The organism is Actinoplanes rectilineatus (assembly GCF_000962825.1).
Classification (GTDB): Bacteria; Actinomycetota; Actinomycetes; order Mycobacteriales; family Micromonosporaceae; genus Actinoplanes; species Actinoplanes rectilineatus.
In genome coordinates this window covers 1-57,671 of record NZ_JZKF01000046.1, presented here as the reverse complement: position 1 = coordinate 57,671, position 57,671 = coordinate 1, and the positions used below count along the sequence as shown (strand labels likewise).

Here is a 57,671-nt window from a genome sequence, read left to right as displayed (position 1 = left end):
GCGCGAACTTCGTGATCGTCGCGTCGAAGAGCCCGCTGCCGCCGGCCGCGATCGTCCTTCCGGAGGGGGCCACCCTGGTGGAGGGAGAGGCGCTGACCGATTTCGTGGACGGCGCCCGCGTGCTGACCGACGATTACGCACCGGTCGACCAGCTGTTGGCCGGCTGATCCGGTTCCTGCCGGTCCGTGGCCCGGAGGGGCTTTTCCCACGGCCCGATTTCCCGGTGTGGCACCGGCGGGTAAGCCGCGCGGGCGACAATCCTGACATGGGGCGTACGGAGCAGAACGGTCACGACGGTCCGCTCCGTATCGCCGGGCGATACCGCCTCGTCGAGAAACTCGGCACCGGCGGCATGTCCGTGGTCTGGCGCGGATACGACGAGACGCTGGGCCGCGACGTCGCCGTGAAGGTCCTCTCACCCACCCTCGCCGAGGACCGCACCTTCCGCGACCGGCTCCGCCAGGAGGCGCTCGCCGCCGCGCGACTCTGCCACCCGCACATCACCGGCATCCACGACTTCGGCGAAGCCATGATCCCGGACGGCGTGACCGTGCCGTACGTCGTGATGGAACTCAACGACGGCGAATCCCTCGCCGCCCGCATCAGCCGGCAGGGCTCCCTCGACTGGCGCGAAGCCGTGATCGTCGCCGCCGAGGTGGCGTCCGCCCTGGCCACCGCCCACGCCCGGGGCGTCGTGCACCGCGACGTCACCCCGGCCAACGTGATGCTCACCGGCTCCGGCGCCAAGGTCGTCGACTTCGGGATCTCCGCGCTCGCCGGCCAGCGCGACGCGGCCCCGGACGGCAGCCTGCTCGGGACACCGGCGTACCTCGCCCCGGAACGCCTCGGCGGCTCCTGCGTGTCCCCGGCCACCGACGTCTACGCCCTCGGGCTGCTGCTCTACCGGGCGCTCACCGGGCACATGCCGTGGTCGGCGGAGAACACCGCGGAGGCGTTGCGCGCCCACCTCTACGCCGACCCGGATCCGGTGCCGGACCTGCCCGGACTGCCGCTGGGCGTCGCCGACCTGTGCCTGCGCTGCCTGGCGAAGAGCCCGGACGGCCGGCCGGCGGCGGCGGAGATCGCCCGTGCGCTCGGCGCGACCGTGGGCCTGCGCCCGATCATCCCACCGCTGCGGTCCGGCGAACGGTCCGCGGTGCCCGCGGCCCGGGCGGTGGTCCGGATCCCCGGCGCGGGCGGCGGCCGGATGGCCCGTTTCCGGGTACGCGCCGGCATGCGTCTCCTGACCGCCTTGCATCTGGGCCGCGCGCGTCCGCTGGGTGGTGGCATCTTCCGGGCCGGCCGGGTCTTCCGCGCGGCACCGTCGGTCTACCGGTCCGCCGTCGCCACGTCGGTCACCGCTCCACCCGCCACCTCCACAGCTGCCGGTTCCGCGGCTGTTGGTGTTACGGCCACGACCTCTACGTCCGCCGCTGCCATGCCGATCACGTCCACGTCGCCGGAGATCCCGGTCTTCTCGCTGCTCAGGTCCTCGGCCGACGCGGCCCGGCCCGGCCTGACCGCCCTCGCCCGCAGGCTCTCCCCGCGCTTGCTGCCCCGCCGCGACCGGATGCCCGCCCTGGCCGCCCTGGCCGCCGTGGTGCTCCTCGCCGCGACCACGCTCAACTGGTCGTTCCGCCGCGAATCCCGGGACGCCGAACAGGCCCAGACCACCGCCGCCGGCGCCGGCGGACCCGCCGTGGCGGCGGGCGCCGACACCATCCGCTGCTCGGTCCGGTACCAGGTGCGCCGCGACTCGGGCGCCGACTTCGAGGCCCGCCTCACCGTGGTGGCCGGCGACGAACCCGGCGACTGGCGTGTCGAGTTCTCCTACCCCGGCACCCAGCGCCTCGCCGCCACGCCGAAATCGGTCACCCAGCACGGCCGTCGCGTGGTGGTACGCGGCCAGGGCCGGACCCGGGCGCTCACCCTGCGGGGCGGGTACCGCAACCGTAACCCGCTGCCGCTCGCCTTCAAACTGGACGGCCGGCCCTGCCGCGCCGAGGTCCTCGGCAGCACCAACCCGCAGCCCGCCGCGGACGACTCGGTCAGCACCAGCACCGTCGAGTCGCCGCGCGTCCGCGACAAGCCCGGCAAACGCAAGCGGCCCCCGGCCGACCGGGGCGGTGCGACACCCCGCAAGCGGGTCACGCCGGCGCCGCAGGGGCCGCCGGCCGTGCCCGTCCCCAAGCGTGGCACGGGCTTCTCCCTGGCCTTCTGACCGCCTTCTGATCATGCCGGATAGGGTCGGTCTCATGACAAGACTCGCAGTGGTCACCGGCGGCGGCACGGGCATCGGCAGGGCGACGGCCGGCATGCTGGCCGGCGAGGGCTACGACGTGATCATCGTCGGCCGCCGTCCCGAGGTGCTCGCCGCCGCGATCGAGTGGATCGGCCCGCAGGCCACCGCGGTCACGGCCGACGTCACCGACCCGGACCAGATCCCGGCAGTGGTCGACGCGGTCGCCGGCCGCCCCCTCGACGTCCTGGTCAACAACGCCGGCGCCTGGCTGGGCGGCGACGAATCCACCCTGTCCGGGGTGGCCGACCGGTGGCGCGCCAACCTCGACTCCAACGTCCTGTCCGCGGTGCTGACCACCACCGCGCTGCTGCCCCGACTCCGCCGTCCCGGTGGCAAAATCATCCTGACCAGCTCGGTCGCCGCCCAGCGCGGTGGCGGCGGGCCCTACTCGGCGGCCAAGGCAGCCCTTCACGGGTACGCGCTGGACCTCGCCACCAGCCTCGGCCAGGAGGGCATCACCGCCAACGTGATCGCCCCCGGATACGTCACCGACAGCGAGTTCTTCGACGGCCGGATGACGCCCGAAGGCCACCGCTCGCGCGTCGACGCCACCCTGGTGAAGCGGGCCGGCACCCCGGCCGACATCGCCGAGACGGTCCGCTGGCTGGTCGGACCCGGCGGCCCGTTCGTCACCGGCCAGATCATCAACGTCAACGGCGGTTCCGTCCTCGGCCGCTGACAGGTCCCTCCCCGGTCAGGGGCGTTACGCCGCGCCGCCGGTGAAACGCCCCTCGCCGGGCTTGTTGGCGCGGAACCGCAGCGCCGACCACCGCTCGTCGATCGCCACCTGACCGCACGGCCGCATGTCGAAGTCGGCCACGATCGGCCACAGGGTGTCCCGGTTGACGTCCGCCTTGTTTCCCTTCGGATAGGCGATCCAGAAAGCGCCCGGCTTGTCGATGTCCTCGTGATGCTCGGCCAGCCGCTCCCGGAGCCCCGCCGCGTCCTCCACGAACATGACCGCCGTCCCGGCCGTGGACAGCGTCCCGGTCTCCCGGACCCCCTCCGGCATCGGCGTCAGCAGCGGCAGCCGAGCCGGCTGATCCAGCCAGAGCGTCGAATGCGGTTTGATCAGCAGCTTCTCGGCGATCGTCTTGGTCATTCCCCGAGAATTCCATCCATGGACCACCCGCGCTGAGAGCTTGGCGCACGAAGCACCCGATGTGGTGCCGGGCGCCGGCGACACCGCTCAGCCTCGGTCTGCGCCGGGCGGGACCTGCTGAGCGGTACGAAGAACCTCAGCCGCGGGACCGAAGAGCGGAAGGTAGAACGGAGTCAGGCCCAGTCGATTCGTCATCGACGCGAGGAACTCCCGGACGAAAGGAAGCACCTGAATCATCAGGGCCTCCCGCGCGTAGTTCTGCACGGCGCGTTCGGTCGGCCGGTCGCCGGTGTACGTGTACGACGCCGAGAACGAAGCCTCGATCTCAGCGATCATGTCGTCGGCCTGGTTGTGAAAAGCGTTGAGCGTCCGCACGGTGAAGACGATCGGGTCGCCGTGCGCAATGGCGACCGAGAGGTCGGTCTGTACGTCTCCCGGCGTCGCGTCCTCCGCACGACCGCGTTTCACCCTGCATTCGTCCAGGATGAGCGCCTGCAGTTCGAGGCGACCGAGGAGAGCGGCGGTGTCCTCTTCGACGTCGGTCATGTCGTAGCCAGCCGCGGTTTTTCGGTGGCCTTCGCCTGCCATTCCGGCCGGATCGGGCGTATCGGCCTGACCTGTCCCCGGTCCGAGATGGTCACCTCGCCGAGCTTGACCGGAGTGCCGTACGGGGTGGTGCGCAGCGTGTCGTGCGCCGGAACCAGCAGCGGGAAGGCCCGGGGCCCCTCATGTGTCAGGAACATCTGCGCATAGACGTCGTACGCCCGGTCGGGCCGTGCCACCGCCTGCTTGCGCGGTCCTCGGCGGTTGAGGACCAGCGGGGGTTTGCCCGGGTCGACGGGCACCGCGGTGAGGGTCAACTCGTAACCCATGGCCCGCAGGACCCTCGCCGCCGTGGCGATGTGCACGTTGCCCTCGCCGGAGAGGATCTGGGAGACGCGGCCCTCGGTGACGCTCATCCGCTCGGCAAGCGTCTTGGAGGAGATGCCGGAGGCGGCTCTGGCAGCCGTGAAGAGACGTACGACCTGCCATGCCGCAGCTGCGGCCGCGAGTCCGAGCAGGCCCACCCATGTCGATGCGCGCTCCTCGTACAAAGAGCGCTCTTCATTATTCTGGTAGGTCATGATGCAAATCCTCCTTCCGCACTTCGAGCGTCATCGCGATGTCGTCGGGAATGGTGCGCGGCCCGCTCTTGGGAAAGGCGTGGCCCAGACGGATGTAGTCGTCGAATCGGGGAAACCAGTAAAAGTCGTCCTGTGAGTACGCTTCTTCCCTGTTCCTGGGGCGGTATTTCGGCGAAAAAGTCCCATCGCCAGGTGTGTCATAGAATGACAGCCGTTTGGCCCCGACCTTGAATTCCCAGATGCCGCCCTCAAGGTCGTTGACCGCGCGGGTGCGAGCCGGTAAGCCGTCGTCGGCGAGAACGCGGCAGAACCACAGAAACGTGTCGTAGTCGTGGATCTGAGCATCATCGGGAAGGCCTTGGAAGTCCGGGTCCTCCACGTAGGAACCGCTCTTGAGTTGATCAAGAAAGGAGGCTGCGGGTGATTGGGCGGCGTTTCCCCGGATGGCGCAGTGGATGACATGACACTCACCCTCCACCACCTTCCGCCGTTTGACTTTAGTCAACTGTAAACTCCCACCGTCGGTAACGCAGCCCTTACTCGGCAACCGACAGTGCCGTTATGTGCGCTCACCGTCAAGGTCGGTTTGACGGAAAGCGCCCGCGAGCTCGGTGCCGCGTGGCTGGTACGCGACGGTATGTAGTACGGAGAGCTGCGCGTTTGTATCGACGCTGATCGCCGTTCCGTGCCGGGGGCCGCCAACTTTGACCGAACAGTTGACAGTCCATTACCTGATCGGCCAGTCATGCCGAAGTGTCAATTATCGAAAAGGTCCCGATGTGGAAGGTCTCGCGCGGGTGACCCCAATGCCACTCAGCTTAAGTTGATCAATGCCGTGACAGGTGACCATCCGGTCCCCTTCGCCGTGGAGACTCGTCGGTCGTGGTCGTTGGTCGTGGTGGTCGCATCGGTGCAGTTCAGCTGTTTGTCGCGCGGGGTCATGTCCATGATCGACTGAGGCTGGGTGGCATGGCACGATCGTCGGCCGTCGCTCGCGGTCGTTCTCGGCTCGCGGGCGGACCGCAGCTGACGGCCGGGTCGGTCGGGCCGTCGGCCACGGCTGTTCGGGAGGGCGGGAATCAGCCGTGAGCGACGGCTCGGGGTCTCTCAGCCGTCGCTCACGGTCGCTTTCGGCTCATGGGCGGACCGTGGCCGACGGCTGGGGGTGGCCGGAACGCCACCGAACCCATTCCGATCTCGGCGGCGGCCCTGGTGGGGGCGCGCGTTGCTGAACGGCGCCGATGCATGGGCGACCGGATACGACGCCCGGCAGACGTGATCGCAGCCGTGGCGAAGGCGATGGGCAGGCTCATGATCAACTTGAGTCGGTGGCATTGCGGGGGACCCGGCCGGAGCCGGGCCCGGCATGGTGGTGGCCGTGGGCCCGGTTCGCCCGGCTCGCGGATCCGCCGTCTCCTCTCCCGTGCCCCGGCAGTCTCCGTACTCTGATCGGTCATTCCTCACCTCCTCTCGATGGGTGCCGCACGGTGGCGCCGGCTCGAGGCGTACAGAACCCGTGCCGGCGCCCCGCGGCGAGCGTCCCGCGGCGCTCACCCCGAGTGCCCGGCGGCGCTCACCCCGAGTGCCCGGCGGCGCTCACCCCGAGTGCCCGGCGGCGCTCACCCCGAGTGCCCGGCGGCGAGCGCCCCGAGTGCCCGGCGGCGAGCGCCCCGCGCCGCATGCCCGGAACGCTCGCCGCCCATCCTGGGCGGATTCCGCCGCGGACCGGGCGAAGCCCTGTGGACAACCGCGGACTGTGGATGACGGCGATCCGGTCCCGAACCCCTGATAGACATGCCGGGTGACTGAACCGACGCGGGAAGCGGCCACTCCGGCCGAGCGCTCCACCATCAGGGAGCGCGCTGAGGAGATCCTCCGGCGCTTGGCCGGCGACCATGCGCGGCTTCGTGAGGATCAATGGCGGGCGATCGAGGCCCTGACCGTGGACCACCGGCGGGTGCTGTGCGTGCAGCGCACCGGGTGGGGCAAGTCGGCGGTCTACTTCGTGGCCACCGCGCTGCTGCGCGAGGGCGACCGGCCGGCCGGTCCGACGGTCATCGTGTCGCCGCTGCTGGCGTTGATGCGCAACCAGGTGGAGTCGGCGGCGCGGGCGGGCATCCGGGCGCGGACCATCAACTCGGCGAACCTGGACGAGTGGTCGCTGATCGAGCAGGAGATCCGGGCCGGTGAGGTGGACGTGCTGCTGATCAGCCCGGAGCGTCTCAACAATCCGGATTTCCGGGACAACGTCCTGCCGGGTCTGGCGTCGGGCACCGGTCTGCTGGTGGTGGACGAGGCGCACTGCGTCTCCGACTGGGGACACGACTTCCGGCCGGACTACCGGCGCCTCCGGACGTTCCTGAACGGGCTTCCGTCGCGTACCCCGGTGTTGGCGACCACCGCGACCGCCAACGCCCGGGTGACCGCCGACGTGGCCGACCAGCTGGGTGACGCGCTGGTGTTGCGCGGCACGCTGGAGCGGGATTCGTTGCGGCTGGCCGCGTTGCGCCTGCCGGATCCGGCGCACCGGCTGGCCTGGCTGGCCGATCATCTGGAGCGTCTGCCGGGTTCGGGCATCGTCTACACGCTGACTGTGGCGGCGGCGATGGAGACGGCCGACTTCCTGCGGTCGCGGGGTTTCCCGGTCGCGTCCTACACGGGTCAGGTGGAGGATTCCGAGCGCCGGGCCGCCGAGCAGGACCTGCTGGACAACAAGATCAAGGCGTTGGTGGCGACGTCGGCGCTCGGCATGGGGTTCGACAAGCCGGACCTGGGATTCGTGGTGCACCTGGGCGCGCCGCCGTCGCCGATCGCGTACTACCAGCAGGTCGGCCGTGCCGGGCGTGCCGTGGAGCACGCCGAGGTGGTGTTGTTGCCGGGTGCCGAGGACGCCGCGATCTGGCGTTATTTCGCCTCGCTCGCCTTCCCGCCCGAGGATCAGGTGCGGGCCGTGCTGTCGCAGTTGTCGCCGGAGCGCCCGCTGTCCACGCAGGCGCTGGAGCCGCTCGTCGACCTGCGGCGCAACCGTCTGGAGCTGATGCTCAAGGTGCTGGACGTGGACGGCGCGGTGCGTCGCACGCGCGGTGGCTGGCTCGCCACCGGTGAGCCGTGGACCTACGACACCGAGAGGCTCGAGCGTGTCGCTCAGGCGCGGGCTTCCGAGCAGAAGACCATGATCGAGTACGCGGAGACGACCGCCTGCCGCATGGAGTACCTCCGCCGGTGCCTGGACGACCCGTCGGCCGCCCCGTGCGGGCGCTGCGACAACTGTGCCGGCCCGCTGCTCGGGGCGGACGTGTCGGCGGGTTCGCTGGCCGCCGCCGAGGCGTTCCTGGGCCGTCCCGGCGCCGAGATCGCGCCGAAGAAGATGTGGCCGACGGGTCTGGCCGCGGTCGGCATCTCCCTCAAGGGCAAGATCGCGCCCGCTGAGCAGGCCGAGCCGGGCCGGGCGGTGGGCCGGCTCTCCGATCTGGGCTGGGGTTCCCGGCTGCGGGGCCTGGTGTCGCCGGAGTCCGCGGATGCGCCGATCCCCGCCGAGCTGGGTGCCGCGGTGGTCGAGGTGCTGAAAGCTTGGGCCCGTGGTGAGGACGCCTGGAAAACGCGTCCCACCTGCGTAGTCGCGGTTTATTCACAGCGTCATCCACAACTTATCCACAGCCTGGCGGAGCACATTGCCACGGTCGGCCGCCTGCCCTTCCTCGGCGTGCTGTCCGGTGACCGGGTGGGTGACGACGGCCCGCGGGGCAACAGCGCCCAGCGGGTTCTCGCCCTGCACGAGTCCTTCAGTGTTCCCGCGGAGATCGCCGCCGAGGTGGCCCGGCTGGAGGGCCCGGTCCTGCTCGTCGACGACCTGGTCGACTCCGGATGGACGATGACCCTGGCCGGCCGGGCCCTTCGCCGCGCGGGCGCCTCCGGCGTGCTGCCGTTCGCCTTGGCCGTCGCCGGGTGATCCACGGGGCGGGTGGGCGCCTCTCAGGCGGTGCGGGGTGCCCCTCAGGCGGTGCCGTGAGCTCAGGTGGGGACGTGAGATCAGGTGGGGACGTGAGATCAGGTGGGGCCGGGGGCTCAGGCGGTGCCGAGGATGAAGGCGCGGTTCGGCCGCCGGTCGATCTCCATGAAACGGTGGGCGCCCTGCAACTCGGCGAACCCCGACTTACGGTAGACCTCCTGGGCGTCCTTGGTGGCCAGCAGGAAGCGCTGGAGGCCGCGCTCGGACAGGGTGGCCACGATCGTGTCGACCATCCAGGTGCCCAGACCCCGCCCCCGGTGCTCCTCGGCCACGAAGACGTCGCAGATCCAGGCGAAGGTCGCGCCGTCGGTGACCACCCGGGAGAACGCCACCTGCTCGTCACCGGCGAACACCGAGAACGGCAGCGAACCCTCGATCGACCGCGCCACGACGTCGCCCGACCGCCCGACCGCCCAGTAGGCCTCCTCGGTCAGCCAGCGGCTCACCCAGGCCAGGTTCACCCGCTCCCGGTCGTCGGTCAGTACGTAGTCTCCGCGTACGAAGTCGGTCACCGTCGTTCTCCCTCATCCCAGGCCGGACTGTCCGGCACCCGGTCTATCAGCCGGATGCCGCCCGGCCAACGCGGTTCCCACCGGGGGCGGACGGCTCCCGGCGGCGCGGGACATCGGCGGTACCCTGTGGGGTAAGCCGAGGAAAAGGGTTGGCGATATGGCTGTGACCAGCACCTACACCGTGACCGGCATGACCTGCGAGCACTGCGTCCAGGCCGTGACCACGGAGATCTCGGCGCTGCCGGGCGTCGCCGGCGTGCTGGTGGATCTGCCGTCCGGCGGGGTCACCGTGACCAGTGACACGCCGCTCGACGCCGAGGCGGTCCGGGAGGCGGTCGACGAGGCCGGCTACGAGCTCGCGGATGCCTGAGCACACCGAGACGACGCCCACCGCAGATCCGGGGCGGCCCGCCACCGATCCGAATCAGTCCGCCGCAGATCCGGATCAGCCCGCCATCGATTCGGAGCACTCCGCCATCGAGCCGGAGAAGGCCGCCCGGATGTACACCGAGGCGGAACTGCGGGCGGACGCCGGTCTCCCGCGGCAGCCGGACGGTCCCGGGTTCCGGTTCGCGGCGTTCGGCGCGCTGCTCATCGTGGTGCTGTTCGCCGGTTACGGCCTCGGTCGCCTGAACAACGGGACCACCGCGTCCGCCATGCCTGCCGCGCAGCAGCCCGCGCCGCAGGCCACCGTCGTCGACGAGAGCCGGCCGCACACGCACGGCACGAGCGTTCCGGTCATCGGGGCCGCGGCGGGCGCCGCGGTCGGCGGGCTCTCGCTGAGTGCGAGCGGTCTCACTCTGACCCCGGTCACCACCAGCTTCGCCGCCGGGCAGGCGCAGCGTCTCGAGTTCACCATCGCCGGTCCGGGCGGTGCGCCGGTGACCACGTTCTCGGTGGTGCACGACAAACCGTTGCACCTGATCGTGGTGCGCCGTGACCTGACCGGTTTTCAGCATCTGCACCCGGAGATGGCCCCGGACGGCACGTGGAGCATCGATCTGACGCTCGCCGAGCCCGGCATCTACCGGATGGTCGCCGACTTCACCGCGCTCGTCGGCGGCAGCCAGATCGCGACGACGCTGGGCACGGACTTGACGGTCGCCGGCGGCTATGCGCCGGTCACTCTTCCCGATCCGGTCCGGCAGGTGGCCACTTCCGGTCATTCCGTGGGGTACGAGGGAACGCCCGTGACCACCGCCGTCCAACCTCTGCTGATGACCGTCACGGACGCGGCGGGCCGTCCCGAGACCGTCGAGCCGTATCTGGGGGCGTTCGGCCACCTGGTGGTGATCCGGCAGGGCGACCTGGGGTACGTCCACGTGCACCCGGAGACGCAACTGGTGGACGGCAAGGTCAAGTTCTGGATGACCGCGCCGAGCCCCGGCACGTACCGGATGTTCTTCGACTTCCAGGTCGCCGGCCGGGTCTCCACGGCGGCGTGGACCGTCGTCGTCAGCTGACGGCGAGGCTGTTTCCCGGCTGACGGAGGACGGCGTTCGTCGCCCCTTTCTCACAGGTCTATGAGGTCGCTGTGCACCGGCTGTGCACGTGCACATATTTGTCGTGTCAAGGCCGGGAATTTCCTCGATCAGTCATGCCGAATCGGTCATGTCGACGGCGGTGACAACTGTCAAGACATCGAGAACGATCTGTTTACTGGATGTGCTCGGCGATCATCGTTGCTACCAGCGGGTAGGCGACACGTGCCGTCGCGAACACTGCGAAGAGTGACGACAAATGCAATTACTCTTTGAATTCCTATAGGTCAACTTCATTTGCCTCGTGGTATGGCAAAAGCCGCCTCGGCTGATATGAACAGGGCAAACGCAAGGGTTAACCCTCGGGTCGCCATCCAAATAGGACTATGTCGATCAAGATTGGTTAACTAATCTGTAACCGACCGTCGCTAACTTTCACGGAGTGTCAGATCGAAAGGTCTGTATGCATAGCGCGATGGAGCGGGAGTCCGATGAGAACCACGCCCTCGAAAAACCAGCTCGTCATCGTCGTCACCGGCGGTACGGGCCTCGAGCCGAGTCCGTTCGCCGCGGCGGCCGCCACCGCCGCCGGCGCCCTGGCCGTCGTGGACCTGGGCGGTGGAACGTCCTGGACCCTGCGACTGCTGAGACAGGCGGCCGCCCGGGCCACCGGCCCGATCGGCGTCCGCGTCCCGGCCGGCTGTGCCGCCACCGTCGACCAGGTGCTGACCGCGCTGGGCGGGCCCCCGGCGGCGCTCGTCCTCCCCGCCGACTCGCCCTGGCCGGTCGCCGCTCTGGCCCGCGACCACCACGTGCTGGCCGAGGTCACCGACGTCGGTGAGGCGCACGCCGCCGCCGCTGCCGGAGCCGCCGGTCTGATCGCCCGGGGCATGGAGTCCGGCGGCCGGTCCAGCGACCTGAGCACCTTCGTCCTGCTGCAGAAACTGATGGCCGCCCGCCCGATCGACGACACGGCGTCCGACGGCCCCGAGGACGGTCCGGGCACGCCACAGGGCGACAAGCAGGAGAAGGACACCGAGGACGAGCCCGAGGACGAGGCGCCGGGACGCCAGGGCCGGCCGGGGTTGCCGCCGGTCTGGGCGGCCGGCGGGATCGGCCCGCGGACGGCCGCGGCCGCGGTCACCGGCGGAGCCGCCGGTGTCCTGCTGGACAGTCAGCTGCTGCTGATGCCGGAGGCGGAACTGCCCGGCGACGCCCGAGCCCTGATCACCCGGATGGACGGCACCGAGGTCACCACCGTGGACGGGCAGCGCGTGCTGCGGACCACGGGCGGGATGATCGGAGTCGGTCAGGACGGCGCGCTCGCGGCGGCGTACACGAAAAAATGGCCGGAGATGGGCACGGCGATCCGGGCGATCCATCGCGCGATCCGCGAAGCGGTGAGCGACGAGACGGCGGCCGGTCTGCTCGCCCCGGGGAGTCCGCTCGCCCGTGACCTGGGCATCGAGCTCCCGGTGGCGCAGGGGCCGATGACCCGGGTCAGTGACGAGCCGGCCTTCGCGGCAGCCGTCGCCGAAGCCGGTGGCCTGCCGTTCCTGGCGCTGGCCCTGGCCGACGCGGCCCGCACCGAGAAGATGCTGACCGGCGCGGCCGAGGCCCTCGGCACCCGCCCCTGGGGTGTCGGCGTGCTCGGGTTCGCGCCGGAGGAGATCAAATCCGCGCAGATCGAGGTCATCCGGCGGGTTCGGCCGGCGTTCGCGATCATCGCGGGTGGCCGGCCGGCGCAGGCGAAGGCGCTTGAGGCGGAGGGCATCCGGACCTTCCTGCACGTGCCGTCGCCGGGCCTGTTGCGGCAGTTCCTGCAGGCCGGCGCGCGGCGGTTCGTCTTCGAGGGCGCCGAGTGCGGCGGTCACGTCGGTCCGCGCGCGAGCTTCCCGCTGTGGGAGGCGCAGCTCGGCGTGCTGGCGGAGCACCTGGATGGCCACCCGCGGAAAGAGGGCGAGGAGATCCAGATCTTCTTCGCCGGGGGAGTGCACGACGCCCGGTCGGCCGCGATGGTGGCGGTGCTCGCCGCGCCGCTCGCCGCCCGCGGGGTACGGATCGGCGTGCTGATGGGCACCGCCTACCTGTTCACCGAGGAGGCCGTGCGGCACGGGGCGATCCAGCCGCTGTTCCAGCGGGAGGCGGTCCGGGCTCAGGAAACCGCGCTGCTGGAGACCGCGCCCGGTCATGCCACCCGGTGCCTGAGCAGCAAGTTCGTCGACGACTTCCACGCGCTGCGGGACGGCCTGACCGACGCCGGTGTCGATCACCGGCAGGTCTGGGAGCAGCTGGAGACGCTGAACGTGGGCCGTCTGCGGGTGGCCAGCAAGGGCCTGCGCCGTCAGGGCGATCAGCTGATCACGGTGGACGAGAGCCGACAGTCCGACGAGGGACTGTTCATGGCCGGTCAGGTCGCGGTGCTCCGCGACGAGGTGACCACGATCGCGGACCTGCACGCATCGGTCACGTCGGGCGCCGTCGCGCTGCTCACCCGTCCGGCGGCCGAGGCGTCCGCCGCTGCCTCAGCCGCTGCCGCGGGCCCGCTTGACATCGCGATCATCGGAATGGCCTGCATTTTTCCGGGGTCAGGAGATTTATCGGCGTATTGGGGGACGATTCTCGACGGCGTCGACACCGTCACCGAGATCCCCACGGGACGCTGGGACATCGGGACGTACTACGCCCCCGAAGTCGGACCGGGCCAGGCCGGCCGGATCACCGTGTCGAAGTGGGGCGGCTTCATCGACCCGGTGCGCTTCGACGCCATCCGGTACGGCATCCCGCCGTCCGCCCTGGCCAGCATCGACCCCACCCAGCTGCTGGCCCTGGAGGTCGCCGCCCGGTCACTCGCCGACGCCGGATACGGGTACGAGGACCACGACCACTCCCGGACCGGCGTGGTGTTCGGCGCCGAGGCCGGCGGGGACCTGGCCGCCGCCAAGACGCTGCGGACCACCCTGCCCGGCTACCTCGGTGACCTGCCGTCCGAGATGGACGACCAGCTCCCCGCGATCACCGAGGACTCGTTCCCCGGCGTGCTGGCCAACGTGATCGCCGGCCGGGTGGCGAACCGCCTCGACCTGGGCGGCCCCAACTTCACCGTCGACGCGGCCTGCGCCTCGTCGCTGGCCGCCCTGGACGCCGCCTGCAAGGAACTCACCGCCGGCGGCAGCGACCTGGTCGTCTGCGGGGGAGCGGACCTGCACAACGGCATCAACGACTACCTGATGTTCACCTCGGCACACGCGCTCTCCCCGACCGGCCGCTGCCGGACGTTCGACAGCACCGGCGACGGGATCGCGCTCGGCGAGGGCGTCGCCACCGTGGTGCTCAAGCGTCTCGCCGACGCCGAACGCGACGGCGACCGGGTGTACGCCGTGGTCAAGGGCCTGGGCGCGGCGAGCGACGGGCGGGCGCTCGGACTGACCGCCCCGCGGGCCGAGGGGCAGCGGCGGGCGCTCGACCGGGCGTACGCCTCCGCCGGCCTCAGCCCCCGCGACGTGGGCCTGGTCGAGGCGCACGGCACCGGCACCGTGGTCGGGGACCGCACCGAGCTGGAGACGCTGACCCGGGTCTACACCGAGGCGGGCGCGGAACCCGGGTCGTGCACGCTCGGGTCGGTCAAGTCGCAGATCGGGCACACCAAGTGCGCCGCCGGACTGGCCGGTGTGATCAAGGCGGCGCTCGCCCTGCACCACGGGGTGAAGCCGCCCACCATCCACCTGACCCGCCCGAATCCGGCGTGGTCGGCGGAGACCAGCCCGTTCGCCTTCCACACCGGCGCGCGTCCGTGGACCGTGCCGGCCGGTGAACGGGTGGCCGGCGTCAGCGCGTTCGGCTTCGGCGGCACGAACTATCACGCGGTGCTGGCGGCGCATCCGGCCTCGACCGGGGTGCGGCACGCGCGTACCGCCTGGCCGGCCGAGCTGTTCTGTTTCCGGGGTGCGGACCGGACGGCCGCGTATCGCGGGGTGCGCCGGATCCTGGATCTGCTCGGGGAGCCGGGGACGACGCTGCGGGAGCTGGCCGGGACCGCGCAGGCCGGCGCCGGACCGGTCCGGATCGCGATCGTCGCCCACGACCGGGACGAGCTGACCACGCTGCTGACCCGGGCGCTGGAGGGCGAGCACGATCCGGCGCGCGGCCTGGTCCAGCCGGTGGAGTCCGGTGACGACGCCGGCCGGGTGGCGTTCCTCTTCCCGGGGCAGGGCAGTCAGCGCCCGGGTGCGCTGGCCGACCTGTTCGTCGCCTTCCCCGAGCTGCGCGACTACCTCGATCTCCGGCCGGAGTTCGCGGAGCTGCTCTTCCCTCCGGCGGCTTTCGACACCGAGACCGGCCGGGCGCAGAAGGACCGGCTGCGCGACACCCGCAACGCTCAGCCGGCGCTGGGCATCGGCGGTCTCGCCGCCGACCATCTGCTGCGCCGGGTGGGCGTACGCCCGGACATGACCGCCGGCCACAGCTACGGCGAACTGGTGGCCCTCTGCGTCTCCGGCGCGTTCGACCCGGCCACGCTGCTGGATCTGAGCCGGGAACGGGCCGCCGCGATCCTCGCCGCCGCCGGTGACGACCCGGGCACGATGGCCGCGGTCGGCGCCGCCCCGGAACGGATCACCGAGGTTCTCACGGCGGCGGGGCTGGCCGGGTCGGTCGTCCTGGCCAACCACAACGCCCCCGGCCAGGTGGTGATCTCCGGTCCGAGCGCGGCGGTCGGATCCGCCTCCGCGGCGCTCGGTGCGGCCGGGGTGACCGCGCGGCCCATCCCGGTGGCCTGCGCCTTCCACAGCCCGGTGGTCGCGGCGGCGAGCGAGACGTTCGCCGCGGTGCTCGCGACCAGGGAGATCGTCGCGCCGGCCGGTGAGGTGTGGGCCAACCGGACCGCGGACGCCTACCCGTCCGGCGCTGACGGGGTCCGCGCGGAGCTGGCCGCCCAGGTCGCCTCCCCGGTCCGCTTCGCCGACCAGATCGAGGCCATGTACGCCGCCGGCGCCCGGATCTTCGTCGAGGCCGGCCCGGGTCAGGTGCTCACCGGCCTGGTCGGGGCGGTGCTCGGTGACCGCCCGCACCTGGCCGTGCCGGTCGACGGCCGGTCCGGTGACGGCATCACCGCTTTCCTGCTCGCGCTGGCCCAACTGGCCTGCGCCGGTGTCCCGGTGGACACCGGCTGGCTCTTCCACGGCCGATCCTCGGAGGACGGCCGGGGAGACGACAAGGCGACCCGGCCGATGTGGACCGTCGACGGCCATCTCGTCCGTGACCCGGACGGATCCTGCCTTCCCGGTGGGCTCCGCCCTGCCCGGCTCATCACTCAGGAGTTGATCATGACGACCGCCCCTCAGCAGACGCAGGACGGACCGGGCGCGCTGCTCGCCGAGTACCTGCGGACCACCCGCGAGATGATCACGTCCCAGCGGGATGTGATGCTCGCCTTCCTCGGCCAGGCGCCGGCGCCGGTCTATCAGTCGGCCCCGGTCATCCAGCAGCCGGTCGTTCAGCAACCGGTCCAGCAACCGGTCCAGCAGCCGGCCCTCCAGCAGCCGGTCTACGAACAGCCGGTCTACGCACAGCCGGTCTACGAACAGCCCTCCCTCGAGACCCCTGTGCCGGAGAGATCCGGCGGATTCGACGTTCACGGCACCGTCCTCGCGGTGATCAGCGACCGCACCGGATACCCGGTCGAGCTGATCGAACTGGACCTCGACCTGGAAGCCGACCTGAGCGTCGACTCGATCAAGCGGGCCGAGGTGGCCGGCGAGGTGGCCGTCCGGCTCGGTTTGACCGGCGACGGCGGCGAGACCGACCTGGAGGACCTGATCCGGGCCCGGACCGTGCGGGCCATGGCCGACTGGCTGACCGACCGGATCAGCACCCCCGCTGCCGGTGCCGCCGCCGTGGGGGCGCCGGATTTTACTGAGCCCGCGCCGGAGGCCGGCGCGGGTGACGAGTCCCGGCTGGGCAAGGCGCCCCAGCGACTGGTGCCGGTCTGGCATCCGGCCGGCACCACCGGCGCTCCCGCCGACCTGACCGGGACCACGTTCCTGGTGACCGGCGGGACCGGGGCACTCGCCCCGCTGACCCAGGCGCTGGCCGACGCGGGCGCCACCGGTTCCACCGCCACGTTCGACGACGACCCGGGCGACGCCGACGGCGTCATCCTGCTTGACGGGCTGCTGACCACCGGCACCCCGATGCTCCCGGACGCCTTCCCCCTGCTGCGGGCGGCACTGACCAGCGGGAAGGTCCGGTGGCTGATCGCCGCCGGCCGCCCCGGGGAGCGCACCGACGGACTCCGCGGCCTGTTCCGCACGATCGCCCGCGAGTACCCGGGGGTAGTGGCCCGGTACGTCGAGGCCGATCCGGAGATCACCGACGAGGCGCTCGCCCCGCTCCTGATGACCGAGCTGGGCGAATCCGTCCCGGCGCCGATCGTCCTGCACTCCCCGGACGGCCGGTTCCGTGACGACCTCGCGGCCCGCGGCCTCGGCGTGCTCGCCGACGGCGGCGCCGGGCCGGTCGGCGACGGCACCGCCGAGGCCCGCGCGATCGGCCTCGAACCGGACTCGGTGATCGTGCTGTTCGGCGGCGCCCGCGGGATCACCCCGTGGTTCGCCCGGCTGCTGGCCTCGTCGGCCCGTTGCCGGATCGAGCTGGCCGGGCGGACCCCGCTCCCGGAGTCGTCGGCCGACCCGGACTTCCCGCCCGGAATGGACAGAGCGGCGCTGCGAGGCGCCCTGGCCCGGCGGGGGATGCGCTCGCCGGCCGAGATCGAGCGGACCGCGAGCGCGATCCTGGCCGCCCGCGAGGTCGAGACGACCATGGCCGAGTTGCGCGACCTCGGCGCCGAGGTCCGCTACCACGCGGTCGACGTCCGGGACGCGTCCGCGACCCGGGACCTGATCAAGAAGATCCACGACGAGCACGGCCGGATCGACGGTGTCGTCCACGCGGCCGGGATCATCGAGGACAAGCTGATCGCGGACAAGGCTCCGGAGTCGTTCGCCCGGGTCTACGGCGTCAAGGTGGACGGCGCCGTGAACGTGCTGGACGCGATGCACGCGCTGGACGCGCCGGCCCGGTTCGTGGTGCTCTTCGGCAGCATCGCGGCCGCGTACGGGAACCGCGGCCAGAGCGACTACGCGGCGGCCAACGACGCGCTGGACTCGCTCGGCGCCCGCTGGTCCGGACGGACCGGTCAACGGTTGCTCACCGTCCACTGGGGTCCGTGGGCACCCGGTTCCGGACACGGCGGGATGGTGACCCCGGAGCTCACCCAGGAGTACGCCCGCCGCGGCATCGACCTGATCGACCCCGAGGAGGGCGCGCTCGCCCTGATGCGCGAGCTCGCCTTCGGCACCGACGGTTCGGTCGTCTACACCGCCTCGGGCTGGTGAGCGCCGTGCAACCGACCGCGATCGTCGGGATGGCCGCGATCCTGCCCGGCGCCGGCGACCTGGGCACCTACTGGCGCAACCTGACCGAGGGCCGGGACGCGATCACCGAGGTCCCGGCGGCACGCTGGGGCGGACCGTACTACGACCCGCCGAACGCCGACCGTCCCGACCGGCTCTACTGCAACCGGGGCGGGGTCGTCGACGAGTTCGCCACGTTCCAGCCGCTGCGCTACGGGATCATGCCGAACTCGGTCGACGACATCGAGCCCGACCAGCTGCTCATGCTGGACGTGGCGACCGCGGCGATCGAGGACGCCGGAGGCGGTGAGCGGATGCCCACCGGCGACCGGATCGGTGTGATCGTCGGCAGGGGCGGCACGCTCAGCCCGGGGCAGGCCCGGCACGCCCAACGAGTGCGGCTGCCCACCCAGATGGTGCAGATCCTGCGCGAACTGATCCCCGGCCTCACCGACGACCAGGTCGCCGCGGTGCGCCGCCGCTTCGACGAGCAGCTCGGCCCGTGCCAGCCGGAGAACCTGATCGGTCTGGTGCCCAACCTGGCCGCGTCCCGGGTGGCGAACCGGCTCAACCTGCGCGGCCCGGCGTACACGGTGGACGCCGCCTGCGCGTCGTCGCTGCTCGCCGTGGACCAGGGGATCGCCGAGCTGGCCGCGGGCAAGCTCGACGTGGTGCTCGCCGGTGGTGTGCACCACGTGCACGACATCAGCTTCTGGTCGGTGTTCTCGCAGCTCGGGGCGCTGTCCCGGCAGGGCCGGATCCGGCCGTTCGACGCGGCCGCCGACGGTCTGCTGATCGGTGAGGGCACCGGCATGGTGGTGCTCAAACGACTGGCCGACGCCGAACGCGACGGCGACCGGATCTACGCGGTGATCCGCGGGACCGGTGTCTCCAGCGACGGCCGGTCGGCGAGCATGTTCAACCCGGCCACCTCCGGCCAGGTGCTCGCGATCGAACGGGCCTGGGCGGCGGCCGGTCTGGACCCCACCGCCCCGGACGCGATCGGCCTGCTCGAGGCACACGGCACGGCCACCCCGACCGGGGACGCGGCCGAGCTGACCACGCTGGCCACCGTCTTCGGACCGCATCGGGGCGGCTCCCGGGCGGTGGTCGGCTCGGTGAAGTCGATGATCGGGCACGCCATGCCGGCCGCCGGGATCGCCGGCCTGATCAAGGCGGCGCTCGCCGTGCACCACGGGGTGCTGCTCCCGACGCTGCACGTGGACAACCCGCGCCGGGAGCTCGCCGACACCCGCTTCGCGACCATCGACAAGGCCCGGACCTGGGACGGTCCACGACGGGCCGGGGTGAACGCGTTCGGCTTCGGTGGCATCAACGCGCACGTGATCCTCGAACAGTGGACGCCACCGGCCCGGTCGGCGGTGGTCAGCGAACCGGAACGGATCCTGCGGGCGGCCGCCGCGAACCCCGCCGAGCTGGCGGACCGGGTCGCCGCCGGACGTGCGGGTGGCGACGGTCCCTGCCGGGTCGCGGTGGCGAACCCGACCGGACAGCGACTGGCCCTGGCCGGGCGCCTGGTCCGCAAGGGGGAGCCGTGGCGTGGCGGGCGCGACATCTGGTTCGCCCCGCGACCGCTGCTGACCGGCGGCGGCCGGGTGCTCTTCGTCTATCCGGGTGTCGAGGCCGAGTTCGCGCCGCGGACCGCCGACCTCGCGGCCCGGTTCGGACTACCCGACCGGGAGTGGTCCTCGGCGGACCTCGGCCGGCACGGCACCGGACTGGTCGAGGCCGGCGTGCTGCTCACCGCCGCGTTGCGGCAGATCAGAATCAGACCTGACGGGTACGCCGGACACAGCCTCGGCGAATGGACGGCGGCCCGGGTCAGCGGCCTGATGAGCGCCCGCGGTGTGGACGAGTTCCTGCACGCCTTCGACGCGCAGTCGGTCGAGGTCGCCGGGCACGCGTTCGCCGCCGTGGGCGCGGGCGCCGCCGACATCGCGCCGGTGCTGGCGGACTATCCGGGCGTGGTGCTGTCCCACGACAACGCGCCCGGCCAGGTGGTGGTCAACGGGCCGAGCGGCATGGTCGACCGGCTCGTCGAGGACCTGCGCGACCGTCGGATCATGTGCCAGGCGCTGCCGTTCCGGTCGGCCTTCCACACGCCGGCGTTCGAGCCGGGTCTGCGCGCGATCGGCGAGGCCCTCGGCCGCTTCGAGATCACCGAACCGGACGCGCCGGTCTGGTCGGCCACCCTGACCGCGCCGTTCCCGGCCGCCGATCCGGCCCGGGTCGGCGAGACCTTCATCCGTCACATGATCACTCCGGTCCGTTTCCGGGAGACGATCGCGGCCGCGTACGACGCCGGGTTCCGGGTGTTCCTCCAGGTCGGCGCGGGTCAGCTGGCCTCGCTGATCAGCGACAACCTGGCCGGTCGCGACCACCTGGCGATGCCGGTGAACGTGACCCGCCGTTCCGGCCTGGACCAGTTGCGCCGGGTGGCGGCGGCCCTCTGGGTGGAGGGCGCCGATCCCGACTTCGGCCCGCTCGAGAGCGGCCCCGCGCGGTCCGTGGACGGTGCCCGGGTGGCGATGCCGAAGGCCGGGACCGGCCCGGCGGTCCGGCTCGACCTGGGCGGTCCGCAACTCTCCCTGGGTACGGACGCCGCCCAGGTCCTGAACATCTCCCGCACAGCCCGCCCGCGACCGCATCCGACCACTGCGCCGGCTCCACCGGTTTCCCGGCCGCGACCGCATCCGCCCATGCCCCCGGCGCCGCCGGCCAAGGCTCTGCCGCCGCCGGTCTCGAAGGCGCCGGTCTCGAAAGAGCCGGTCTCGAAAGAGCCGGCCCCAGTGGCGGCCACCGACACGATGCTCGGTGCGTTGCGCCAGCTCGCGGGGCATTCCAGTGCCGCGGCCGAGCTGGCCGCGCTCCTCCAGGAGACGGCCACCGACGCGGTCACCATGATCTCCGCGGCGAAGAACCCGCCCGCGAACCCGCCCGCAAGAACGGTCGCAAGACCGGCCGCAAGCTCGCCCGCAAGCCCGCTCGCAAGACCGGCCGCAACACCGCCCGCGAACCCTGCCCGCCCGGCCTCGTCGTCCGAACGGCGATCGGTGCTGACGGTCTCCATGCAGGCCATGCCCTATCTGAAGGACCACTGCTTCTACGCCCTCCCCGACGACTGGCCGGAACCCGAGGACCGCTGGCCGGTCGTCCCGGCCACCACGGTCGCCCAGCACATGCTCGACGCCGCCGCGGCAGCCGCCCCCGGCATGCGCGCGGTCGCCATCCGGGACGCCCGCTTCAACCGGTGGCTGATCGCCGCGCCCGCCCAGGACGTCGAGATCACCGTCCGGCCGTCCGGGCGCAACGAGGTCGATGTGGTCTTCGGCGCGTACGCCCGGTCCACCGTGGAACTGGCCCCGGACTATCCGGCGCCGAGCACCGCCGTCTGGCGCCACGATCCGGCCTCCGAACGGCCCGCCACGATCAGCGCCGAGCGGATGTACGCCGAACGCCTGATGTTCCACGGCCCGCTGTTCCAGGCGGTCACCGCCGTGCACGCGTTCGGCGACCGGCACGTCCGTGGCCAGGTCACCGCCACCGCGGTGCCCGGCGCGGTGCTCGACAACGCGCTCCAGCTGATCGGGAACTGGATCATCAGTACCCAGCCGAACCGGACGGTCGCCCTGCCGGTCCGGCTGGGCCGGGTCAGCTTCGCCGGGCCGCTCCCGCCGCCGGGCACCGTCCTGGACGTGGTGGCCCGGATCCGGGTCTGCGACCACGACCAGATCGTCGGCGACGCCCAGCTGTCGTCCGGTGGCCGGGTCTGGGCGGTCATCGAGGGTGTGGTGGACCGCCGGTTCGACAGTCACCCGACGGCCCGGATCGCCGAGCGTTTCCCGCAGCGGCACGCCATGTCGCAGCCGCAGCCGGAGGGCTGGACGCTCGCCTACGAGTACTGGACCGACCTGGTCACACGGGGCATGGCGGCCCGCGGCATCCTCGGCGCCGACGGCGGACGCGAGTACGAGGGCAAACCCCCGGCGACCCGCAAACAGTGGCTGCTCGGACGGATCGCGGTGAAGGACGCGGTGCGGTTCCGGCAGTGGGAGGCCGGGCACACCGACGTGTACCCGATCGAGCTGACCGTCACCAACGAACCGAACGGGCGGCCGCGTGTCGCCGTACGCGAGAATCGGGGTCTGCGCCCGTGTGACGTCTCGCTGGCGCACTGCGCGGATCTGGGTGTGGCGATCGCCCGCCCCTACGGTCCCGGCGACGACCCGGACGGTCCCGGCGTCGGCATCGACGCCGCCGAGATCAATCCGGTCGACGATAGCACCATCCGCCTGGCCTGCGGTGACGCCGAGATCGCCCTGCTCGGGCGGCTCTCCGCGGACGGCGGCCGGGATCTCTGGTTCACCCGGTTCTGGGCGGCGAAGGAGGCCGCGGCCAAGGCCGAGGGCACCGGGCTGGGCGGCCGTCCCCGGGACTTCGCCGTCACCGGATCCGGTGTGGACGGCCTGACCGTGCGGGTCGGCGGCCGCACGTACACCGTCGCCCACCGTGAGGTGGGCAACCCGCCGGATCTGCCCCCGCGCCGCTACACCGTCGCCTGGACCTGGGGTCCGGAGCCGTCATGAGGAGACCTGTCATGCCCGTCGACACCGCATCGGTCACCGCCGAGGTGACCCGGATCCTGCACACCGTGCTCGGCGACCTCGAGCCGGACACCCCGATCACCCCGGCCAGCACGTTCCGCGACGACCTCGGCATGGAGAGCATCGACGTCGTCGCGCTCGCCGGCCGGCTGCAGGCCCGCTACACCGAGGTGAACTTCGCCCGGTTCGTCGCGACCCTCGACGTCGCCTCGGTCGGCGAGCTGCGGGTCGGCCAGCTCGTGGACCACATCGTCGGGGCGAGCCGGTGAGCTTCGTCGAGGCCAACGGCATCCGGCTGCACGTCCAGGAGCTGACCCCACCCGGCGTGCTGTCGCCGCCCACCGCGGTCCTGCTGCACGGTCTGGCCGCCGACACCATGGCCAGCTGGTACTTCACCCTGGCGAACCCGCTCGTCGAACAGGGCTTCCGGGTTCTGCTCCAGGATCTGCGTGGTCACGGCCGCAGCGAACATCCACCCGCGGGGTACGCGCTGACCGACTTCGTCGACGACCTGGAGGCGTTGCTGGCCCCCGAGCCGGAGCCGGTCCTGCTGTTCGGCAACTCGTTCGGCGGCACCGTGGCGTTCGGCTACGCGGCCCGCCACCCGGAGCGGGTGTCCGGGATCGTCGCCGTCGAGTCGAGCCCGCCGACGGTGGACTGGTTCGACCGGATGCGCCGGCGTCTGCGCGTCCGGCAGCCGGCCCTGGTCGCCACCGGGCTGCGCACCGAACTGCCGGAGAGCACGCTGCCCGAGCCGTCCTCGCTGTCCGCGATCGCCTGCCCGGTGCTCTGCCTGTACGGCGGACGGTCCCCGGTGCACGACATGGCCGGGGAGGCGCGGCTGCTGCTGCCCCGGGTGCGGACCCGGGTGTTCCCCGGTGAACGGCACACCCTGCTGGTGGACCGGCCGGACGACGTACGGGCCGCGGTGACCGACTGGCTGCGCACCGAATTCCATGGAGGACAGTGATGGAGCGATCGATCATCATCAGTAACGGCCGATGCGGCTCCACGCTGCTGTCGGACCTGGTGCACGAGGAGCCGGACACCCTCTCCGCCCAGGAGTTCTTCATGTCCATGCCGTGGCGCGACAGCACCGCGGAGATGTCCGGCCAGGAGTACTGGGAGCTGCTCGCCAGCCCGCGCGCCGACGTGGCCACCCTGTTCCGGATCGGTCTCGCCCCCAAGGAGGTCCGGCACTACCCGCCGACCGGCCGGTGGGTGTCCGACGGCCAGGACATGCCACGGATCCTCGGCATCACCCTGGCCAAGCTGACCGGCGACCCGGACGCGCTCTACGACCGGCTGGCCGCCCGGGTGCCGGACTTCCCGCGGCAGAGCCTCGCCCGCCAGCACGCCCTCTTCCTGGACCTGCTCGCCGGCCTGCTCGGCCGGCGGCGCTGGGTGGAACGGTCCGGCGGGTCCAGCCAGATCGCCAAGGTGCTGCTGGACAGCTACCCGGAGGCGCGGATCGTCTACCTGACCCGCAACTGGGTGGACACCGCGAAGTCGATGAGCCGGCACTCGTCGTTCCAGATGGTGCAGCTGCGGGTCGAAGCCCTCAACCGGTACGGGATCGACCCGTTCCAGGTGCGGCCCGGCGACGAGGTGCCGGCCGAGATGCTGCCCTACATGCCGGAGCGGATCACCGCCGAACGGCTGCGCGAACGCGGCACCGACCCCGGACGGTACGTGCACCTCTGCGCGTTCATGAGCGGCCAGGCCGAGCAGGCGCTCGCCGACACGCCGCCCGCGATGCTGCACACCCTCGCCTACGAGGACCTCCTCCTCGACCCGGTGGCACGGCTCACCGAGGTCGGCGAGTTCCTGCTCTTCGACGACCCGGCCGGATGGGCCGACCGGGTCTCCGCCCGTGTGAAGCGAATGGAGACAGCTCGGTGAAACTGATGGCGCTGGCCGCCGGCGTGGTTCTCGCCGTGGCCTCGGCCGCGGCGCCCGCGTATGCGCAGTCCGCGGAGCCGGGATACGACATGAAGCTGCTCGCCAAGGCGAAGGCCGACGAGTGCTTCAACGGCGTCGGCGTGGTCTATCCGGCCGGGCCGCCCTGCGCCGAGGGACAGGCCAAGGTCAACCAGGCGTACGTCTGGGGCCTGACCAAGACCGGCGACGACGTCTGGTTCGGCACCGGCGCGAACGTGCACTGCCTGACCACCGGAGCCACCATCGGCGTGATCGTGCCGGTCGTCAACGAGGACTGGGTCTGCGAGTACGGCGAGAGCCAGATCGTGAAGAACGACCCGGAGATCCCGGTGACCGTCGGCGACATGCGCGCCCCGCAGGTCTGGCTCTACAACGCGAAGACGAAGAAGTCGGTGAACAAGTCGTCGGAGATCACCCGCGCCTCGGCCGACGACGCGTACCGGCTGGCACACACCATCGGGCTGCGCGCCGCCGGCAACTTCAAGGACGTGGTGCTGCTCGGCGGCCCCACCACCGACCAGCGGCTCAACATGTTCGCGTTCGACGCGAAGACCAAACGGTTCCTCGGCTCGCACACCTACGACGAGTACGGCAACATCCGAACCTTCCTGCAGCACGGCAAGGCGCTGTACCTGGGCGTGGGCATCGGCCGCAACGGCGCGCTGGGCGGGGCGGTGGTCCGCTGGACCGGATCGAAGTCGTCGCCGTTCGACTTCGTCTCGGTCGGTGACCTGCCCGTGCAGGCCGCCGACCTGTCCGTGCACGACGGGCGGATCGCCGCCACCAGCTGGCCGGCCGACGGCTCCGGCACGTCGACCGCCAAGATGGCCGGCGTCTGGATCAGCCCGCCGCTCGCCGACGGCGCACCCGGCCTGAACCCGGAGGACGCGGCCGGCTGGGCGCAGGTGTGGAACGTCGGCGCGTACGAGCCGGACCGGATCACCGCGGCCACCTACGGGCTCGGCGGTGTCGCCTCGTACGGCGGATGGTTGTACTGGGGCACCATGCACGTCCCGACCAAGGCCACGAAGGTGCACCAGAAGCTGTTCCCGCAGCCCACCGAGGAGGCGAAGAAGCTCCAGGTGCGGTACACCCAGCGGGCGATCTCGATCTTCCGGGGGCGCAACCTGGGCACCGCCGAGCAGGAGGTGCAACTGCTGTACGGCGCCACCCAGCTGCCCGTCTACAACACGACGGCCGGCACCTGGTCGGCCGGTTCCACCAACTACACCCCGGTGTACGGGACGTCCGGCTTCGGTCACGCGTTCAACAACTACACGTGGCGGATGGCGGTCACCGACGGCAGACTCTTCGTCGGCACGATGGACTGGAGTTACCTGGTGCACAACCTGGTCCCGGACGGCACCACCGGGCCCGACCCGGCCGAGTTCGGCGGTGACCTGTGGATGTTCCCCGCACCGGACCAGCCCGCCACCGCCATCGACACCAACGGGCTGGGCAACTACCTCAACTACGGCATCCGCAACATGATCGTCGACGGTGACGGACTCTTCATCGGGATGGCCAACCCGATGAACCTGCGCGCCGACCCCACCGACGACATGCCCGAAGGCGGCTGGGAGCTGCTCTCCCTCAAGAAGAAGAAGCGCTGACCCCGGTGTGTTGATTTCGGGCGCCCAGGGCGCCCGAAATCAACACACGCTTCTGGCTGTGTTGATTTGGGGCGCGCTACGCGCCCCAAATCAACACACGGGTTAGAGCATTGCGGCAAGGGCGGGCTTCACGCCCCACTGGGTGGTCAGCGCGTCGTACTCGGCGCGCTGATCCTCGGTGGGGGCGGCGTCCGTCCGCCGCGCCCGCAGCATCAGGTTCCGTGGGGTGTGCGCCGAGTCGATGAACTCCACCACGTCCACCCGGTAGCCGTTCAGCCGCAGCAGGCCGGCCCGCAGCGAATCGGTCAGCACGTCGGCGAACCGTTCCCGCAGGATGGCGTGCCGGGTCACCTCCGCGTACGGCGACGGCGCCGGGTTGCCCTTGAGCTGCGCGGCGATGTCGTGGTGGCAGCACGGCGCGGCCAGTACCCAGCGGGACTCCCAGCGCACCGCGCGGGCCAGGGCCTGATCGGTGGCGGTGTCGCAGGCGTGCAGGGCGAGCACGAGATCCGGCGTGAACGGGAGCTCCGCGTCCTCGATCGTGCCCGCCACGAAGGTCACGTCGGCGGAGCATCCGAGCCTGGTCGCGACGTCGCTGTTGCGTACCCGCTGATCCTCACGGACATCGACCCCCACGACCTGGACCTGCGCGCCCCGGCCGGCCAGATAGCGGTACGCGGCGAAGGTCAGATAGGCGTTGCCGCACCCCAGATCGACGACGCGCAGCGGCGTCGGCAACTCCTCGGGCAGCGTCGCGGCCAGCGCCCGCAGGAACGCGTCGATCTGCCGGCGCTTCGCCGCGTTGCCACCGATCACCTCGAACAGCGGATCACCCGGGTCGAGCAGCCACTGCTTCGCCCGGTCGTGCTCCTGCGGCGTCGCCGGCGCGACCGCGCCCGCCCGGTGCACCTGGGCGTCACCCTTCTTGGTGACACGCACCTGGACGGTCGCCGACTCGGTCTCCACGTGCCAGTTGCCGAACGGTTCGGCCAGCAGCGCGTCGACCGCCTCGGCGGCCTCGTCGCCGGGCGCGACGTTACGGGTGAACGGGCGGGCACCGTCGTCGGTGACGATCTGGAGTTTCCGCCCGTGCTTGAGGGTGACCGGGCGCACCTGGGCCCGGACGACCGACGGCGCCGACCCGCGGCGACGGCCGGCCGCCACGGCCCGGGTGAGACCCGGCGCGAGCAGCAACTCGCGGACCTCGGCCAATACTTGATCGAGCGGTTCTGGCATGACGACCATTCTGCCCGGGACGTTCGGAGCACCCACGGGGCTGTGCATCGGGGGTATTTTGTTCGGCGGACCGGAGGTGAAACCTTGTCGTTGACGGCAGACCCGTCGCAGACGCGTCAGCTCTCCTGGCGGCTGCGCGAACGCACCCAGCTGGAGTCGCGGCGCAGCGCGTTCGTCGATCTGCTGGCCGCTGGTGCCCTGCCGATGGCCGCCTACGCCGAGTTGGCCGCGCAGCACTGGTTCATCTACGAGACGCTTGAGCCGGCCGCGTCCGCGATGGCCGACGACCCGGTGGCCGGCCGGTTCGTCTTCCCGGAATTGGTCCGGCTCCCGGCCCTCGAAGCCGACCTGCGGTTTCTGTACGGTCCGCGCTGGCAGAGCCGGATCACGGCGCTGCCGGCCACGACGACGTACTGCACCCGGATCCGGTCGGCGGCCTTCGACCGGGCCAGCGGGTTCGTGGCGCATCACTGCACGCGGTACCTCGGCGACCTGTCCGGCGGGCAGTGGCTCGGCCAGGCGGTGGTGCAGGCGTACGGGTTCCGCGGGGAGGGCCATCGGTTCTTCGTCTTCGACGGCGTGGATCCGGGGATGTTCCGGGCGCACTATCGCGACCGGCTCAACGCGGCACCGTGGTCACACGCCGAGCAGGACGCCTTCATCGACGAGGTGTCGGCGGCCTACCGGCTGAACGTCGACGTGCTGGACGAACTGGGCCGGATCTGGTCCTGAGAGGGCACGGTCGACGTGCCCTCTCGACCTCGATCAGGCCTCGGTGGCGCCGGCCTCGGCGGTGTCGGCCGCCTCGGCGGTGCTGCGGGTGCGGCGGCGACGGCGCGGCGCGGGGCTCTCGCCCTCGGCGGGCGTGCCGGCGACGGCTTCGACGACCTTCTCCGCTGCCTCGACGACCTTCTCGGCGGCCTTGGCGGCGGTCCTGCGAGCGGCCCGGGCGGGCTTCTCCGCCTTCTCCACGACGGTCCCGGCGGCCTTCTCGACCTTCTCCGTGACGGTCGCGGGGGCCTTCTCCGCCTTCTCCGTGACGGTCGCGGGGGCGTTCTCCGCCTTCTCCGTGATCGTCTCGGTGGCCTTCTCGGCCGGCGCCGGAGCGGTGTCGCCGCCCTCGGTCACGTCGGAGAACAGCATGGTGGTCGCGGCCGACCGGCGACGCCGGGTCCGGGTCCGCGGCGCGGCCGTCTCCGTCGCGGCGGCGGCCGTGCCGGTCGCACCGGCGGGTGCCCCGGCCGTGTCGGTCGCACCGGTGGGTGCCTCGGCCGGCGGGGTCACCGCCGGAGTCTCCGGGGCGGTGGCGGGCGTGGCCGCGGGCGTACCCGTGACGGCGGCCTCGTCCTCGACCACCCGGCGCCGGCGACGCTGGCGCTTGGGACGGTCGGAGGTCTCCACCTCGGCGGCCGGGGTCTCGGCCGGCGCGGAGCCGGCCCGCGGCGGCCGTCCGCCGGAACGGGTCCGGCTGTTGCGCCCACCGTCGCGGCGCCGGCCGACGGTGCCCAGGTCCTCCTCGACCTCGGCGGACAGCCCGGCACGACTGCGCTCGGCGGTCGGCAGGGTGCCCGAGATGTCGGTGGGGATGTCCAGGTCGGCGTAGAGCGCGGCGCTGGTGTGGTACGTCTCCGGCGGCTCGGGCATGCTCAGCCCGAGCGACTTGTCGATGAGCACCCAGCGCGGCATGTCCTCCCAGTCGACGAAGGTGACCGCGACACCCGTGGCGCCCGCGCGGCCGGTCCGGCCGATGCGGTGGGTGTAGGTCTCCGGGTCTTCCGGGCAGTCGTAGTTGATCACGTGGGTGACACCGGACACATCCAGGCCACGGGCCGCGACGTCGGTGGCGACCAGCACGTCGATCTTGCCGCTGCGGAACGCCCGCAGCGCACGCTCCCGTGCGCCCTGGCCCAGGTCACCGTGCACCGCCGCGACCGCGAAACCGCGGAAGTCGAGGTCCTCGGCGACCCGGTCGGCGGCCCGCTTGGTCCGCGTGAAGATCATCGTGAGGCTGCGACCGTGGGCCTGAAGGATCCGGGCCACCATCTCCAGCTTGTTCAGCGGGTGGGTGCGGTAGACGACCTGCTTGGTCAGCGGGGAGGCGGCGCTCTCCGTGGTGTGACCGGCGTGGATGGTCATCGGGTTGCGCAGGAACCGGCGGGACAGCGCCACGATCGGGTCCGGCATGGTCGCCGAGAACAGCATCGTCTGACGCTGCGCGGGGAGCATCGCCAGGATCTTCTCGACGTCCTCCAGGAAGCCCAGGTCGAGCATCCGGTCGGCCTCGTCGAGCACCAGGGCCCGCACGGATCCGAGCTTCAACTGCTTCTGCTTGGCCAGGTCGAGCAGGCGGCCGGGGGTGCCGACCAGGATCTCGACACCCTTCTTGAGGGTGTCGACCTGCGGCTCGTAGGCCACACCGCCGTAGATCGCCAGCACCCGCACGCCGCGGGTGCTGCCCGCGGCGGCCAGGTCACGGGCCACCTGGATGCCCAGCTCACGGGTCGGCACGACGATCAGGGCCTGCGGCTGGCCGTCGGCGCCCTCGGACGGGGCGAGGACGCGCTCGAGCAGGGGCAGACCGAAGCCGAGGGTCTTGCCGGTGCCGGTCGGCGCCTGACCGATCAGGTCGGTGCCGCGCAGGGCGATGGGAAGGGTGTACTCCTGGATGGCGAACGCGTGGGTGATGCCGGCCTGGGCCAGGGCTTCCACGGTCTCGGCCCGGACGCCGAGATCGGCGAACGTCGGGCTGTCCGGACGAACCGGAGCACGGCTGGTCACGGGAACTAGAGCTTGCTCATTGTCGGTCATGAAGTTTTACGGGTGCCCTCTCGTGGTGCGCCCGTCGGTGTCTCTGGGGCGCGGTCTGTGTAGGGCGCGGGCCACACGCCAGAAGCGGGCCGCACGCGCGGTCGCCGTGTGGTGAAAACCCCAGCTCGGTCGATTTGACAGATCGACGAGAACGGCGACAGCGCCAGTCTACCCGACCAGGAGGCAGACGCACCGGAGAGCAAAGTTACGGGAGGGAACCCTGGGACCAGGGTGCCCTCCCGGCAACTGTGTTTTTCGCCCTCAGCGGGTCGTGAACCCGAAGGGGCGGTGTGTCGCCTCGGCGATCTCCACATACGCCAGCTTGGCGACCGGGATGATCACCTTGCGGCCCTTTTCATCCGTGAGCGACAGGATGCCGTCCTTGGCCAGCGCCTCGGAAACAGCCTGCTCGACCTCCGCCGGGGTCTGAGCGCTCTCCAGCACCAGCTCACGCGGCGTCTGCTGCACGCCGATCTTGACCTCCACGGGGCCCTCCTCTGTCAACCGTCTACCGATCGAAAGGCTATCCGATTTCCGGCGGCGTACCGGCCGTTGAACCGCCCTGGAGCGGGAAGCTGGCGATCCCACGCCAGATCAGAGCGGCGACGAGGGCCTCGGCTTCAGCTTTGGGCGTACGCCGGCCGTTCGCCAACCAGAACTGGGCGGCCTGTCCGGCGGCCCCGGCGAGCCCGGAGGCGAGCAGCTCGGCCTGGTCCTGACGCAGCCCGGTGTCCGAGATGATGGTGTCCGTCACCGCGGCGATGCAGCCCTGCTCGACCCGCTCGACCCGCTGGCGCACCTGCGGGTCGTTGCGCAGGTCCGACTCGAAGACGAGACGGAACGCCTCGCTCTCGTGGTCCATGAAGTCGAAATACGCCCGGACGGCGCCCTTCACCCGCTCCTTGTTGTCCGGAGTGGCCAGCATCGCACCCCGCACCTTGGCGATTATCGCGTCGCAGTGCGTGTCCAGCAGCGCCAGGTAGAGCTCGAGCTTGCCGGGGAAGTGCTGATAGAGGACGGGCTTCGAGACGCCCGCCTTCTCAGCGATGTCGTCCATCGCCGCGGCGTGGTAGCCGTGGGCGACGAAGACCTGCTGCGCGGCGGCCAGAAGCTGCTTGCGGCGGGCCGAACGTGGCAGACGGGTGGGGCGGGTGGGCGGTGCCCCGCTGGACGCAGCGGTCATTTCTTTCGAACCTCCAGGGGGTCGGGTCCCCGCGGTTTGTCGTATCGGACTGCCCGGATCGGCGCTTGTCGCGGTCGTGCGGGCAATTGTCGCGACGCTGCAACTTATCGCCACTGCAACCACACGGTAGCCTCAGCGGGGGCGAGCGAGGAGCACGCGGTGGATGAAACAGGGCATTCCGGAGACGCCGGAGCCGCAGTGGGTGGCAACGGTGCCGACTCGCGTGACCGCACACGGGTGAACGGCTGGGCCAACGCCGACGGACCGTGGACGAACGCGGGCACGGCGGCGGAGCAGGAGGCGGACGTGCCGACATGGCGGCGTTCGTCGGACACGCGTGGCTTCGGCCGGCAGCAGTTCCCACCCGAACGCACCTATGGCTCGGCGCCCGCGTCCGGCATCCCGGCACCGTCCGGCTACCCGGAAAATTCTCCCGAGATTCCCCCTTCCGGGACGGGAGCACCGGGGGAGCAGACCTGGCAGACCCCGAACGGGGCGACTCCGGGCGAGCAGACCTGGCAGACCCCCGGCGCTGCCGGCGAGCAGACCTGGCAGGGGACGTCCGAACGCGGCCGTCTCGCCGACATCCTCGGCCGGCGGCGCGCTCCCGGACCCGACGGCCCGGGACACGGCCCCGCCCCGACGTCCGGCGCCGGCGCACGCGGCTTCGACGCGCCCTCACCGAGCAGCGCCCCGCCGTACCCGTACGAGGGCGACCTGGACGACTCCTACCGCGGGCCGTCCCCGGCGGCGCAGCGCGCCTCGGTGCCGATGGCGCGCCCGCCGATGCCGGCCGGCCGTCCCGGCTGGGCGCAGCCCGAGGAGAACGACACGGACCGTCCGGAACGCTCCCGGCACGCCCTGGTCAGCGACACCCTCTCGCAGGGTCTCCGGGTGGACAGCGCCCTGGTCGGCGACAAACTGCCGACCGACGAGGAGACCGGCGCGGTCCGGTCGGCGTACGACTCGCCCGGTTTCGGCCGCCGGTCGTTCGAGCCGGCCCCGACCTCGTTCCCCGGATTCGCCGGTGAGCCCGAGGCACCCGCCTCGCCCGCCTCCCCGCTTTCCGCGGGATCCCCGCTTTCCGCGGGATCCGCCGCCGATGCGGAGGCCGAGGCCAACGGCGCTCTCCCGCAGCGCGTCCCGGGCCAGCTCGAGATGCCCGGCGTTCCCGAGGCGCCCGCCGGGGAACCCTCGGCCGAGGTGCCCGCCCTGGCCCGCATCGCGACGCACCTGCGCCGCGGCGACGTGCTGCCGGTGCAGGAACGCCAGGAGGGCTTCGACGTCCAGGACATCCTGGCCGCGGTCCGCGAGGTCGACGGGGTCCGCGACGCCGCGCTGCGGACCACCCCGGCCGGCGCGCACAGCCTGCGCCTGGACCTCTCCGACGGCGCCGACCCGGCCGAGGTGAGCCGCCAGGTGGCCCGCCTGCTCCAGGACCGGATGGGCCTGGACGCCAACCTGCCCGGCGACGGCCTGGCCGCCGCCCTGGCCCGCAACGCCCCGTCCCGGCCGGCGCCCGGTCCCGGCCCGGCCCCGTTCGTGCCCGGTCAGATCAATCGCGCCTCGGCGTCCGCGCCGGTGTCCGCGATGCCGTCCGCACCCGCCTCGGCGCCGCCGCAGCCGATGCTCCCACCGCAACCGCCGGCCCCGGTGGCGCCCGCCTCGGCACCCCCGGCCGCGCCCTCGCGTCCGGCGCCGTTGTCGTCGGCTCCGGTGTCACCCGCGGCGGCCCGGGTCACGGACCGTCCGTCGGCGTCCCGAGCCGCCGACCTCGCCGCGTCGTCCCTCACCGGGTCGTCGCGGGCCACCGACCGTGCCGCGACTGCCCGTGCCGGTGATCGTGGCGCGGGGTCCAGGCCCACCGACCTCGCCGCTGCGGCCGTGCCGTTCGACGGCAGCAAGGCCCGGCCGCTGGATCCGGGCGACCACCCCGGCCCCCGCGTCGTGATCGAGAACGTGCACGTCAACACGTTCGGGGCGGACGCCACCGTCGAGGTGCGCCTGCAGGCCGGCGGACGGACCGCGGCCGGCGTGGCCACCGGCCCCGCGGTCGACGGCTACCTCCTGCGCCTGTGCGCCACCGCCACCGCCGGCGCGGTCGACGACCTGCTCTCCACCTCCCGGCACACCGACGGGCCGGCCCGCTGTTTCGTCGAGCACGCCGCCCAGGTGTCGTTCGGGTCGATGCAGGTCGCCGTCGTGGTGCTGCTGCTCTCGTCGGCCGGCGGGTGGGTCGAGCAACTGGCCGGCTCGGCCGTGGTGACCGGTGACGATCGGCATGCGATGGTTCGCGCCACATTGGCCGCCGTCAACCGCCGACTAGAGGCACTCTTGGCGTGATGAGAGGCGCGGTGCTTGCCGACGACAGCGTGCTGTCGCCGGAAGAGGGAGAGGCACCGCCGCCGTGGCCCGCACGCCGGGTCACGGTCGGCGGCGCGATGCTGCACGTCCGCGACACTCCGGCCGTCGCGCCGGGGGCCGAGCCCGCGGTCTACGTGCACGGGCTGGGCGGCTCGTCCCAGAACTTCACCGACCTCGCCGCGCTGCTCGCCGGCCGGCTCGACGGTCAGGCCGTCGACCTGCCCGGCTTCGGGTACAGCGACGCCATCCCGCGATACTCGATTCCGGCGTTCGCCGCGATCCTCATCGAATACCTCGAGCAGGACGGCCGCGGGCCGGTCCACCTGATCGGCAATTCGCTCGGCGGTTCGATCTCGGTGCGGGTGGCGGCGTTACGGCCGGACCTCGTGCGTACCCTCACGTTGGTCTCGCCGGCGATGCCGTTCCTGGATCCGCGCCGCACCGCGCAGGGCCCGGTCCTGCCGTTGCTCGCGGTGCCCGGCGCGGAACGCCTGATGGCCTGGGCGCTGACCCGGCTCACCGCCGAGCAGATGGCCGAACAGGTGCTCGCCGCCTGTTTCGGTGACACCAGCAAGGTGCATCCGCAACGCCGGGCCGAGGCGATGGAGGAGATCCAGCTCCGGTACACCGTCGCCCACTACCCGAAGGCCTACCTCGGCACGCTGCGCGGCCTGGTCAGCAGTTTCCTGCGGGCCTATCTGCCCGGGGTGAACTCGCAGTGGCGGCTCGCCTCGCGGGTGGAGGTGCCGACCCTGGTGATCGGCGGTCTCAACGACAGGCTGGTCGATCCCCGGGTGCCTGCGCAGGTGGCCCGGACGGTGCAGGACGGCCGTCTGCTCATCCTGCCGGGCGTCGGTCACGTCGCCCAGATGGAGGTCCCGCGGCTGGTCGCCCGGGCGGTCGTCGGCATGCTCGACGACGTGCGCGCCACCGCGGCCTGAGATATGTGCTGCTCAGCACAACTTTGTCCTTAAGGTCTGTCTCGGGTGGGAACGCGGGGCCGGGTGTGCCAGGCTGCAACGCGATGATCGCCCGTCTCGCCACCCTGTTCCGCCGCGCCACCGAAGTCGGCCTTCCCCGGATGGTCGCCCGCGCCACCAGGTTCGACCTCTCTCAGGTGGTCGCCGCCGAAGCTCTGACAGCCGAGGAGAGAACACGTAAGTCTTGGCTGGTGATAGTCGCGTCCCTGCTGATGGTGCTCGTCGCCGGACTGCTCGGTGACCGGATCGCCGCGGACGTACCGCAGGTCCCGGTGGCGGCGGACACCTCACCCGTCCCGGCGGTCTCGCCGGTGCCGACCGAGACCATGGCGGTGCCGTCGGAGACCTCCGCCTCGGCTTCGCCCTCGGCCACGACCTTCCCGGCGCCCGGTGTGCTGCGTCTGTCCGGCAAGGTGCCCACCAGGGGTTCCGGCGAGTTCTCGTACGCGAACCTGCGCAGTCCCGTGCTCGGCACCAAGGGGAGCCTGCTCCGCTTCCGGGTGGCGGTGGAGAAGGGCAGCGGCGAGGACGTGTCCGCCTTCGGCGAGCAGGTCCGCGCGATCCTCGGTGACGACCGCAGCTGGATCGGCGACGGCAGACTGCGGCTGCAGATGGTGACCGGCACCGAGAAGGCGGACTTCACGGTGTACCTGGCCACCCGGCAGACGGCGGGCGCCATGTGCCTGCGCGGTGGCACCAACATCCGGATCGACGGGGTGCCGTACACGTCCTGCCGTACGACCGGCAAAGCGATCATCAATCTGGACCGCTGGCGGCTGTCCTCAACCCCGTACCTGTCGGCGAAGATCGACTTGGCCCAGTACCGCCAGTACGTGATCAACCACGAGGTGGGCCACGAACTGGGGCATCGCCACGAGGGTTGCCCGAAGGCCGGCGGTCCCGCGCCGGTGATGGTGCAGCAGACGCTGACGTTGCGCGGCTGCCTGCCGTACTCCTGGCCGCGCCGCAACGACCGGTCGTTCTCCGGTCCGCGCCTCTGATCCGCGGCTGTTCCTGCCGGCCGGTGTGATCCGGCCTCGTGGGCCCGTGGCCCGGCCGGGTCGCCGCGGTGTGCGGGGAGTTCGGGGTGGGGCTGGAGGGGCCACGACCGGATTCCGGTGCGGAAATCCGAAACTCCTGTGACAAGCGGCGAGTCGTGGCAGGCTATCGCTTGCTATGGCAAACGCGACAAATAGCCCCGCTGGTCCGGATGATTCCATCCTCGACCGGCGTGCGCTCGCCGAACGTTCCCGCGTCGAAGCCGCCCTGCTGGCCGGATTGTCTCCGACCGCGGCCGCACGCGTGACCGGCGTCGACAGTGAGGCTGACGTCGCGGCCCAGACCGACGCACGCGGGACGCGAGTACGCGGCACGGAAGCAGGTGAACGGTTGAGCCGGGACGGAACGCCATCGTTCACGCGAGGCAGCGGAGAACCGCCGGTGCGGTCCCGTACACGAACGGTCCCCGCGACGGCGACGGGAAGAACCATGGTCACGGCCTCCACCGAACCGCCCCGCCGCACGAGCACCTCCCCGGCCGCCCCGGATTCGTCCCGCCCGGCCGCCCCGGATTCGTCCCGCCGGGCGGGCGCCGCCCCGACTGCCGGTGCCCGGTCCGCCGACGCCCGCTCCGGTGGATCTGCGGCCCGAGGATCGGCGCGTTCCCGGACCGCCACCGTCACGTCGTCAACCGCCACGGCCACGACCAGGACCGCAGCCGCCAAGGCCGCGGCGAAGTCGGTGTCCTCACGAACGACGGCCGCCGTGTCATCCGGCACGTCACCCGGTACCAAGTCCGTGGCCGCGAAAGCCGCCAAATCGGCGGCCACCAGGCCCGCGAAGTCCGTGACCGCGAAGTCCGTAACCGTGAAGCCGGTAGCCGCGAAGCCCGGGACCATGAAGCCCGTGACCGCGAAGACTTTGGCGGCGAAGTCCGAGGCTGCCAAGACGGTGACGGCCAAAACCGTGACCGCCAAGACGGGGCCGGCCAAGACGGTGGGCGGGAAATCGGTGACCTCGACGTCCGGCCCCGCGGAGCCGCCCTCGCCGAAGTCCAGCCCTTCCACTCCCGCCAAGTCCCTGTCCAGGCCGGACGCCGGAGGCCGGTCCGCAACCGGTGCCGGTTCAAGTCTTGGTGCGGGTGCGATCAAGCCGCCACCGAAGGCCGCTGCCAAGGCCGTGACCAGGCCTTCAGCGGCAGCGGCTCGTCCCGGCGCCGCGGGCAGGCCCCCGGCGAAGCAGCCGGGCACCACCGTCGAAGGTAAGACGAACACGCCGTCGGTGAGCCCCGTCAAGACGACGCTCAAGTCGTCAGCCGCTCCCTCGGCGCCGACGGCGGGTTCATCGGCCGCGGTGAAGTCGACATCGAGCCGGACCCCCACTTCGTCGAAGCCGACCGCCCGCAAGACGACCAGTTCCGCGAAGCCCGGCGCTTTCACCCCCGCCCGCCCCTCCGGCGAACCCGATGTCTCCGATTCGGCGGGGACCGTGGGCACACCGCCCGTCGGCACCGCCGGCACCTCGGGAACTATCGGCACCTCCGGAACTACCGGCGCCCTGGGAGCTTCTGGTACCTCGGGAGCTTCCGGCACCTTCGGAAGTGGTGGAGCCGCGAGGACCGCTGGAACGGCCGGTGTGGCGAACGGTCGCGGCGGCGCGCGGGAGACCGCCCGCGGTTCCGGTCCTGATCGGCCACGCCGCCGCTGGACCCGGCCCGCGGTGATCGATACCGGCATGATGCCGACGGAGTCCTTGATTCCCGAGACTCCGGCCGCTCTCGAGCAGCCTCCGCCGCCGCGTACCTCCCGCCCTCGCCGGAACATGACCCGCCCGGACTCGTCCACGACCCCGGGCCGGCCCGACACCCCGAACAGCGCCGACAGGAACCTCGCCGCGATCAGGCCCGGCACCTCGGACGAGGGTGCCGCAGCGCGCCAGACCGCTGCACCGGGCGGGACCGCTGCACAGGGCAGGACCGCTGCACAGGGCGGGACCGGTGCACCGGGCGGGACTGCCGCACCGCGCAGGACCACGGTCCGCCGGGAAAGGCCCGCAGCCTCACCCGAGACGTCGCACCGAGCCGTCGACCTGGCCGCCGAGCCCTGGGCTGCCGCCGGCATCCGCGCGGCCGCCGACCGTACCGCGGCCGGCCGCGCCACCGACCAGACCGCCGCGGAGAACGCCGTGGCAGCCCGAACCGCCACCGACCACATCGCGGCTGCGGGCGCCGCCGCGGCCCGTGCCGCAGCCGCCCATGCCGCAGCCCTCGAAACCGCGGCCTCGCGCACGGCAGCTGCCGAAGCCGCCGCGGCTCGAGCTGCCGCCACATCCGCCACCGGCCAGACAGCCGCGGGTCACCAGACATCCGCAGGTCACCAGACATCCGCAGGTCACCAGACATCCGTGGGTCAGCCTGCGCCCGCCAACGGTACCCAGCGCCTTTCACCGGGCGGCCCGCAATCGTCCCCGTCCGGACCCTTCGCGTCGCCGACTGCCGATCCTCCGGCCGCCGTTCCCTCCGTCGCGAATCCTCCGGCTCCGGCGAACGGCTACGCACCGCACAACGGCAACGCACCGCACAACGGCAACGCACCGCACAACGGCAACGGCAACGGACACACGAGCGCACCCGGGGCCCAGGCCATCCCGAACGCCGCGCCCGGGTCCGGCTTCGGCCCAGGTCCCGGCTTCGGCGCGAATGCCGGCCCGGGCGCCCCGAACTCCGTCCTGAACCCGAACTCCGTCCAGAACCCGAACGCCGCCTCGACCTCCGCCGCACGGAACGGCTCCCCCGGAAACCTGAACGGAAGGCCCACGAACGGCGCGTCCACGAACGGCGGACCCACGAACGGCGGACCCACGAACGGCGGATCTACGAACGGTGGGGGCGCGAACAACGGGTTTGCGAACGGCCATGCCGCCACCACTCGACCCGCCGATCCTGACGACGCGATTCTGGGGGCGGAGCCCGTACCCCTGTTGCCTGATCCGCCTGCCCGGCGCTCGCCGCACCCAGCCGGCACCCCCTTCGGGCCGCGCCCTCCGGCCGGTCCGCAGCATCCCTCGAACGGCAACCGCCCGCACTCCCTGACCCCACCGGATCCGATCGGCTGGGCCGCCGAACGTGCCGTGGAACCCGCCAACCCGCACACCGGACTTCCCGGCACCTCGTCCGGCGCTCCGTCCGCGCATCTTCCCGCCTGGCGGGTCGCGGATCCCACGTTGGAGGCCGACGCCCGCTATCCGCGGACCACGAACCGTCCCGCCACCGGCTTGCCGGACAGTGTCCGTCTGCCCGCCGAACTGCCGGACAACCTGTGGCCGCCGCCCGGTCTGCTGGAGTCCGCCCCGGTGGCCAACGTCGCCGCCCCGGAGGTCCTGCTGCCCGCTGTGGCCGCCGCGCCCGCACCCGTCGACGACACCGCCACCCGGGAGTCCCCGGCTGTCCCGTCCGAGTCGGGTGACGCCTTCCTGCGCACCGTGATGGCGAGTGCGGAGACGGAGAAGGCCGGCCCCAGCCCCCGGGTGCGCCGTCGCCGTCGTGGTGTCGCGGTCGCCTACGTGGTGGTGGTGACGGCACTGGTCCTGGTGGGCGCGCACCTGTTGCAGCAGCGGTCCCGGACGGTCGATCCGGTCCGGGACGCCGTCCCCGCGGTGGCCGAGCCCGAACAGAGAGAGCCCGAGCAGAAAGAGCCCGAGCAGAAAGAGCCCGAGCAGAACGAGCCTGACCAGAAGGAACTCGAACCCACGGAGCCCGCGGAAAAGCAGACGCCTACCGCGGAGCCCGAGACCCAGGGCAAGGCAGGGGATTTCCGGTACGCGAAGACCCGAGGCCCTGTCCTGGGTACCGGCGGACGCCTGCACCGTTTCCGGGTGGCCGTCGAGGAGACCCTGGCCGAGCCCGCCCCCCGGGAGTTCGCCGACGCCCTGGATCTGATTCTCGGCGACGACCGCAGCTGGGTCTCCGACGGCCGTCTCCGGATGCGCCGGGTCGCGACCGCCGCCGGCGCGGACTTCACCGTCTATCTGGCGTCCGCGCGTACGTCGGAGGTGATGTGCGCGACCGGCGGCCTGGAGACCGAGGGGTTCACGTCGTGCCGGCTCCCCGGGCAGGTGATCATCAACGCGGACCGGTGGGCCGGCGGGATCCCGGATTATGAGGGTGAGCTGGAGAAGTACCGGCGGTACGCGGTCAATCACGAGGTCGGCCACGAGCTGGGGCACGGTCACGAGACGTGTCCGGGCCGGGGTGAGCCGGCGCCGGTGATGATGCCGCAGACGTACGGCCTGCGCGGCTGCGTCCCGAACGAGTGGCCCTATCTGGACGGTGAACGGTACAGCGGTGAGCCGGCCTCCTGATTATTCCGCGATCCCGCATGTCGGGCCGTGTTCGACGTCATGGGCACATCCGCCGTGTACGAGCGACAATGGCAGGCGATCCTTACCTCCGAAACCACCGAAACCCGGGGAGTGAACTGTGGCTCTGCCCCCGCTCGTCGAGCCGGCCGCTGAGCTGAGCATCGATGAGATTCGTCGATACTCACGCCACCTGATCATCCCCGACGTCGGGATGGACGGGCAGAAACGGCTGAAGAACGCCAAGGTGCTCGCGGTCGGCGCGGGCGGTCTCGGCTCGCCGACGCTGCTCTATCTCGCCGCCGCGGGTGTGGGCACGCTCGGCATCATCGACTTCGACACCGTCGACGAGTCCAACCTGCAGCGTCAGATCATCCACGGCGTCTCCGACATCGGCACGCCCAAGGCGGAGTCGGCGGCGCGCAGCATCGCCGAGGTCAACCCGCTGGTGAACGTGGTCATCCACAACACCGCGCTGGACCGCGACAACGTCAAAGAGATCTTCAGCCAGTACGACCTGATCGTCGACGGCACCGACAACTTCGCGACGCGCTACATGGTCAACGACGCCGCGGTGCTGCTCGGCAAGCCGTATGTGTGGGGTTCGATCTACCGGTTCGACGGTCAGGCGTCGGTGTTCTGGGAGGAGCACGGTCCCTGCTACCGCTGCCTCTACCCGGAGCCCCCGCCGCCCGGCATGGTGCCGAGCTGCGCCGAGGGTGGTGTCCTCGGTGTGCTCTGCGCGTCGATCGGCTCGATCCAGGTCAACGAGGCCATCAAGCTGATCACCGGCATCGGTGAGCCGCTGGTCGGCCGTCTGATGGTCTACGACGCCCTGGAGATGGAATATCGCAAGATCAAGGTCCGGAAGGACCCGGCCTGCGTGCTCTGCGGGGACAACCCGACGCTGACCGATCTGATGGAGGACTACGACGACTTCTGCGGCGCGGTCTCGGTCGAGGCGCAGGAGGCGGCGACCGGTGCGACCATCACGGCCCGGGAGCTCAAGGACTGGCAGGACGCCGGCAAGGACATCTTCCTGGTCGACGTGCGCGAGCAGGCCGAGTGGGAGATCAACCGGATCCCGGGGGCGACGCTGATCCCCAAGGGCGACATCCTTTCGGGTACGGCGTTGTCGCAGTTCCCGCAGGACCGGCAGATCGTGCTGCACTGCAAGTCGGGTGTGCGGTCGGCGGAGGCGCTCGCGGCGCTGAAGGCGGCCGGGTTCAAGGACGCGGTGCATGTCCAGGGTGGCATCGTCTCCTGGGTCAACACGGTTGACCCGTCGCTTCCGTCGTACTGATGCTTGTCACTCTGGGGGGTCATGAAATTGACTCCTCAGAGTGATGACGGCACCACCGAAACGGACCATTGCGACAGAAGTCTTTTCGGTCCGGCGAAAGTCGGCGACGAACGGTAGCGTCGCAGCGTGGTCGATATTGACGCCGCGATCGGGTACGTGGTCGCTCACGGCGACCCGATCGAACGGGCCCGGTTGTCCTATCTCCGCACCGGTCAGCCCGCGCCCGACGACGTGGTCGACCGCATCGCCTCGGGGCAGATGCCGGAGGGCGGCTGGCCGGCCTCCGCCGAGGGTGCGGTGCCGTCCATCGATGCCACCTGTTTCCGGCTCAGCGAGCTGGACGATCTCGGTGGTCTGCGCGGTCCGGTGGTCGACCGGGCGCTCGCCTGGCTGACCGGCGCGCAGCGGGGTGACGGCACCTGGCAGGAGCATGAGGCGCTGGCCGGTGAGGCGCCACCGTGGGCGATGCCCGGTGATCCCGAGGCGACCCTCTACCTGACGTCGGTGGCCGGTTTCTGGCTGACGTCGGCGGCGGTCGAGGCCGACCCGCGCCAGACCCGCGCGCCCTACGGTGAGGCGCTGACCCGGGCGGCCGGCTGGGTGGTCTCGCAGGTGCGGCCGGACGGCACATGGCCGTCGTTCCTGGCGGCGGGCTGGCACGCGGCCGGTCTGCTCCATCAGCAGCAGTTCTTCTACGAGTCGGCCCGGGTGCAGCAGGTGCTCGGCGACCGGCTGCCGGACATGTCCCCGGCGGATGTGGCGTCGATGGCGGCCGCGTTGCGCCGGGTCAACCTGGGCGACGACTGGCTGTTGCAGAGCGCCCGGAAACGGCTGGCGGAGACGCAGCGCAGCGACGGTGCCTGGGACAGCAACGAAGGCCCGCTGTTCGACGTGAACATGACGCTCACGGCGTTGCGGGCTTGCAGGTAGAACGCAAGAGCTGCAACCGGAATGCACCCGAATTCCCTCCGAACGGTCACCGCATACCCACCTGTGGTCCGGCTATGTCCGGAATATTAGGACTATAGGGAAAGGTCAGTCTTTCTTCGCATACTGGGTGAGGCCCGAGCGTGGGCCTCCCTCAGGATTCCCGGCGAAAGAAACCCATGACCGAACTGGAAGTCTTGATTCCCGCGTTCAACGAAGAGCAGCGGCTGGAAGCGACGATCCGCGCCTGGGCGGACCATCTCGAGACGAGTCGCATCGACGCGGTCCTCCGCGTGATCGACAACGGCAGCAGCGATCGCACCGCGGAGATCGTCGATCAGTTCACCCGGCAGGGCGTACCGATCTCGGTGACCGGATGTGCCCGGCCCGGCAAGGGTGCGGCGGTGGCCCGTGGCGTCCTCACCACCACCGCCCGCTACGTCGGTTTCGCCGACGCGGACCTGGCCACCCCCACCGAGACCATCGACGCGGTACTGGCCGAACTGCGTACCGGAAGTCAGGTCGTGATCGGCTCCCGGCGCTGCGGCGGCGCCGAGTTCGTCTCCCGCCAGCCGTGGCCGCGGCGCATCGGCGGCGCCGGATTCCGGATGCTGGCCAAACGGCACGCCGGTCCGGTCGCCGACACCCAGTGCGGATTCAAGTTCTTCCACGCCGACGCCGCCCGGCAGGTGTTCGCCGATGTCCGTCTCGCCGGGTTCGCCTTCGACCTGGAGGTGGTGGCCCGCTCGTACGCCCTCGGCCTCTCCGTGGTCGAGATCCCGGTGTCCTGGCGTGACGAGGCCGGATCCTCGTTCCGGCTGATCTCCGACGGTCGTAAGGTCGCCACCGAGCTGTGGCGCCTGCACCGTGAGGTCCCGGCGGCGGTGCTCACCCGGTGAACGCCGCCACCGTCGCCGCGCTCGGCTGGCGCGGCCGTCACATCGTCATCTGCAACTGGCGCGACAGCGGACACCCGTCGGCCGGCGGCGCCGAACTCTACTGTGAGTCGGTCGCCACCGAACTGCACGAGGCGGGTGTCCGGGTCACCTACCTGACCGCCCGCGCCCCAGGTCAGGCGGCCGTCGAGCAGACCCACTACGGCACCGTGGTCCGGGTCGGCAGCACCTACACGGTGTACCCGCGGGCGCTGGCCTGGCTGGCCCGGCATCGTGCCGGCATCGACGGCATCATCGACTCGCAGAACGGCATCCCGTTCTTCACGCCGCTGGCGATCCGCCGGCGAACCCCGATCGCGCTGCTCATCCACCACGTGCACCAGGACCAGTTCGCGGTGCACTTCCCGGCGCCGGTCGCACGGATCGGCAGGTTCCTGGAGAACCAGGCCAGCCGCTGGGTGTACACCGCCCGCACGATGGCGGCGGTGTCCCCGTCGTCACGGGCCGAGATCCGCCGCCGGCTGTCCCTGCGCGGTGCGGTGCTGCTCGCCCCGTGCGGCCAGGACATGCCCGACCGGACCGACCGGCCGTCCGCGAACCCGCCCGGCCAGGACACGCCCGGCCGGACGCGTTCGGCGGCGGCGAACCCGCGGATCGTCGCGGTCGGCCGTCTGGTCCGGCAGAAGCGGGTCGACGTACTGCTCCGGGCGCTCCCGGCGGTCGCCGCGGCCGTCCCCGGCACCGAACTGCACATCGCCGGAGACGGTGAGGCCCTGCCCGAACTGCGGCAGCTCGCCGCCGACCTCGGGCTGGGCGACCGGGTGGTGTTCCACGGACGTGTCGACGACACCACCCGGGACGCGCTGGTCGGCTCCGCCTGGGTGACCGCCAGCGCCTCGATGGGTGAGGGCTGGGGACTGTCCGTCATGGAGGCCGCGGCCGCGGGCGTACCCGCGGTGGCGATCTCCGTGCCGGGACTGCGGGACACCATCCGGCCGGGCGAGACGGGCTGGCTCGTCCCATCCGTGGACGACCTGGCCGGTGGCCTCGTCGAGGCCCTCCGGACGCTGTCCGATCCGGCGGTCGCCGCCGAGTGGTCACGGCGCTGCACGACCTGGGCCGCCCGGTTCACCTGGACCGCGACCGCGGACCACCTGCTGTCGGCGCTGACCGCGGAACGCGATCGGCTGGTCCGCCGCGGCCGGGAACGCCGCCCGATCACCGACGCCGCCACCGTCGTCACCGTCCCGGCGACCGTGCCACCGGCCGACCTCGGGCTGCGGGTCACCGACCGGGTCGAGGTCGCCGAGGGGCAGACGAAGGTGCTGCTCTACGGCGCCGACGAACAGGATGGCAGGCGGGTCGTGGAACGTCTCGGACTGGCCCGGCGGGGCCCACGCGTGCGCCTCGCCCGCCATCAGGACCTTCTCGGCTGGCGCACCGGCGGACGGGGAGGCCTGTGAGAATCCTTCATCTGGCGTACGAGGACAAAGCCCAGCCCGGCTCCGGCGGCGGTTCGGTCCGGACCCACGAGATCAACCGCAGGCTGGCCGGACGCCACGACGTCACGGTCGTCACCGCCGGCTGGCCAGGGTGCCGGGACCGGGTCGAGGACGGCGTTCGCTACCTGCACGCCGGCTCGGGCCGGACCCGGGCGCGCGCCTTCTCGTACTTCGCCCGGCTGCCCGGCGTGCTGCGCCGCCACGACGCGGACCTGGTCATCGAGGACTTCGGTGCGCCGATCAGCACCATCGGCGTACCCCGGTTCACCGATGTCCCGGTGGTCGCCATGGTCCAGTGGATGTTCGCGGCCGAACTGGGGACGAAATACCGGATGCCGTTCCGGCGGGTGGAGAACTGGGGGCTGCGCCCGCACCGCCGGTTCATCGCGGTCTCCGACGATCTGGCCGGCCAGATCGCCGACCGGGTGCCGGGCGCGTCGGTCCAGGTCGTGCCGAACGGCGTCGACGACATCGCCTTCACCGTACGGTCGGACCGTGGGCGTTTCCTCGATCCGAGGGCGCCGCTCGTCTTCCTGGGCCGCTTCGACATCCTGCACAAGGGGCTCGACGTGCTGCTCGAGGCGATGACCCGGATCCCGGACCGGGAGCTGCTGATCGCCGGCGACGGCCCGGACCGGGCACGTCTGCGCCGGATGACCGAGCGTCTCGGCCTCGACGGCCGGGTCCGTTTCCTGGGCCGCGTCGAGGGCGTCGCCAAGTACGAGCTGCTCGCCTCCGCCGCGCTGGCGCTGATCCCGTCCCGGTTCGAGACGTTCGGCATGGTCGCCGTCGAGGCTGCCGCAGCCGGAACCCCGATCGTCGGTTCGGACATCCCCTGCCTGCGCGACGTCATCCCGGACACGGTCGGTGCGAAGGTGCCGGCGGGTGACCCGGTGGCCCTCGCCGAGCAGGTGAACCGTTCCCTGCGGGAGCCCGCACTCCTGGCCCGCCGGAGTGCGGCCGCCCGGGAGTACGCCCGCGGCTTCGACTGGACGGGCATCGCCGTCCGCCAGGAAGCCATCTACGAAGAGATCCTCGGGGCGACCCGCGGGACAGACGCAGAGACCCGCAGGAGCGCCGCGTGACCACTGAAACCCTCAACCGTGCCGACGAGACGACCCGGCGCCGCCCCGGCCCCCGGGCGACGACCGCGCTCACCGTCGTCGGACTGGCCGCCCTGACCCTGGTACTGCGCCTGATCGGTGTGCGGACCGCGTACGACGTCTTCGTCGACGAACCGTTCTACGTCTCGCTCGGGCGGTCCGTGGCGGACGGGCACCTGGTGCCGATCGGCTCCGGCACGCCGTTCCTGCTGCACCCGCCCGGTTTCTTCTGGCTGGAGGCGGCCTGGTCGGCGATCATGCCGTTCACCGGCGACGCCTTTTACGACATCCACAACGTGCGGATCCTGCAGGCGCTACTCGCGGCGGGTTCCGTGGCGCTGCTGTTCTTCCTGGTCCGGCGCCTGGCCGGCGCCCGGACCGCGATCATCGCCTCGGTGATCTTCAGCCTCGACCCGTACCTGCTCCAGCAGAACGGCCGCGTGATGCTGGAGACGACCACGCTGGCGTTCCTGCTCGGCGGCTTCCTGCTGATCACCCGGATCGCCCAGCACGCCACCGCGGCGCGGACCCGGGAGGCGATCCTCGCCGGTGCGCTGTTCGGTTGCGCGATCCTGACGAAGGACATCGCCCTCCTCGTCGTGGTGCTCCCGTTGGCCACGATCGCGGTGTCCGGCTGGTTCCGGATGCGGCGTGCGGCGATCGTCGCGGCCGGAACCGCGGTCGGCATGTATCTGGTCTACGTCCTCGTCCTGCTGGTCTCCGGGTACGGCAGCGCGTTCTGGACGGCGAAGACCGGCGGCCTGTCCCGGGCAGTCGGCACCGACGTCACCACCGGGTTCAGCGCCGCTGGTTCGCCGACCCTGACCGGGGCACTCTGGAGCCAGTCGTACCTGTTCTTCGGCAGCTACGCGATCGTGGCGCTGGGCTCGGTCGCCGGCCTGTGGCTGCTGATCCGCCCGCGGGTGGAGACCGACCGGATCGTCGGCCTGTTCACCGCCGCGTCCGGCGTCGTCCTCGGGTACGCCCTGGTCTTCGGCACCATCGAGGAGCAGTTCCTCTACTTCCTGTCGGTGCCGGCCATCGCCGCGCTCACCGTGTGCGCGGCCCGCCTGGTCGGCTCGGGACGCCGCCAGACGCAGGAGACCCGGTTCGTACTGGGCGCGCTGACCGCCCTGCTCCTCGTGCTGAACGTCTTCTCCTGGTCGTACATCCACGCCCACACCGACGACGGCCAGAAGCAGGCGCACCGCTGGCTGATGGCGAACGCCCCCGAGGGCTCGGGCGTCGCGTGGGTGGCCAGCCAGACCGAGATCAGCCTCCGCGGCACGACCTTCCGGACCGTCGAGCTCGGCACTCCCGAGGAGATGGCCGCCCAGCACATCACGTACGTGGTGCTGCTGGAGAAGGCGGTCGCCGAGGGCTACACCGACGTCTCGCCGGCGACCCTCAAGTGGTACGCCCAGCACTCCACCAAGGTGTTCTCCTACGTCGGACGGTCGCAGGGCGAGGTCTCGGTGTACCGGACCAACGACGCGAGCGCCTGGTGAGAGGTGGCGGCTGGCTGATCCTGGCGAGCTCGATCCTGATCGGTGCCCTGAACTACGGCTACACGGTGGCGATGGTCCACCTCCTGTCCCCGGGGGACTTCTCCCAGGTGGCAACGATCTCCTCGCTGCTGCTGGTGGTCGGGACCGCGGCCGCGGCGATGATGCCGCGGGTACTGGCCCGCCAGATCGCCAACGCCGGTGACGTGGCCGGGAGGCGACGGGCGGTCGGTTTCGCGCTGACCGCCTCGGTCTCGGCCGGTGCGGTCACCGCTCTGCTGCTCTGCCTGGCCGAGGCCGGGTACGCGAGTCCCACGCTGATGGCGGTCTCCGCGCTGACCAGTCTCGCGATCTTCGTGGCGGCCGCCGGCGCCGGATATCTGCAGGGCACCCGGCAGTTCCGGCGGCTGGCGGTCTTCCGGTCCGCCGAGGTGGTCGTGAAGGTGCTGTTGGGCGTGGGTGCGGTGGCGCTCACCCGGTCGCCGGAGGCGGGCATCGCCGGCTTCGCGGCCGGTTCGGTGTTCTGTGCCGGATGGGCGCTGTGGCTCATGCGGCACGATCTGGGCCTGCCCCGGCGCGGCACGTTCGGCGACCGGGAACTGTGGCGGCACACCGCCGGCATCGGGGCGGTCCAGTCGATGGCCACCCTGCTGCTGTCCCTGGACGTCGTCGTCCTGAGCCTGACCGTGGGCACCGGTTCGGAGGTGGCCGGTTACCAGGGCATGCTCATCCTGGGCCGGATCCCGCTGTACCTCTCCGTCGCCCTGGCCACGGTCACCTTCCCACGGCTGGCGGCGCGGGACGTCACCCCCGCCGAAGTCCGGCTGGTCGTCCGCCGGTCACTGACGACCTATCTCGTGCTCGGCTCGGTCATGGTCGGCGCGCTCGTGCTCGTACCCCGCAGGATCCTGTCGTTGATCCTGCCCGTCGCCTATCTGGACTCTCACATGCTGCTTCTGCCCCTGGCCCTCGGCGGTCTCGCCGCCGGCCTGCTGAATCTGGTGGCGACGTTCCACCAGGCGTCCGCCCGGTACCGTCCGGCAGCCCTGCTGCTCACCGGCGCCGTCGTCGTCGGCGGCGGCGTGCTGACGGCGGTCTCCGACGACCTCACCCTGGTCGCCTGGGCGACCACCGCGGTCCTGCTGCTCGCCTCCCTCGCCGGCCTCGCGCTGCTGCCCCGGGGGAAGGACGAGTGGCGGGCGGGCGCCACCGACCCGGCCGACGTCCTGGGCCGGGCGGTCCGGCACGCCACCCGTCGCCGTGGTGGCCGCCCGGCCCGGATGGTGCTGCTCGGCAACTACGGCAACGGCAACACCGGCGACGAGTCGATCCTGTCCGGCCTGCTCAGCCTGACCGACGCCCCGGACACGATCACCGTGGTCAGCCGTAACCCGGAGCAACTCGCCCGTCTGCACGGCGTCGACGCCGCGCCGACCGTCTCGGGCCGGAGCCTGCGCGCGTTCCTGACCGCCGACGCCGTCGGCATCGGCGGCGGCGGCATGTTCGGCCATGGCCTGCCGCCGCTGGTCCGGGTGCTGCCGTGGGTGGCGGTCGCCGCCCGCCTGCTCGGCAAGGAGGTGTACTTCCTCAGCCTCGGCGCCTACCGGACCACACCGGCGAACACCAGGATTCCGCTGCAGCTCGCCGCTCGCCTGGCCACCGCGATCACGGTCCGGGATCCGGAGTCGCGGGCCACGATGAGCGGCGGGATCAGCCGACGCGAGGTGTACGTGGTGCCCGACCCGTCGACGATGGTGCCGCCCGCCGCGGAGGCCCGGGTACGCGAGCTGACCGGCGAGACCGGCCGACCGTTGCTGATCAGCGTGAAGGCGATGCCGGACCTGGTCGAGCTGGACCGTCTGCTGGCCGAGGTCGGCCGTGCCGTCGCCGGCTGGGCGGCGACCCACGACAATCCGATCTATGTGGTCTCGATGTCCACGGCCGGCGATTACGGCCTCGGGACGGACTTCTCCGACGCCCGTCTCGGCGAGCGGCTGATCGAGCACGGCGGGCTGGCCGGCCGGGTCCGTGTTCTCGGACCCGACCTGCACCCGTCACTGGCGAAGGGCCTGCACGCCCGGGCGGCCGGTGTGATCGCGATGCGCCTGCATTCGCAGATCTTCGCCACCTCGACCGGCGCGCCGTTGCTCGGCCTGTCGTTCGAGCCGAAGAGTCGGCTCTGGCTGGCCGAGAACGGCGGCGACGAACTGGACACCGGCGCGGTCACCGAGGCCGCGGTCCGGGGCTGGCTGCACAGCCTGGAACCGGCCGAGGTACGGGGCTGACCAGGCTCAGCGGGTGTGCCCGTTGCCGGTCACGACGTACTTCGTCGAGGTCAGCTCGGGCAGCCCCATCGGCCCGCGGGCGTGCAGTTTCTGCGTGCTGATGCCGATCTCCGCCCCGAACCCGAACTCACCCCCGTCGGTGAACCGGGTCGACGCGTTCACCATCACCGCGGCCGCGTCCACCCGGGCCGTGAACCGGCGCGTCGCGGTCGTCGACTCGCTCACGATGGCCTCGGTGTGGCCGGTGCCGTACCGGCGGATGTGGTCGAGGGCGTCGTCCAGGGAGTCGACGACCGACACCGCGATGTCCGCGGACAGGTACTCGGTCTCCCAGTCCTCCGTCGTGGCCGGGACCACCGAGTCGCTGTAGCCGGCCACCCGGGCGTCGCCGTGCACGGTCACGCCCTTGACCTCGAGCTCCTCCAGGACCAGCGGCAGGAACGCGTCGGCGACCTCGGCGTGCACCAGCAGCGTCTCGGCGGTGTTGCAGGTGGACAGGCGCTGCGTCTTCGAGTTCAGCGTCACGGCCAGCGCCTTCTCCAGGTCGGCGGCGGCGTCGACGTAGACGTGACAGTTGCCCACCCCGGTCTCGATCACCGGAACCGTGGACTGCTCCACCACCGTCTTGATCAGGGAGGCACCGCCGCGCGGGATCAGCACGTCGACCAGGCCGCGCGCCCGCATCAGCTCCTTCACCGAGTCGCGGGTGGTGGCGTCCAGCAGCTGGATGGTGTTCACCGGCAGGCCGGCGTCGGCGACCGCCTTGCGCAGCACCGAGACGATCGCGGCGTTCGACGAGAAGGCCGAACCGGAACCGCGCAGCAGCGCCGCGTTGCCGGACTTGAGGCAGATGCCGGCGGCGTCCGCGGTCACGTTCGGCCGGCCCTCGTAGATGATGCCGACCACGCCGAACGGCACCCGGACCTGCCGCAGCTCCAGACCGTTGGCCAGGGTGGAGCCGCGCACCACGTCACCGACCGGGTCGGGCAGGGCGGCCAGCTGCCGCAGGCCGTCGGCCATCGCGACGATCCGCTCCGCGGTCAGCGCCAGCCGGTCGATCATCGCCTCGCTCTGGCCGTCCTCGCGGGCCTTGGCGATGTCCACCGCGTTCGCGGTGACGATGTCGTCGGACCGTTCGATCAGGCGGTCGGCCATCAGCAGCAGGGCGACGTCCTTCTCGGCGCGGGTGGCTCCGGCGAGGTCGATGGCGGCGACCCGGGCCGCGGACGCCTGCTCCAGCACGCTCATGGTTGACCTTCCAGATCTCAGAGAAGCACCAGGTCGTCCCGGTGGACGACCTCTCGTTCATATCCCGGCCCGAGGGATGCGGCCAACTCCGGCGTGGACCGTCCGAGCAGCGCGGGCAACTCCACCGCGTCGTAGTTGACCAGCCCGCGGGCCACCGGCGTGCCGGAATCCGCGTCGATCAGGTCGACCGGGTCACCCGCCGCGAACGAACCGTCCACCGCGGTGATCCCGGCCGGCAGCAGCGACTTGCGCCGGGCGACCACCGCCGCGACCGCGCCCGGGTCCAGGTGCAGGCGACCGCGCGGGGTGGTGGCGTGGGCCAGCCAGAACAGCCGTGCCGCGGGACGGCTCGACGCCGCCTGGAAGAGCGTGCCGACCTCCTCGCCACCCAGCGCCGCCTCGGCCAGCGGCGCGGCGGTCAGCACCACCGGGATGCCGAAACCGGTGGCGATCCGGGCCGCCTCGACCTTGGTCACCATGCCGCCGGTGCCGACGCCGGACCTGCCGGCCGCGCCGATCGCGACACCGGCCAGGTCGGTGTCGCCCGCGACCAGCGGGATCCGCCGGGACGCCGGGTCGGCCGGGCTGCCGGTGTAGAGCGCATCCACATCGGAGAGCAGCAGCAGCAGGTCGGCGTCGGCCAGCGCGGCCACCAGGGCGGCCAGCCGGTCGTTGTCGCCGAACCGGATCTCCTCGGTGGCGACCGTGTCGTTCTCGTTGACGATCGGCAGCGCGCCGAGGTCGAGCAGCTTGCGCAGGGTCTGATAGGCGTTGCGGTAGTGCGATCGCCGGGTCACGTCGTCCACGGTGAGCAGCACCTGGCCGACGGTCAGGCCGTGCCGGGCGAACCCCGCGGTGTAGCGCGCGATGAGCAGCCCCTGGCCCACCGAGGCGGCGGCCTGCTGGGTGGCCAGGTCGTGCGGCCGGCGGCGCAGATGCAGCGGGGCCAGGCCGGCGGCGATGGCGCCGCTGGAGACCAGGACCACCTCCCGGCCGTCGGCCGACAGCTTGCCCAGCACGTCGACCAGGGCGTCGACCCGTTGCTCGTCGATGCCACCCTCGGCGGTGGTCAGTGAGGACGACCCCACCTTCACCACGATCCGGCGCGCGCCGGTCACCACTTCCCGCACCAGGCCCATTGTGCTCGGCCGGGTACCGTCGATCCGCGTCAGATCCCATATCGTGGCGGGTGATGACACCTCAGGAGTACGTCGAAGAGGTCCTCAGCCTGGTCGAGCGGATCCCGGAGGGCCGGGTGACGTCCTACGGCGCGATCGCGGACGCCCTGACGGACCGGTCCGGCCGCAACTCACCCCGGCAGATCGGCGGCATCATGTCCCGGCACGGCGGTGGTGTGCCCTGGCACCGGGTGGTCAACAGTTCCGGGGGGCTTCCGCCCGGCCACGAGCAGGAGGCCCGCGCCAGGCTGCTCGCCGAGGGCGTACCGATGCGCGGTGAGCGCGTCGTGATGACCAAGGCCTTCTGGACACCCGTCATCTAGTACGCCTGGCGTCAGCCCACCAGGCCCGCGAGCCGCCCCGCCCCGCGCATCTGGAACTCGAAGAAGCCCCGCCGGTCCCCGTCGACCGAGTGGTTGAGCTGGCCGAACAGTTCCGAGCTGATGGCGCCGCAGAGGTGGAAGAACCCGCTGATCGTGGCGCCGACGACCCAGCCGGGCAGCCCGGGGTAGTACGTGGCCGCGAGTTCGGTCAGCTCGTCCGCGTACCCGCCGGTGGTCGTCGTCGCCGGCTCGGTCAGTTGCCCGGCGTGGTACGCCTCGGCCAGCGTCGCCCCGAGCAGGAGCAGCACCCGGGTCGCCGGGACCACGGTGTTCTGCGGCGCCTGATATCCCGGCACCGGGCTGCCGTAGATCAGCGCCCATTCGTGCGGGTGCTCCAGCGCCCAGTCGCGGACCGCGTGTCCCGCCGCGAGCCATTTCGCCAGTGGGGTCGCACCCCGTCCCGCGGCCTGTTCGGCCCGCTCACCGACCGCGTCGTACGCATCGATGATCAGTGCCGTGAGCAGCTCGTCCCGGCTGGCGAAGTAGCGGTAGACCGCCGAGGACGCCATCGCGAGATCCCGGGCGACGGCCCGCAGTGACAGGTTCGCCCCGTCGGTGGCCAGGTGCCGTCGAGCCACCGTCTTGATCTCTTCGGTCATCTCGGCCCGGACGCGGGCCCGCAGGTTGGCGGCGCTCATGGCGCCCAGTGTGCCACAACGAGAGCAGTGCTCTTGCTTTTCGGTCGGCCCCTGTGGGACTGTTGTTCTCAACAGAGAGCACTGCTCGCAAAGGAGATCACCATGCCCCAGCATCTCGTCATCGGTTCCGGCCCGATCGGCTCCGCGGTCGCCGGCCGCCTCGCCGACCGCGGGGAGAGCGTCCGGGTCGTCACCCGCAGCGGCAGCGGCCCCGACCACCCGCTGATCGAACGCGTCGCCGCCGACGCCGCCGACCGGGCCCGCCTCACCGACCTGGCCCGCGGCGCCGAGGTGGTCTACAACTGCGCCAACCCGAAATACACCGAGTGGGCAAAGCTCTGGTTCCCGATGAACGACGCGATGATCGCCGCGGCCCGCTCCGCCGGCGCCGTCTACGCCATCACCGGCAACCTCTACGGCTACGGCCCGCAGCCCGGCGGCCTGATGACCGAGACCAGCCCGCTCGCCGCCACCGGCCGCAAGGGCCGCATCCGGATCAAGATGTGGCAGGACGCCCTGGCCAGTGGCGTCCGCACCGTCGAGGCGCGGGCCTCCGACTACGTGGGCGGCGGCGCCAACAGCGTCTTCTCCGCGGTGATCCTGCCCGCCCTGCTCAAGGGCAGCAGCTCCGCGATGGCCCCGGCCGACGTCGACCTGCCGCACAGCTTCACCTACACCGGCGACATGGCGCAGACCCTGATCACCCTGGCCGCCGACGACCGGGCCTGGGGCAAGGCCTGGCACGTGCCGTCAGTCGCCCCGCTCACCATCCGCGAGCTGACCGACCGCTACTGCGCCCTGGCCGGCGTGGCCCCGCTGACCCTGCACAGACTTCCGCGCTTCGTGATGCGCACCGCGGGCCTGGCCGTCCCGATGGCCCACGAGCTGGCCGAGATGGACTACCAGTTCTACGCCCCGTTCATCCTCGACGCGTCCCTGACCGAGCGCACCTTCGGCCTCACCGCCACCCCGCTCGACGTGGCCCTCCGCGAGATCGCCGACAACGCCGCCGCCACCGCCGCCCGCACCATGTGACCCGCTGCTATCCGCGCTGTTCCGGTCAGACGGTGAAGAGATGCAGTTTCACGCCGAGGGAATCGGCGAGGCGGTGGAGATCGCCGGGATCACTGGTCACCACGGCGGCCTGATACTGCACGGCGGTGGTGACGACGATCGCGTCCACGACGTCGGCGGTCCCCGCGGCGCCACAGGCCACCCCAGCGGCCCGGCCCGTCCGCTCGTCGTCCGGCCGGATGTCGCAGCCCTTCAGGACCCGGGAGATCTGATGCTGTGGGCCGCCGCGCCAGGCCTGCGCCAGAACCACGACCGGCACGATCGGCCGGAGGTGAGCGATGGTCAGTTCATCGTGCAGGGCGAGAAAGTCCGGATTGCGTCGTTCGGCGGCGAGCAACGCTCCGGTGTCGTAGACGACGGCACGCATCAGCTCGCGGTCTGCCACGGTTCGTCATCGAGCAGCCCGGCCTCGCTGAGAAAGTTCCGGGCCCGCCGTCGCGATTCCTCCGGCAACTTTCCGTGCTCGTCCTCGTACTCCGCGATCAGTTCCCGGGCGGCGGCACGAGCCGCCGCATGCAATGCTGCGACTTGGGCCTTCTCCACGGCGGCCTCGGCCAGCCATGCGGACACCGGTTTACCTTCCCCGGCGGCCGCCGCCTTGATCGTCTCTTCGACCTCGGGCGGCACCGAGATCGACAGCTTTCGCGCGCTCATAATCCCCACCATAACTCTGGTAGGAACGCGTTCCTACCACCTTATGGGTGAAGGAGAAGGCCCACACCGCCGCGGCGAGGGTCGCCGGCGGCGCCCGCCAGGCCCACCGCGGAGACGCCGCCGAAGTAGTGGTTGGCGTCCGGCCACTGGACCACCTGCCAGCCGGCCCCGCGCAGCTCCGCCAACTCCGCCGGGGCGTACCCGGCCTCCGCGTGCACCGTCTCCTCCACCACGTGGAACCGGGGGCGGCCCACCGCCTCCGGCACGCTCAACCCGTCCACCAGCACGCCCAGCAGCGTGTCCACCAGGGCGGTCCGGATCCGCGACGCGCCCGCCGAGCCGGCCGCCACCACCAGGTCACCGGTCGGCCCGACCACCACGAGCGGGCACATGTACGACGCCATCCGCCGCCCCGGCACCAGTTCCTCGGTGAGCAGTTCGCCCTCGCCGAGCATCGAGTTCAGGTTGATGCCCAGTCCCGGCAGCCAGATCCCCGCGCCCAGCCCCAACGTCGTGGTGATCACGCACGCGTTGCCGTCGGCGTCGACCACCGACACGTTGGTGGTGTCGCCGACCCGCTGCGCCCCGGTGTTGCGCAGCGCCGACGCCACCCCGGGCGCCCGGCCCGGCCGGGACAGGTCGGCCGGCAGCGCCCCGATCGTGTCGACGGTCCGGTTCAGGTCGTGCCGGGCGAGAACCCGGTGCCCGGCGAGCATCGCGCAGTCCACCACCGTCGACTCCACCCGGTATCCGGCCAGGTCGGCCGGCCCGATCGTGCCGCCCGCCGCCTGGACCGTGTCGACGAGCAGCGCGGCGTACGGCCCGGTGTAGAAGATCTCCGGGCCGTCGGTGGCCAGCACGTCCATCGCCGTCGCGAGCCCCGGGTGGAACAGCAGCTCGTCGCCTTGGAGCAGTCGCCCGCCCGGCTGGTACAGCGCTGCCCCCTCACCCCACGCCAGCGCCGGCGCACACGATGCGAGGCTGCGTGCGTGGGCCGCCGGCAGCAGCACCCCGGTCCGGGCCAGTCCCGCCGCCGGCGCCACCACGTCCCGCCAGGGGAGCCGCCCCCACCGCCGGTGCACCTCACCGAGGCCGGCCGGCACGCCGGGAACCGCCACGCTGGCCCCGCCGATCGAGTACGCCTGCGGCAGCCCGCCGAAGAACACGTCGATGGTGACCATCGGTTCGGCCTTGCGGTCGCCGTCGAGGCCGGGCACCGCGACGAAGAAGTCGAGGCAGGTGACCTCGCCGGTGGCCGCGTCGAAGTAGGTGGCGAAGCCGCCACCGCCGAGCCCGGTGTAGACGGTCTCGGCGACGCAACAGGCCAGCACGGAGGCGACCGCGGCGTCGGCCGCGCTGCCCCCGGCTTCCAGAATGCGTATCCCGGTGCGTGTGGTCGCCGGATGACTGGCGGCGACGCCGGCCGCAACGCTTGTCATGCGGCGAGCGTAGGCGGCGAGGGCCGATCATGGTTACGATGCGCGTCGATGAAGAGGGGTCGTCCCTCTCCCGTGGTACCTCGCCCGGGTGCACTTCTCCGCGGCGTTTTGGCTGGATATGCCGCTGGCTGCGGGCTCGCGGAGTGTCCGGCGCAGTGCCCGGTTTGCTGTTTCTGCCATATCCGGCCGACACGCACGGTATCGCCGCCGAACTCCCAACGCTGATGTGATGACGCCATGATTGCGTCATATGATGGCGGAGTGCTGTTTCCGGTGCCTGCCCTGTCCGGCAAGGACGAGGCCGTCCTCACCGGCATCGAGCAGATGCGCCGGGACCTGCGCCACGTGTTGCAGTCCCGCCCCGCGAAATGGGCTCTCGGCCTGCGCAAGTTCCTGACCGCCGACGCCGTGGCCGCGTCCAACGCGATCGAGGGTTTCCGGGTCTCGACCATCGACGTCCAGGACCTGATCGACGGCGAGAAGGACGTCGAGGTCTCCGATGAGAACCGCGAAGAGACCCTCGCCTACCAGCGGATGATGACCTATGTCCAGACGCTGCACGACGTCACCGATTTCGCGTACAGCAAAGGACTGGTCAACGCGCGTACGCCGATGACGCTGAGCATGCCCTACCCCGATGCAGTAGGTTGACGCCGTGGCCGGTCTGCCAGGAGTACTCGGGGAACCCATCCGGTTCGTGCTGAACTGGGGGCGCCGCTACTCCCTCTGGGTGTTCAATTTCGGGCTGGCCTGCTGCGCGATCGAGTTCATCGCGTCCAGCATGAGCCGGCACGACTTCATGCGCCTGGGTGTCATCCCGTTTGCGCACGGCCCGCGCCAGGCCGACCTCATGGTGGTGTCCGGCACGGTCACCGACAAGATGGCGCCGGCGATCAAGCGGCTCTACGACCAGATGCCCGAGCCGAAGTACGTGATCTCGTTCGGTTCCTGCTCGAACAGCGGCGGACCCTACTGGGATTCGTATTCGGTCACCAAGGGCGTCGACCAGATCATCCCGGTGGATGTGTACGTGCCCGGCTGCCCGCCGCGGCCGGAGGCGCTGCTGCACGGCATCCTGCGCCTGCAGGAGAAGATCGCCGCCGAGCAGTCCGGCCCCGGTGGGGTGCACCGGCCGGACCCGCTGGCGGCCCGCGACGTCGCGTCGCTGACCGCCCCGATCGTGGCCCCACCCGGCGCCTAGACACCTTTCGCAGTCAGTGTCTGCCTCCGTGGTGATTTCGGGCGCTCAGCACGCCCGAATTCACCACACCCACAACAGCGTGGTGATTTCGGGCGTCCAGCGCGCCCGTATTCACCACGCCCCCAGGGGTGTGGTGAATTGGGGCGTCCAGCGCGCCCGTAATCACCACACCACCACCGGTGTGGTGAATTGGGGCGTCCAGCGCGCCCGAAATCACCACGCGGACGGGCTTCGCACCCTGACCACGAAACATGTCTAGTGTCCTGCGTCTGAAGTTCCCCGATTATT

At 71.6% G+C, this 57,671-nt stretch carries 44 protein-coding genes (1 of these 44 running past the window's edge); 28 read left to right on the top strand and 16 right to left on the bottom strand.

All coding sequences use genetic code 11. The features are described from left to right. From WH85_RS29300 to WH85_RS29290, 3 genes are all read left to right on the top strand, one after another. Window positions 1-167 carry the 3' portion of a fused MFS/spermidine synthase gene (locus WH85_RS29300; protein ID WP_045745252.1) on the top strand. It extends 1,315 nt beyond the left edge of the window, so 167 of the gene's 1,482 nt are visible here — the last part of the coding sequence; its start codon lies off the left edge, out of view; its stop codon occupies window positions 165-167. A gap of 98 nt (window positions 168-265) precedes the next feature. Continuing rightward, window positions 266-2,221, top strand: coding sequence for a serine/threonine-protein kinase (locus tag WH85_RS29295; protein WP_045745251.1), 1,956 nt, complete (start codon window positions 266-268; stop codon window positions 2,219-2,221). Window positions 2,222-2,255: 34 nt separating this feature from the next. Then, complete coding sequence (locus WH85_RS29290; protein WP_045745250.1) at window positions 2,256-2,981, top strand: SDR family NAD(P)-dependent oxidoreductase; 726 nt, start codon at window positions 2,256-2,258, stop codon at window positions 2,979-2,981. Between the two features lie 24 nt (window positions 2,982-3,005). Here WH85_RS29290 and WH85_RS29285 read toward each other — a convergent pair whose 3' ends face one another. From WH85_RS29285 to WH85_RS29270, 4 genes are all read right to left on the bottom strand, one after another. Beyond that, window positions 3,006-3,404, bottom strand: a complete 399-nt coding sequence (locus WH85_RS29285) for a hypothetical protein (protein WP_045745249.1) — start codon at window positions 3,402-3,404, stop codon at window positions 3,006-3,008. A gap of 87 nt (window positions 3,405-3,491) precedes the next feature. Beyond that, entirely contained in the window at window positions 3,492-3,992 is a 501-nt protein-coding gene (locus WH85_RS29280; protein ID WP_157411274.1) for a hypothetical protein, read from the bottom strand. Further along, window positions 3,947-4,528 carry a helix-turn-helix domain-containing protein gene (locus tag WH85_RS29275; protein WP_083449343.1) on the bottom strand — a complete coding sequence of 194 codons (582 nt, stop codon included), beginning with the start codon at window positions 4,526-4,528 and terminating at the stop codon, window positions 3,947-3,949. The genes WH85_RS29280 and WH85_RS29275 overlap by 46 nt, the downstream gene beginning before the upstream one ends. Beyond that, window positions 4,512-5,033, bottom strand: coding sequence for a hypothetical protein (locus WH85_RS29270; protein WP_157411273.1), 522 nt, complete (start codon window positions 5,031-5,033; stop codon window positions 4,512-4,514). The genes WH85_RS29275 and WH85_RS29270 overlap by 17 nt, the downstream gene beginning before the upstream one ends. 1,296 nt (window positions 5,034-6,329) lie before the next feature. Here WH85_RS29270 and WH85_RS29265 point away from each other — a divergent pair. Further along, window positions 6,330-8,477 carry a RecQ family ATP-dependent DNA helicase gene (locus WH85_RS29265; protein ID WP_425394671.1) on the top strand — a complete coding sequence of 716 codons (2,148 nt, stop codon included), beginning with the start codon at window positions 6,330-6,332 and terminating at the stop codon, window positions 8,475-8,477. A gap of 116 nt (window positions 8,478-8,593) precedes the next feature. Here WH85_RS29265 and WH85_RS29260 read toward each other — a convergent pair whose 3' ends face one another. After that, window positions 8,594-9,049, bottom strand: coding sequence for a GNAT family N-acetyltransferase (locus WH85_RS29260; RefSeq protein WP_045745245.1), 456 nt, complete (start codon window positions 9,047-9,049; stop codon window positions 8,594-8,596). Window positions 9,050-9,206: 157 nt separating this feature from the next. On the opposite strand from WH85_RS29260, the gene WH85_RS29255 reads away from it, so the two are divergent. The 8 genes from WH85_RS29255 (at window position 9,207) to WH85_RS29220 (ending at window position 26,121) form a co-directional block, all read left to right on the top strand. Continuing rightward, entirely contained in the window at window positions 9,207-9,419 is a 213-nt protein-coding gene (locus tag WH85_RS29255) for a heavy-metal-associated domain-containing protein (protein ID WP_045745244.1), read from the top strand. Then, window positions 9,412-10,512, top strand: coding sequence for a hypothetical protein (locus tag WH85_RS29250; RefSeq protein WP_245674139.1), 1,101 nt, complete (start codon window positions 9,412-9,414; stop codon window positions 10,510-10,512). The genes WH85_RS29255 and WH85_RS29250 overlap by 8 nt, the downstream gene beginning before the upstream one ends. A 509-nt stretch (window positions 10,513-11,021) precedes the next feature. Next, window positions 11,022-17,924, top strand: a complete 6,903-nt coding sequence (locus WH85_RS29245) for a type I polyketide synthase (RefSeq protein ID WP_045745243.1) — start codon at window positions 11,022-11,024, stop codon at window positions 17,922-17,924. Beyond that, the gene (locus WH85_RS53825; protein ID WP_157411272.1) at window positions 17,921-22,549 is read left to right on the top strand and encodes a type I polyketide synthase; all 4,629 of its coding nucleotides are present in this window, start codon (window positions 17,921-17,923) and stop codon (window positions 22,547-22,549) included. The genes WH85_RS29245 and WH85_RS53825 overlap by 4 nt, the downstream gene beginning before the upstream one ends. Window positions 22,550-22,560: 11 nt before the next feature. Then, window positions 22,561-22,836, top strand: a complete 276-nt coding sequence (locus WH85_RS29235; protein ID WP_211275478.1) for an acyl carrier protein — start codon at window positions 22,561-22,563, stop codon at window positions 22,834-22,836. After that, window positions 22,833-23,537 carry an alpha/beta fold hydrolase gene (locus WH85_RS29230; protein ID WP_045745241.1) on the top strand — a complete coding sequence of 235 codons (705 nt, stop codon included), beginning with the start codon at window positions 22,833-22,835 and terminating at the stop codon, window positions 23,535-23,537. Before WH85_RS29235 ends, WH85_RS29230 begins: the two co-directional genes overlap by 4 nt. Continuing rightward, window positions 23,537-24,469, top strand: a complete 933-nt coding sequence (locus WH85_RS29225; RefSeq protein WP_045745272.1) for a sulfotransferase — start codon at window positions 23,537-23,539, stop codon at window positions 24,467-24,469. The genes WH85_RS29230 and WH85_RS29225 overlap by 1 nt, the downstream gene beginning before the upstream one ends. 5 nt (window positions 24,470-24,474) lie before the next feature. Next, window positions 24,475-26,121: a hypothetical protein gene (locus tag WH85_RS29220; RefSeq protein WP_045745271.1), complete on the top strand. Its 1,647-nt coding sequence runs from the start codon at window positions 24,475-24,477 to the stop codon at window positions 26,119-26,121. A 102-nt stretch (window positions 26,122-26,223) separates the two neighbouring features. Here the strand turns inward: WH85_RS29220 and WH85_RS29215 are convergent, their stop codons facing one another. Continuing rightward, window positions 26,224-27,357 (bottom strand): class I SAM-dependent methyltransferase, encoded by a 1,134-nt coding sequence (locus WH85_RS29215; RefSeq protein WP_045745270.1) that lies wholly within the window; start codon window positions 27,355-27,357, stop codon window positions 26,224-26,226. 84 nt (window positions 27,358-27,441) lie between these two features. On the opposite strand from WH85_RS29215, the gene WH85_RS29210 reads away from it, so the two are divergent. Then, window positions 27,442-28,089: a biliverdin-producing heme oxygenase gene (locus WH85_RS29210; RefSeq protein ID WP_045745240.1), complete on the top strand. Its 648-nt coding sequence runs from the start codon at window positions 27,442-27,444 to the stop codon at window positions 28,087-28,089. 33 nt (window positions 28,090-28,122) lie between these two features. On the opposite strand, the gene WH85_RS29205 is transcribed toward WH85_RS29210, so the two are convergent. From WH85_RS29205 to WH85_RS29195, 3 genes are all read right to left on the bottom strand, one after another. Then, window positions 28,123-30,165 (bottom strand): DEAD/DEAH box helicase, encoded by a 2,043-nt coding sequence (locus WH85_RS29205; protein ID WP_045745239.1) that lies wholly within the window; start codon window positions 30,163-30,165, stop codon window positions 28,123-28,125. A gap of 261 nt (window positions 30,166-30,426) precedes the next feature. Continuing rightward, window positions 30,427-30,651, bottom strand: a complete 225-nt coding sequence (locus WH85_RS29200) for a DUF3107 domain-containing protein (RefSeq protein WP_045745238.1) — start codon at window positions 30,649-30,651, stop codon at window positions 30,427-30,429. 37 nt (window positions 30,652-30,688) lie between these two features. Continuing rightward, window positions 30,689-31,348: a TetR/AcrR family transcriptional regulator gene (locus WH85_RS29195; protein ID WP_045745237.1), complete on the bottom strand. Its 660-nt coding sequence runs from the start codon at window positions 31,346-31,348 to the stop codon at window positions 30,689-30,691. Between the two features lie 237 nt (window positions 31,349-31,585). Between WH85_RS29195 and WH85_RS29190 the strand changes: the two genes are divergently transcribed. The 3 genes from WH85_RS29190 to WH85_RS29180 all read left to right on the top strand — a co-directional run bounded on the left by WH85_RS29190 (window position 31,586) and on the right by WH85_RS29180 (window position 35,693). Then, a complete protein-coding gene (locus WH85_RS29190; RefSeq protein WP_245674138.1) occupies window positions 31,586-33,691 on the top strand; it encodes a Daple in 2,106 nt (701 codons plus the stop codon). Further along, window positions 33,691-34,653 carry an alpha/beta hydrolase gene (locus WH85_RS29185; protein ID WP_045745235.1) on the top strand — a complete coding sequence of 321 codons (963 nt, stop codon included), beginning with the start codon at window positions 33,691-33,693 and terminating at the stop codon, window positions 34,651-34,653. Before WH85_RS29190 ends, WH85_RS29185 begins: the two co-directional genes overlap by 1 nt. Window positions 34,654-34,736: 83 nt before the next feature. After that, window positions 34,737-35,693, top strand: coding sequence for a DUF3152 domain-containing protein (locus WH85_RS29180; RefSeq protein ID WP_245674137.1), 957 nt, complete (start codon window positions 34,737-34,739; stop codon window positions 35,691-35,693). 2,056 nt (window positions 35,694-37,749) lie between these two features. Here the strand turns inward: WH85_RS29180 and WH85_RS47495 are convergent. Beyond that, entirely contained in the window at window positions 37,750-38,049 is a 300-nt protein-coding gene (locus WH85_RS47495) for a hypothetical protein (protein ID WP_052720881.1), read from the bottom strand. A 771-nt stretch (window positions 38,050-38,820) separates the two neighbouring features. On the opposite strand from WH85_RS47495, the gene WH85_RS29165 reads away from it, so the two are divergent. The 8 genes from WH85_RS29165 to WH85_RS29130 all read left to right on the top strand — a co-directional run bounded on the left by WH85_RS29165 (window position 38,821) and on the right by WH85_RS29130 (window position 49,568). Next, entirely contained in the window at window positions 38,821-40,050 is a 1,230-nt protein-coding gene (locus tag WH85_RS29165) for a DUF3152 domain-containing protein (protein ID WP_052720880.1), read from the top strand. Window positions 40,051-40,168: 118 nt separating this feature from the next. Beyond that, window positions 40,169-41,350, top strand: a complete 1,182-nt coding sequence (gene moeZ, locus WH85_RS29160; RefSeq protein WP_045745233.1) for an adenylyltransferase/sulfurtransferase MoeZ — start codon at window positions 40,169-40,171, stop codon at window positions 41,348-41,350. Window positions 41,351-41,476: 126 nt separating this feature from the next. Continuing rightward, a complete protein-coding gene (locus WH85_RS29155) occupies window positions 41,477-42,280 on the top strand; it encodes a prenyltransferase/squalene oxidase repeat-containing protein (RefSeq protein ID WP_045745232.1) in 804 nt (267 codons plus the stop codon). Window positions 42,281-42,456: 176 nt separating this feature from the next. Beyond that, complete coding sequence (locus WH85_RS29150; protein ID WP_045745231.1) at window positions 42,457-43,176, top strand: glycosyltransferase; 720 nt, start codon at window positions 42,457-42,459, stop codon at window positions 43,174-43,176. Beyond that, window positions 43,173-44,636: a glycosyltransferase family 4 protein gene (locus WH85_RS29145; protein WP_045745230.1), complete on the top strand. Its 1,464-nt coding sequence runs from the start codon at window positions 43,173-43,175 to the stop codon at window positions 44,634-44,636. Before WH85_RS29150 ends, WH85_RS29145 begins: the two co-directional genes overlap by 4 nt. Then, window positions 44,633-45,760 (top strand): glycosyltransferase family 4 protein, encoded by a 1,128-nt coding sequence (locus tag WH85_RS29140; RefSeq protein WP_045745229.1) that lies wholly within the window; start codon window positions 44,633-44,635, stop codon window positions 45,758-45,760. The genes WH85_RS29145 and WH85_RS29140 overlap by 4 nt, the downstream gene beginning before the upstream one ends. Continuing rightward, a complete protein-coding gene (locus tag WH85_RS29135) occupies window positions 45,757-47,286 on the top strand; it encodes a phospholipid carrier-dependent glycosyltransferase (protein ID WP_045745228.1) in 1,530 nt (509 codons plus the stop codon). The genes WH85_RS29140 and WH85_RS29135 overlap by 4 nt, the downstream gene beginning before the upstream one ends. Beyond that, the gene (locus WH85_RS29130; protein ID WP_045745227.1) at window positions 47,283-49,568 is read left to right on the top strand and encodes a polysaccharide pyruvyl transferase family protein; all 2,286 of its coding nucleotides are present in this window, start codon (window positions 47,283-47,285) and stop codon (window positions 49,566-49,568) included. The genes WH85_RS29135 and WH85_RS29130 overlap by 4 nt, the downstream gene beginning before the upstream one ends. A 6-nt stretch (window positions 49,569-49,574) precedes the next feature. Here WH85_RS29130 and WH85_RS29125 read toward each other — a convergent pair whose 3' ends face one another. Continuing rightward, on the bottom strand, window positions 49,575-50,816 hold the full coding sequence (locus WH85_RS29125) for a glutamate-5-semialdehyde dehydrogenase (RefSeq protein WP_045745226.1): 1,242 nt from the start codon (window positions 50,814-50,816) through the stop codon (window positions 49,575-49,577). Between the two features lie 17 nt (window positions 50,817-50,833). Further along, window positions 50,834-51,946, bottom strand: coding sequence for a glutamate 5-kinase (gene proB, locus WH85_RS29120; RefSeq protein WP_211275477.1), 1,113 nt, complete (start codon window positions 51,944-51,946; stop codon window positions 50,834-50,836). Between the two features lie 62 nt (window positions 51,947-52,008). On the opposite strand from proB, the gene WH85_RS29115 reads away from it, so the two are divergent. After that, window positions 52,009-52,317 (top strand): MGMT family protein, encoded by a 309-nt coding sequence (locus tag WH85_RS29115; RefSeq protein ID WP_045745224.1) that lies wholly within the window; start codon window positions 52,009-52,011, stop codon window positions 52,315-52,317. Window positions 52,318-52,328: 11 nt separating this feature from the next. Here WH85_RS29115 and WH85_RS29110 read toward each other — a convergent pair whose 3' ends face one another. Beyond that, entirely contained in the window at window positions 52,329-53,015 is a 687-nt protein-coding gene (locus tag WH85_RS29110; protein WP_045745223.1) for a TetR/AcrR family transcriptional regulator, read from the bottom strand. A gap of 102 nt (window positions 53,016-53,117) precedes the next feature. On the opposite strand from WH85_RS29110, the gene WH85_RS29105 reads away from it, so the two are divergent. Beyond that, window positions 53,118-54,050, top strand: a complete 933-nt coding sequence (locus tag WH85_RS29105; protein ID WP_045745222.1) for an NAD-dependent epimerase/dehydratase family protein — start codon at window positions 53,118-53,120, stop codon at window positions 54,048-54,050. 25 nt (window positions 54,051-54,075) lie between these two features. Here the strand turns inward: WH85_RS29105 and WH85_RS29100 are convergent, their stop codons facing one another. Genes WH85_RS29100 through WH85_RS29090 form a run of 3 tightly spaced genes read right to left on the bottom strand, consistent with a single transcriptional unit; the run spans window position 54,076 to window position 56,182 of the window. Then, window positions 54,076-54,474, bottom strand: coding sequence for a hypothetical protein (locus WH85_RS29100; protein WP_211275476.1), 399 nt, complete (start codon window positions 54,472-54,474; stop codon window positions 54,076-54,078). Next, window positions 54,456-54,743, bottom strand: a complete 288-nt coding sequence (locus tag WH85_RS29095; protein ID WP_045745221.1) for a type II toxin -antitoxin system TacA 1-like antitoxin — start codon at window positions 54,741-54,743, stop codon at window positions 54,456-54,458. Before WH85_RS29095 ends, WH85_RS29100 begins: the two co-directional genes overlap by 19 nt. Before the next feature lie 41 nt (window positions 54,744-54,784). After that, window positions 54,785-56,182 carry a gamma-glutamyltransferase gene (locus WH85_RS29090; protein ID WP_045745220.1) on the bottom strand — a complete coding sequence of 466 codons (1,398 nt, stop codon included), beginning with the start codon at window positions 56,180-56,182 and terminating at the stop codon, window positions 54,785-54,787. A 261-nt stretch (window positions 56,183-56,443) separates the two neighbouring features. Between WH85_RS29090 and WH85_RS29085 the strand changes: the two genes are divergently transcribed. Together WH85_RS29085 and WH85_RS29080 are read left to right on the top strand one after the other, a co-directional pair. Further along, entirely contained in the window at window positions 56,444-56,833 is a 390-nt protein-coding gene (locus WH85_RS29085; protein WP_052720879.1) for a hypothetical protein, read from the top strand. A gap of 4 nt (window positions 56,834-56,837) precedes the next feature. Continuing rightward, entirely contained in the window at window positions 56,838-57,383 is a 546-nt protein-coding gene (locus tag WH85_RS29080) for an NADH-quinone oxidoreductase subunit B (RefSeq protein ID WP_211275475.1), read from the top strand. Window positions 57,384-57,671: the final 288 nt, after the last annotated feature.

What these genes read in the sequence shown, in the direction of transcription:
- WH85_RS29295 (WP_045745251.1), top strand. Translation starts at nt 266, where the DNA reads ATGGGGCGTACGGAGCAGAACGGTCACGACGGTCCGCTCCGTATCGCC.
- WH85_RS29290 (WP_045745250.1), top strand. Translation starts at nt 2,256, where the DNA reads ATGACAAGACTCGCAGTGGTCACCGGCGGCGGCACGGGCATCGGCAGG.
- WH85_RS29285 (WP_045745249.1), bottom strand. Translation starts at nt 3,404, where the DNA reads ATGACCAAGACGATCGCCGAGAAGCTGCTGATCAAACCGCATTCGACG.
- WH85_RS29280 (WP_157411274.1), bottom strand. Translation starts at nt 3,992, where the DNA reads ATGGCAGGCGAAGGCCACCGAAAAACCGCGGCTGGCTACGACATGACC.
- WH85_RS29275 (WP_083449343.1), bottom strand. Translation starts at nt 4,528, where the DNA reads ATGACCTACCAGAATAATGAAGAGCGCTCTTTGTACGAGGAGCGCGCA.
- WH85_RS29255 (WP_045745244.1), top strand. Translation starts at nt 9,207, where the DNA reads ATGGCTGTGACCAGCACCTACACCGTGACCGGCATGACCTGCGAGCAC.
- WH85_RS29250 (WP_245674139.1), top strand. Translation starts at nt 9,412, where the DNA reads ATGCCTGAGCACACCGAGACGACGCCCACCGCAGATCCGGGGCGGCCC.
- WH85_RS29245 (WP_045745243.1), top strand. Translation starts at nt 11,022, where the DNA reads ATGAGAACCACGCCCTCGAAAAACCAGCTCGTCATCGTCGTCACCGGC.
- WH85_RS29235 (WP_211275478.1), top strand. Translation starts at nt 22,561, where the DNA reads ATGCCCGTCGACACCGCATCGGTCACCGCCGAGGTGACCCGGATCCTG.
- WH85_RS29225 (WP_045745272.1), top strand. Translation starts at nt 23,537, where the DNA reads ATGGAGCGATCGATCATCATCAGTAACGGCCGATGCGGCTCCACGCTG.
- WH85_RS29220 (WP_045745271.1), top strand. Translation starts at nt 24,475, where the DNA reads ATGGCGCTGGCCGCCGGCGTGGTTCTCGCCGTGGCCTCGGCCGCGGCG.
- WH85_RS29215 (WP_045745270.1), bottom strand. Translation starts at nt 27,357, where the DNA reads ATGCCAGAACCGCTCGATCAAGTATTGGCCGAGGTCCGCGAGTTGCTG.
- WH85_RS29205 (WP_045745239.1), bottom strand. Translation starts at nt 30,165, where the DNA reads ATGACCGACAATGAGCAAGCTCTAGTTCCCGTGACCAGCCGTGCTCCG.
- WH85_RS29195 (WP_045745237.1), bottom strand. Translation starts at nt 31,348, where the DNA reads ATGACCGCTGCGTCCAGCGGGGCACCGCCCACCCGCCCCACCCGTCTG.
- WH85_RS29185 (WP_045745235.1), top strand. Translation starts at nt 33,691, where the DNA reads ATGAGAGGCGCGGTGCTTGCCGACGACAGCGTGCTGTCGCCGGAAGAG.
- WH85_RS29180 (WP_245674137.1), top strand. Translation starts at nt 34,737, where the DNA reads ATGATCGCCCGTCTCGCCACCCTGTTCCGCCGCGCCACCGAAGTCGGC.
- WH85_RS29150 (WP_045745231.1), top strand. Translation starts at nt 42,457, where the DNA reads ATGACCGAACTGGAAGTCTTGATTCCCGCGTTCAACGAAGAGCAGCGG.
- WH85_RS29125 (WP_045745226.1), bottom strand. Translation starts at nt 50,816, where the DNA reads ATGAGCGTGCTGGAGCAGGCGTCCGCGGCCCGGGTCGCCGCCATCGAC.
- WH85_RS29115 (WP_045745224.1), top strand. Translation starts at nt 52,009, where the DNA reads ATGACACCTCAGGAGTACGTCGAAGAGGTCCTCAGCCTGGTCGAGCGG.
- WH85_RS29110 (WP_045745223.1), bottom strand. Translation starts at nt 53,015, where the DNA reads ATGAGCGCCGCCAACCTGCGGGCCCGCGTCCGGGCCGAGATGACCGAA.
- WH85_RS29105 (WP_045745222.1), top strand. Translation starts at nt 53,118, where the DNA reads ATGCCCCAGCATCTCGTCATCGGTTCCGGCCCGATCGGCTCCGCGGTC.
- WH85_RS29095 (WP_045745221.1), bottom strand. Translation starts at nt 54,743, where the DNA reads ATGAGCGCGCGAAAGCTGTCGATCTCGGTGCCGCCCGAGGTCGAAGAG.
- WH85_RS29090 (WP_045745220.1), bottom strand. Translation starts at nt 56,182, where the DNA reads ATGACAAGCGTTGCGGCCGGCGTCGCCGCCAGTCATCCGGCGACCACA.